This is a genomic window from Streptomyces afghaniensis (assembly GCF_044327915.1).
GTDB classification, from domain to species: domain Bacteria; phylum Actinomycetota; class Actinomycetes; order Streptomycetales; family Streptomycetaceae; genus Streptomyces; species Streptomyces afghaniensis.
The window spans coordinates 733,183-789,425 of the sequence record NZ_JBIRGJ010000004.1 but is presented as its reverse complement, the minus strand read 5'-3'; the positions used below and the strand labels follow the sequence as shown (position 1 = coordinate 789,425).

49 protein-coding genes and 4 pseudogenes (2 of these 53 only partly in view) are annotated in these 56,243 nt (G+C 70.1%); 28 read left to right on the top strand and 25 right to left on the bottom strand.

The window, feature by feature from the left end:
• On the bottom strand, positions 1-147 hold the 5' portion of the coding sequence (locus ACH4G3_RS18085) for a VOC family protein (protein WP_397625397.1). 297 nt of this gene lie to the left of the window's left edge; only the first 147 of its 444 coding nucleotides appear in the window; its start codon is at positions 145-147; its stop codon lies beyond the left edge, outside the window.
• Between the two features lie 581 nt (positions 148-728).
• On the opposite strand from ACH4G3_RS18085, the gene ACH4G3_RS18080 reads away from it, so the two are divergent.
• On the top strand, positions 729-1,286 hold the full coding sequence (locus ACH4G3_RS18080) for a DUF3291 domain-containing protein (RefSeq protein ID WP_397625396.1): 558 nt from the start codon (positions 729-731) through the stop codon (positions 1,284-1,286).
• A gap of 151 nt (positions 1,287-1,437) precedes the next feature.
• Complete coding sequence (locus tag ACH4G3_RS18075) at positions 1,438-1,839, top strand: DUF6896 domain-containing protein (protein ID WP_397625395.1); 402 nt, start codon at positions 1,438-1,440, stop codon at positions 1,837-1,839.
• A gap of 46 nt (positions 1,840-1,885) precedes the next feature.
• Here the strand turns inward: ACH4G3_RS18075 and ACH4G3_RS18070 are convergent.
• Together ACH4G3_RS18070 and ACH4G3_RS18065 are read right to left on the bottom strand one after the other, a co-directional pair.
• Positions 1,886-2,319: pseudogene (locus ACH4G3_RS18070) on the bottom strand (IS5 family transposase); the annotation flags it as partial.
• Between the two features lie 166 nt (positions 2,320-2,485).
• Positions 2,486-3,658, bottom strand: coding sequence for an epoxide hydrolase family protein (locus ACH4G3_RS18065; protein WP_397625394.1), 1,173 nt, complete (start codon positions 3,656-3,658; stop codon positions 2,486-2,488).
• Positions 3,659-3,761: 103 nt separating this feature from the next.
• Here ACH4G3_RS18065 and ACH4G3_RS18060 point away from each other — a divergent pair, with 103 nt between their 5' ends.
• Positions 3,762-4,337: a CGNR zinc finger domain-containing protein gene (locus ACH4G3_RS18060; RefSeq protein ID WP_397625393.1), complete on the top strand. Its 576-nt coding sequence runs from the start codon at positions 3,762-3,764 to the stop codon at positions 4,335-4,337.
• Positions 4,338-4,433: 96 nt separating this feature from the next.
• Here the strand turns inward: ACH4G3_RS18060 and ACH4G3_RS18055 are convergent, their stop codons facing one another.
• The gene (locus tag ACH4G3_RS18055; protein WP_397625392.1) at positions 4,434-5,600 is read right to left on the bottom strand and encodes an ROK family transcriptional regulator; all 1,167 of its coding nucleotides are present in this window, start codon (positions 5,598-5,600) and stop codon (positions 4,434-4,436) included.
• Between the two features lie 381 nt (positions 5,601-5,981).
• Here ACH4G3_RS18055 and ACH4G3_RS18050 point away from each other — a divergent pair, with 381 nt between their 5' ends.
• The 9 genes and pseudogenes from ACH4G3_RS18050 to ACH4G3_RS18010 all read left to right on the top strand — a co-directional run.
• On the top strand, positions 5,982-7,259 hold the full coding sequence (locus ACH4G3_RS18050; protein WP_397625391.1) for an NAD(P)/FAD-dependent oxidoreductase: 1,278 nt from the start codon (positions 5,982-5,984) through the stop codon (positions 7,257-7,259).
• Positions 7,260-7,921: 662 nt separating this feature from the next.
• Positions 7,922-9,271: an aspartate aminotransferase family protein gene (locus ACH4G3_RS18045; RefSeq protein ID WP_397625390.1), complete on the top strand. Its 1,350-nt coding sequence runs from the start codon at positions 7,922-7,924 to the stop codon at positions 9,269-9,271.
• A gap of 23 nt (positions 9,272-9,294) precedes the next feature.
• Positions 9,295-10,374: a phosphotransferase gene (locus tag ACH4G3_RS18040; RefSeq protein ID WP_397625389.1), complete on the top strand. Its 1,080-nt coding sequence runs from the start codon at positions 9,295-9,297 to the stop codon at positions 10,372-10,374.
• A gap of 52 nt (positions 10,375-10,426) precedes the next feature.
• A complete protein-coding gene (locus tag ACH4G3_RS18035; protein WP_397625388.1) occupies positions 10,427-11,107 on the top strand; it encodes a haloacid dehalogenase type II in 681 nt (226 codons plus the stop codon).
• A 325-nt stretch (positions 11,108-11,432) separates the two neighbouring features.
• Complete coding sequence (locus ACH4G3_RS18030; RefSeq protein WP_397625387.1) at positions 11,433-12,527, top strand: extracellular solute-binding protein; 1,095 nt, start codon at positions 11,433-11,435, stop codon at positions 12,525-12,527.
• On the top strand, positions 12,520-13,614 hold the full coding sequence (locus tag ACH4G3_RS18025; RefSeq protein WP_397625386.1) for an ABC transporter ATP-binding protein: 1,095 nt from the start codon (positions 12,520-12,522) through the stop codon (positions 13,612-13,614). The genes ACH4G3_RS18030 and ACH4G3_RS18025 overlap by 8 nt, the downstream gene beginning before the upstream one ends.
• 39 nt (positions 13,615-13,653) lie before the next feature.
• A complete protein-coding gene (locus tag ACH4G3_RS18020) occupies positions 13,654-14,520 on the top strand; it encodes an ABC transporter permease (RefSeq protein WP_397625385.1) in 867 nt (288 codons plus the stop codon).
• Entirely contained in the window at positions 14,517-15,359 is an 843-nt protein-coding gene (locus ACH4G3_RS18015) for an ABC transporter permease (protein WP_397625384.1), read from the top strand. The genes ACH4G3_RS18020 and ACH4G3_RS18015 overlap by 4 nt, the downstream gene beginning before the upstream one ends.
• A gap of 292 nt (positions 15,360-15,651) precedes the next feature.
• A pseudogene (locus tag ACH4G3_RS18010) lies at positions 15,652-15,927 on the top strand (aldehyde dehydrogenase family protein); the annotation flags it as partial.
• Between the two features lie 96 nt (positions 15,928-16,023).
• Here the strand turns inward: ACH4G3_RS18010 and ACH4G3_RS18005 are convergent.
• The 3 genes from ACH4G3_RS18005 to ACH4G3_RS17995 form a co-directional block, all read right to left on the bottom strand.
• Positions 16,024-16,716: a C40 family peptidase gene (locus ACH4G3_RS18005; RefSeq protein WP_397625383.1), complete on the bottom strand. Its 693-nt coding sequence runs from the start codon at positions 16,714-16,716 to the stop codon at positions 16,024-16,026.
• A gap of 649 nt (positions 16,717-17,365) precedes the next feature.
• The gene (locus tag ACH4G3_RS18000; RefSeq protein WP_397625382.1) at positions 17,366-17,491 is read right to left on the bottom strand and encodes a hypothetical protein; all 126 of its coding nucleotides are present in this window, start codon (positions 17,489-17,491) and stop codon (positions 17,366-17,368) included.
• A gap of 246 nt (positions 17,492-17,737) precedes the next feature.
• Entirely contained in the window at positions 17,738-18,454 is a 717-nt protein-coding gene (locus ACH4G3_RS17995) for a class I SAM-dependent methyltransferase (RefSeq protein ID WP_397625381.1), read from the bottom strand.
• On the opposite strand from ACH4G3_RS17995, the pseudogene ACH4G3_RS17990 reads away from it, so the two are divergent.
• Positions 18,433-18,705: pseudogene (locus ACH4G3_RS17990) on the top strand (helix-turn-helix domain-containing protein); the annotation flags it as partial. The gene ACH4G3_RS17995 and the pseudogene ACH4G3_RS17990 sit on opposite strands and share 22 nt — an antisense overlap.
• Before the next feature lie 205 nt (positions 18,706-18,910).
• Here ACH4G3_RS17990 and ACH4G3_RS17985 read toward each other — a convergent pair.
• Entirely contained in the window at positions 18,911-19,366 is a 456-nt protein-coding gene (locus ACH4G3_RS17985) for an NUDIX domain-containing protein (RefSeq protein WP_397625380.1), read from the bottom strand.
• 345 nt (positions 19,367-19,711) lie between these two features.
• On the opposite strand from ACH4G3_RS17985, the gene ACH4G3_RS17980 reads away from it, so the two are divergent.
• The 7 genes from ACH4G3_RS17980 to yicI all read left to right on the top strand — a co-directional run bounded on the left by ACH4G3_RS17980 (position 19,712) and on the right by yicI (position 28,569).
• On the top strand, positions 19,712-20,347 hold the full coding sequence (locus ACH4G3_RS17980) for a hypothetical protein (protein WP_397625379.1): 636 nt from the start codon (positions 19,712-19,714) through the stop codon (positions 20,345-20,347).
• 225 nt (positions 20,348-20,572) lie between these two features.
• Positions 20,573-21,634, top strand: a complete 1,062-nt coding sequence (locus ACH4G3_RS17975) for a LacI family DNA-binding transcriptional regulator (RefSeq protein WP_397625378.1) — start codon at positions 20,573-20,575, stop codon at positions 21,632-21,634.
• 89 nt (positions 21,635-21,723) lie between these two features.
• A complete protein-coding gene (locus ACH4G3_RS17970; protein WP_397625377.1) occupies positions 21,724-22,977 on the top strand; it encodes a sugar ABC transporter substrate-binding protein in 1,254 nt (417 codons plus the stop codon).
• A 10-nt stretch (positions 22,978-22,987) separates the two neighbouring features.
• Complete coding sequence (locus ACH4G3_RS17965) at positions 22,988-23,956, top strand: carbohydrate ABC transporter permease (protein WP_397625376.1); 969 nt, start codon at positions 22,988-22,990, stop codon at positions 23,954-23,956.
• Positions 23,953-24,789, top strand: a complete 837-nt coding sequence (locus tag ACH4G3_RS17960) for a carbohydrate ABC transporter permease (RefSeq protein WP_397625375.1) — start codon at positions 23,953-23,955, stop codon at positions 24,787-24,789. The genes ACH4G3_RS17965 and ACH4G3_RS17960 overlap by 4 nt, the downstream gene beginning before the upstream one ends.
• Positions 24,790-24,802: 13 nt before the next feature.
• The gene (locus ACH4G3_RS17955) at positions 24,803-26,227 is read left to right on the top strand and encodes a GH1 family beta-glucosidase (protein WP_397625374.1); all 1,425 of its coding nucleotides are present in this window, start codon (positions 24,803-24,805) and stop codon (positions 26,225-26,227) included.
• A complete protein-coding gene (gene yicI / locus ACH4G3_RS17950; protein ID WP_397625373.1) occupies positions 26,224-28,569 on the top strand; it encodes an alpha-xylosidase in 2,346 nt (781 codons plus the stop codon). Before ACH4G3_RS17955 ends, yicI begins: the two co-directional genes overlap by 4 nt.
• 48 nt (positions 28,570-28,617) lie before the next feature.
• Here yicI and ACH4G3_RS17945 read toward each other — a convergent pair.
• Positions 28,618-29,177: pseudogene (locus ACH4G3_RS17945) on the bottom strand (MmyB family transcriptional regulator); the annotation flags it as partial.
• A gap of 68 nt (positions 29,178-29,245) precedes the next feature.
• On the opposite strand from ACH4G3_RS17945, the gene ACH4G3_RS17940 reads away from it, so the two are divergent.
• The gene (locus ACH4G3_RS17940) at positions 29,246-30,223 is read left to right on the top strand and encodes a DUF6215 domain-containing protein (RefSeq protein WP_397625372.1); all 978 of its coding nucleotides are present in this window, start codon (positions 29,246-29,248) and stop codon (positions 30,221-30,223) included.
• A gap of 31 nt (positions 30,224-30,254) precedes the next feature.
• Here ACH4G3_RS17940 and ACH4G3_RS17935 read toward each other — a convergent pair whose 3' ends face one another.
• The 4 genes from ACH4G3_RS17935 to ACH4G3_RS17920 all read right to left on the bottom strand — a co-directional run bounded on the left by ACH4G3_RS17935 (position 30,255) and on the right by ACH4G3_RS17920 (position 32,425).
• On the bottom strand, positions 30,255-30,728 hold the full coding sequence (locus tag ACH4G3_RS17935) for an ester cyclase (protein WP_397625371.1): 474 nt from the start codon (positions 30,726-30,728) through the stop codon (positions 30,255-30,257).
• A 102-nt stretch (positions 30,729-30,830) separates the two neighbouring features.
• Positions 30,831-31,223, bottom strand: a complete 393-nt coding sequence (locus ACH4G3_RS17930; RefSeq protein WP_354749045.1) for a VOC family protein — start codon at positions 31,221-31,223, stop codon at positions 30,831-30,833.
• Complete coding sequence (locus tag ACH4G3_RS17925; RefSeq protein WP_243382040.1) at positions 31,220-31,522, bottom strand: ArsR/SmtB family transcription factor; 303 nt, start codon at positions 31,520-31,522, stop codon at positions 31,220-31,222. The genes ACH4G3_RS17930 and ACH4G3_RS17925 overlap by 4 nt, the downstream gene beginning before the upstream one ends.
• 51 nt (positions 31,523-31,573) lie before the next feature.
• Positions 31,574-32,425 carry a helix-turn-helix transcriptional regulator gene (locus ACH4G3_RS17920; protein ID WP_397625370.1) on the bottom strand — a complete coding sequence of 284 codons (852 nt, stop codon included), beginning with the start codon at positions 32,423-32,425 and terminating at the stop codon, positions 31,574-31,576.
• 87 nt (positions 32,426-32,512) lie between these two features.
• Between ACH4G3_RS17920 and ACH4G3_RS17915 the strand changes: the two genes are divergently transcribed.
• A complete protein-coding gene (locus ACH4G3_RS17915; RefSeq protein WP_397625369.1) occupies positions 32,513-33,316 on the top strand; it encodes an SDR family NAD(P)-dependent oxidoreductase in 804 nt (267 codons plus the stop codon).
• A gap of 12 nt (positions 33,317-33,328) precedes the next feature.
• Here the strand turns inward: ACH4G3_RS17915 and ACH4G3_RS17910 are convergent, their stop codons facing one another.
• Both ACH4G3_RS17910 and ACH4G3_RS17905 read right to left on the bottom strand, forming a co-directional pair.
• On the bottom strand, positions 33,329-34,186 hold the full coding sequence (locus ACH4G3_RS17910) for an NmrA family NAD(P)-binding protein (RefSeq protein WP_397625368.1): 858 nt from the start codon (positions 34,184-34,186) through the stop codon (positions 33,329-33,331).
• Positions 34,183-34,608 carry a nuclear transport factor 2 family protein gene (locus ACH4G3_RS17905; protein ID WP_397625367.1) on the bottom strand — a complete coding sequence of 142 codons (426 nt, stop codon included), beginning with the start codon at positions 34,606-34,608 and terminating at the stop codon, positions 34,183-34,185. The genes ACH4G3_RS17910 and ACH4G3_RS17905 overlap by 4 nt, the downstream gene beginning before the upstream one ends.
• A gap of 86 nt (positions 34,609-34,694) precedes the next feature.
• On the opposite strand from ACH4G3_RS17905, the gene ACH4G3_RS17900 reads away from it, so the two are divergent.
• Positions 34,695-35,303, top strand: coding sequence for a TetR/AcrR family transcriptional regulator (locus ACH4G3_RS17900; RefSeq protein ID WP_397625366.1), 609 nt, complete (start codon positions 34,695-34,697; stop codon positions 35,301-35,303).
• A 12-nt stretch (positions 35,304-35,315) separates the two neighbouring features.
• Here ACH4G3_RS17900 and ACH4G3_RS17895 read toward each other — a convergent pair whose 3' ends face one another.
• Positions 35,316-35,849, bottom strand: a complete 534-nt coding sequence (locus ACH4G3_RS17895; RefSeq protein WP_397625365.1) for a GNAT family N-acetyltransferase — start codon at positions 35,847-35,849, stop codon at positions 35,316-35,318.
• Positions 35,850-36,146: 297 nt separating this feature from the next.
• Here ACH4G3_RS17895 and ACH4G3_RS17890 point away from each other — a divergent pair, with 297 nt between their 5' ends.
• A complete protein-coding gene (locus tag ACH4G3_RS17890; RefSeq protein WP_397625364.1) occupies positions 36,147-42,617 on the top strand; it encodes an SDR family NAD(P)-dependent oxidoreductase in 6,471 nt (2,156 codons plus the stop codon).
• A 47-nt stretch (positions 42,618-42,664) separates the two neighbouring features.
• Positions 42,665-43,870, top strand: a complete 1,206-nt coding sequence (locus ACH4G3_RS17885; RefSeq protein WP_397625363.1) for a geranylgeranyl reductase family protein — start codon at positions 42,665-42,667, stop codon at positions 43,868-43,870.
• A 3-nt stretch (positions 43,871-43,873) separates the two neighbouring features.
• Here ACH4G3_RS17885 and ACH4G3_RS17880 read toward each other — a convergent pair whose 3' ends face one another.
• On the bottom strand, positions 43,874-44,236 hold the full coding sequence (locus ACH4G3_RS17880; protein ID WP_397625362.1) for a MerR family transcriptional regulator: 363 nt from the start codon (positions 44,234-44,236) through the stop codon (positions 43,874-43,876).
• A 73-nt stretch (positions 44,237-44,309) separates the two neighbouring features.
• Between ACH4G3_RS17880 and ACH4G3_RS17875 the strand changes: the two genes are divergently transcribed.
• Complete coding sequence (locus tag ACH4G3_RS17875) at positions 44,310-45,170, top strand: NAD(P)-dependent oxidoreductase (RefSeq protein ID WP_397625361.1); 861 nt, start codon at positions 44,310-44,312, stop codon at positions 45,168-45,170.
• Between the two features lie 8 nt (positions 45,171-45,178).
• Here ACH4G3_RS17875 and ACH4G3_RS17870 read toward each other — a convergent pair whose 3' ends face one another.
• Positions 45,179-46,495, bottom strand: coding sequence for a phytase (locus ACH4G3_RS17870; protein ID WP_397625360.1), 1,317 nt, complete (start codon positions 46,493-46,495; stop codon positions 45,179-45,181).
• 145 nt (positions 46,496-46,640) lie between these two features.
• Here ACH4G3_RS17870 and ACH4G3_RS17865 point away from each other — a divergent pair, with 145 nt between their 5' ends.
• Positions 46,641-47,546: an NAD-dependent protein deacetylase gene (locus ACH4G3_RS17865; protein ID WP_397625359.1), complete on the top strand. Its 906-nt coding sequence runs from the start codon at positions 46,641-46,643 to the stop codon at positions 47,544-47,546.
• On the opposite strand, the gene ACH4G3_RS17860 is transcribed toward ACH4G3_RS17865, so the two are convergent.
• From ACH4G3_RS17860 to ACH4G3_RS17830, 7 genes are all read right to left on the bottom strand, one after another.
• Complete coding sequence (locus ACH4G3_RS17860) at positions 47,512-49,515, bottom strand: spermidine synthase (RefSeq protein WP_397625358.1); 2,004 nt, start codon at positions 49,513-49,515, stop codon at positions 47,512-47,514. The genes ACH4G3_RS17865 and ACH4G3_RS17860 overlap by 35 nt on opposite strands.
• 38 nt (positions 49,516-49,553) lie before the next feature.
• Positions 49,554-50,648 carry an NAD(P)/FAD-dependent oxidoreductase gene (locus ACH4G3_RS17855; protein ID WP_397625357.1) on the bottom strand — a complete coding sequence of 365 codons (1,095 nt, stop codon included), beginning with the start codon at positions 50,646-50,648 and terminating at the stop codon, positions 49,554-49,556.
• Positions 50,649-50,658: 10 nt separating this feature from the next.
• The gene (locus ACH4G3_RS17850; RefSeq protein ID WP_397625356.1) at positions 50,659-51,177 is read right to left on the bottom strand and encodes an isoprenylcysteine carboxyl methyltransferase family protein; all 519 of its coding nucleotides are present in this window, start codon (positions 51,175-51,177) and stop codon (positions 50,659-50,661) included.
• Positions 51,174-52,262 carry a type III polyketide synthase gene (locus ACH4G3_RS17845; protein ID WP_397625355.1) on the bottom strand — a complete coding sequence of 363 codons (1,089 nt, stop codon included), beginning with the start codon at positions 52,260-52,262 and terminating at the stop codon, positions 51,174-51,176. The genes ACH4G3_RS17850 and ACH4G3_RS17845 overlap by 4 nt, the downstream gene beginning before the upstream one ends.
• Positions 52,263-52,422: 160 nt before the next feature.
• A complete protein-coding gene (locus ACH4G3_RS17840) occupies positions 52,423-53,262 on the bottom strand; it encodes a UbiA family prenyltransferase (protein WP_397625354.1) in 840 nt (279 codons plus the stop codon).
• Between the two features lie 283 nt (positions 53,263-53,545).
• Positions 53,546-54,547: a hypothetical protein gene (locus ACH4G3_RS17835; protein WP_397625353.1), complete on the bottom strand. Its 1,002-nt coding sequence runs from the start codon at positions 54,545-54,547 to the stop codon at positions 53,546-53,548.
• An 88-nt stretch (positions 54,548-54,635) separates the two neighbouring features.
• A complete protein-coding gene (locus tag ACH4G3_RS17830; protein ID WP_397625352.1) occupies positions 54,636-55,295 on the bottom strand; it encodes a TetR/AcrR family transcriptional regulator in 660 nt (219 codons plus the stop codon).
• 116 nt (positions 55,296-55,411) lie between these two features.
• On the opposite strand from ACH4G3_RS17830, the gene ACH4G3_RS17825 reads away from it, so the two are divergent.
• Positions 55,412-56,243, top strand: partial view of a serine hydrolase domain-containing protein gene (locus ACH4G3_RS17825; protein ID WP_397625351.1) — the 5' portion only. Its footprint extends 287 nt past the window's final position; 832 of the gene's 1,119 nt are visible here — the first part of the coding sequence; the start codon lies at positions 55,412-55,414; the stop codon falls past the right edge of the window.

Genomic DNA, 56,243 nt, shown 5'->3' with positions numbered 1-56,243 from the left:
GCCGTCGAGTCCGGTGCACTGGTCGGCGACGAGGCCCTCGACCTCTGCCCTGCCCTCCAGCTCCATACCGAGTTCCACGAAGAACGTGATGGCGGCATCCATGTCCTCGACGACGATGCCGACGTTGTCCATCCGCTGAATCGCCATGCTGGTTTCTCCTTCTTCCTCGTGCGGCCGGTGGTGGCCGCTGATGTCCCTGGGACGGAGCCGGTGGCACTTCCTCGACATCCTCAGACCGCAGAACTTCGAAAAACCTGGATCTCGCCTCAGCACCACTACGGCAGACCCGCGAGCCAGGCGACACCACCAAGGATGAGTGCGGCGCAGGCGGCCACTGCGATGAAGACGATCAGCCGCAGCGTGCCGTCCCCGTTTTCAATACTCCCTCGACGATTCGCTCGCAGCGTGCGCGATTGAGCCGCATAGCGGGGGAACCGATCGGCCGAAGTGGATCACTGGTGCCTCGCGGCCTGCCCCGCCCGTCACCGCCCCGGCCCCCGCAATGACCGGTGCCAGAGGCCACTTGGACAGGGAAAACGCAACTTCGACATCGCCCGCAGAGGCAGCTACCTTCACCTGGTCTTCGGCGATCGCCCACGGTCGCACGGGAGTTCCTTCAGGCTGAACCACCCGCGACGGGGTGAGTTGGTCACGCCCCACGAATCCTCGCCCCATACGTAAGCCACCGAACCGGGCCCACACCAGGCCGCCCAATCAGGGAGAGACGCATGCCCCATCTCGCGCTGTACACATTCGGCGTCCTGAAGTCACCTCTCGCCGATCCCGCACCGCTCACGAGCAAGTTCTACGACATTGGTGAGGCCGTCTATCGCGCAATCAGTCAGCACCCCGGGTACCTCGCGCGTGCTGAAACGGCAGACGGTGACCGGGGCATGCTCTTCGAGGCGGACTGGGGTGCATGGGGAGAGTTCGCCGTACCGACTTGGTACGACAAGGGCCGAACGGTGGAAACCACCGCCCTGGCCGCGACCCTCTCACTCTGGACCGACCTGCGCCCCGCCTTCGACGCCGTCTACACCGGTCTGCACCGCGCGGCGCTGAACAGGCGTTACGACTGGTTCGAGAGGACAGGGCACCCAAATTACGTGATCTGGTGGGTCTCCGACGGCGTGATACCCACCTGGCAGGACGGGGTTTCCAGGCTGGAACACCTCCACGACCACGGCTCCGCGCCGCACGCCTTCACCTTCCACCACTCGTTCGCCCCGGAGGGAACTCCGACCAGGTTCAAAGGCATCGGGCGGAGGAGCGACCAGGTGCGCTGACAAGGAAGCCTGATCGACTGGGTTGGCTGTCACCCCCGAAGTATTTTCGGAGCCGACCACTAACTGATCGTTTCAGAATGCCGTCTTGTGGAGTCGCTGACTGCCCCATGGAACAATCCGTTCATCCACAGGTTCAGGGGGATGACGTCGTATGCAACGGGTTGGTGCGGCTCGAGACCTCGTCCTCGGTTACGTCCGCGCTCTGAACGCGATTGACGAGGCCATGAGGGTGGCGATCCCCTCGCTTGAGCGACTGGCGGACGTCCTCGAGCTGGCCCGATCGCACCGGATCAGCCGGAGTGGGCACATCGGCACCTACTCCTACAGGGTTCATGGGGCAGGCTGCCGCTTCGTGAGCGACAACGGCACGGAGCTCGATGTGGACTTCGCAGCCGACGGGAGTGAAGTTTTCGACCTCTGGCGACTCCGCGGGTATGGGCTGAGCCTGCCGGAGTCTGTTGACGTCACGGATGAGGACCTGCGGTTCGCAGTGAGCTCGCTGCAACCGCTTCTGACCGAGGTGCGACCGGGGTGGTTCAGCGCAGCCAACTGATCGTTTCAGGATGCGGTTCGTAGGCGGCGGAGGCTTATGAGACTGCAGCGAGCGGGGTTCCGTGCCGGTCGACGATCAGGTGGTGCTTGGAGCCGGGGCGGGCGCGGTCGACGGGCGACGGGCCGACGTGATCCCCCCTTTGAGGGCCCGGACGTGCGATCCGTCTGCGGAGCAGTCGTCCAGGTCCAGCAGGCTGGCGCGACGAAGCTCGGACAACAGGGCGGCGTGCAGGCGCGGCCACACACCGGCCTCGGTCCAGTCCCGCAGCCGACGCCAGGCCGTCACCCCGGAACAGCCAACGGTCTCTGCGGGGACATCGCGCCAAGCGACACCGGTCCGCAGCACATACATGACGCCGGCGAGCGCCAGTCGGTCGGGAACGCGCAGCCGCCCAGCGTGGCGATGGCGCCGTTCGGGGGCGGGCGGCAGCAGCGGGGCCACCCGCTCCCACAGGTCGTCAGGAACAAGATCAGCACGCACCCGGAGACCCTGGCGACCAAGATCGTCGAGCACAAGGCGGGCAGCTCAACTCATTCTGAAACGATCATTTAGTCGCCGCCGATCGTGAAGGCCCTGACGCCTTCTCAGCTCGCTCACATCCCGAGCAGCAGACCCAGTCGCGGGCCCTTTCGGGTCGCAAGCCGCATTACCGATCAGCGGCCAGCACTGCCGCGAGGCCTTCTTGCAGATCTTTGACGAAATACTCGGGAACCTCCAGCGACGGGAAATGTCCCCCACTCTCGGGCGTCCTCCATCGGACGATCTGCCGGTACCGCTCCCGTGCCCAGGGACGCGGACACTTCTCGACGTCGCGGGGATACATAGTGAGTGCTGATGGGACGTCGACCCGGAGTTCGGGGTCCAGCGAGTTGTGGCTCTCGTAGTAGATGCGGGCCGCCGATGCGCCGGTCCGCGTCAGCCAGTAGAGGGTGACGTCGTCAAGAATGCGGTCCCTGGAAATCGTCTCGAACGGGCTGTCTTCGGTGTCTGACCACTCGGCGAACTTGTCCAGGATCCAGGCAAGAAGGCCGACCGGTGAGTCGACGAGCGAGTAGCCGATGGTCTGCGGTCGGGTTGCCTGCTGCTTCGCGTACGCCGCGCGGTGGCTCCAGAAATCGCGGGTTTCCTCGATCCATTTGCGCTCGACCGCCGTCAGTCCGTCCGTTGTCAACCCGGGCGGTCCCTCCGCGAACGTGGTGTGGATACCAAGAACGTGCGCCGGGAACCTGCCGCCGAGGACCGTGGTGATATTTCCTCCCCAGTCGCCGCCGTGGGCTACGAACTTGCTGTAGCCGAGCCTTCCCATCAGTTCCACCCATGCGGCCGCGATCTTTTCGGTTCCCCACCCGGTGGTGGCCGGCTTGTCGCTGTAACCAAAGCCTGGTAGCGACGGGACCACGACGTGGAACGCCGGCGCGTCCGCATCCTTCGGATCTGCCAGCTCGTCCACTACGTCGATGAACCGAGCAATGCTGTCCGGCCAGCCGTGCGTCATGATCAGAGGAGTGGCATCCGCGCGCGCGGATCGGCGGTGCAGGAAGTGGATTCCCAGATCGTCAATGGTCGTGCGGAACTGGCCGATGCGGTTGAGGCGCTCTTCGAACGACCGCCAGTTGTACCCGGTGCGCCAGTAGTTCACGACATCGACGAGGTCGGCGAGAGGAACGCCCTGTTCCCATCGGCGGGGGTCGGGCGCCGAGCGATTGACCGTCTCAGCTTCCGGTAGTCGCGCCGCAGCCAGTCGCGCGCGCAGATCGTCAAGGTCAGCGTCAGCTGCGTGGGCTTCGAATGCTTGCACGTCGCTGGTCCGACGGGGCATGAGACCTCCTGGCCATCGTGGAAGCGGCTGCGAACCATCGCGAACCGGCTAAGACGGTTCTACTACGCCTTCGCACCAGGGTGCAACCTGCTAAGGTGGTTCCATGCGTGCTGGGTTCCCTGACTTCCGCCTCGGTAAGGTGCTGGCGACCAGCTTCACGGGGACTCTGTCGGAGCGTTATGGCAACGCTGTAGAGCGGATCCCCACGCCGGACCGACTCATCGACTGGCTCGCAGTGAGCGGCCTCGCCGTGGACTCCTGCACCACCGCCCAGCTCGAACTCGCCCGGGAATTGAGGGAGTCGATTCACGCCGCCGCGACAGCGGCCGCGACTCAGGACGCTCTCCCTGCGTCAGCTGTCCAAGTCATCAACGACCGCAGCGCTCAGGGTCGGGCCGCGGCTGTTCTGACGCCCGAGGGTGAGCGGCGATGGCGGCTCAGCTCGGCTTCCTGCGTGGAAGATGCCCTCAGCGTGATCGCCGCCGACGCGATCAGCATCATCGCGGGCGAGCGAGACGGAAAATTGGCCTTGTGCGCATCGCCGACCTGCCGGGCCGCCTTCTTCGACGCCAGCCAGAGCCGCACCCGCAAGTGGTGTGACATGAACACGTGCGGGAATCGTCAGAAAAAAGCGCGCTTCTATGCCAACCAGCGCAAAAACCCCACATCAGCGGAGTGATCGTTGCCGAGCAAGCCGCTACCTCGCAATTACGCTCATCGGGGTAGGGCCAGTTGACCCCAGTGCGGGCGTCCCTGGCGTCGCCTGCCGATCGGCTCAGAAGGCCGGTGCCGCCTGCTCGGCGGCCCGACTCTGGCGCCGCGCACCGAGCACGGCTTCTCTCAACCGTTCCTGAGCAATCGTCAGGCACGCGTAGACCGCCCCTTGCGCCGTCGACAGACCGATCCGATGCGGACCCGTCCTGATCTCCGGCACTGCCGGAAGGCTCTGGCCGAGCCGCTCACGCACCTGGGGAAGGACGATGTCGACGAGCGGGCGCAGCCGGCCCACGAAGTAGACCGACTCCGGGTCGAGCGTCACCGCGACGACACTGACAGCGGTCACGATCGCCCTGGTGAACGCCTGCAGCACTTCGGCATGCGGCGCCTCGGTGTGCGGTTGCAGCCAGAGATCCTCGATGCGCTCCAGGTCGAGCCCCCGCTTGCGGGCGAACCGGAGCAGACCCCTGGTGCTCAGCAGGTCGTCGAGGTTCTCGTCGCCGACTCCGGAGGAGAGCACACCGATGTCGCCGAATGTGGGTGTACGTCCCCGGGCGAGCTCGTGATCCGTGCAGCTGGCGAAGTTCAGTATGGTGCTGACGCTGAAGAGCGCGGCGTTCCTGATGGTCGCGTCGTCGGTGAGGATTCCGAGCAGGGACGCGTTGGCATCGCTGTCGAGGAGCACAGGGGCCTCGACAAGGTTCTCGAGGGCTTGCTGGAGGCCTGAGCCCGCGAAGATTTTCATCGACTCCGCGGGGCCGAAGATCTCCGTGCCGCCCCGGACCCGGCCGGGCACTGCGGCGACGATCTGACGCAGAGGACCCTGCGCAGATCGGGCGGCCTGCGCGATCAGGTCGACCAGCCATCGCGCGGCGTCATCGACCTCCTGGTGATCGGCGGTGGGAACCGTCACATGCTGGATCTCACGCCCCCTCAGGTCGGTCACCAGCACACCGGTGGTCTGGGCGCCGAAGCTGACACCGGCGACGTGACCGGTCGTGCCGGGCAGGTCCAGATAGGTGGAGCGGCGGCCGCGGCCGGTGATCTCGTCGACCCCGCCGTCGACGACGAAGCCGTCGGCACGGAGCTCCTCCACAGCTCTGGACACCGTGGCCTTGCTCAGGCCCGTCAGCTCGATGAGCTTGTTCCGCGTCAAGGGCGCGTGGGAGAGGAGCACGTCGAGGACTGATGCCTTGTTGTAGTCGCGTGAGGTCGGGTTGGTCACGTGATGACCATAGCGAGCCCGGTGCGCCGATCGGGCAGGGACCGGTTCGGGCGGTACGCCCAAGGGTTTCGACGCGGTGAGAACTGGTTGCTTCGACGGATCTGTCGTTCCGGCCTGGGCGCGCTCGAAGGGGCCGGCGTGGGCGCGCTCGAAGGGGTCCGTGTCGGCGCCTTCCGCCTTGCCTGACGGTCCTCGACTCATCTGTCATGCACTCCGCAGGGTTTCCGAGGCACTCCAGGAGCGCCTCACCGCGTTGCGACGTCCCCGGGCCGCCGCCCTTCCTTTGGGACGGCTTGACCGCATACCCCGACCATACCAGTATTAGTTTCAGGCTGGAACTGCAACAAATATCATTGATGTCTGGCAGGAGAGAGCAGCGACATGAAGTTCACCCCCTACTGGCTCGACACCGCTCCCCCAGGTCCGGACCGATCCCGGACCGACGTCGGTGGACACGTCGACGTGGCGATCATCGGGGCCGGCCTGACCGGCCTTTCGGCGGCACTGCACCTGGCGCGAAAGGGCGCGAACGTGCAGGTCTTCGAGAGAGACACGGTCGGATTCGGCGCCTCCGGCCGCAACGGCGGCATGGCCACCACGGGCATGTCGATCGGCTTCCGCTCCGCGGTCTCCCGCTACGGCTTCGATACCGCGAAGGCGTACCTGCTGGCCTATCACGACGCGGTCGACACCATCGAAACCCTCGTCAAGGAAGAGAACATCGACTGCGACTTCGCTCGCACGGGCAAGCTGAACCTGGCGTCCAAGCCGGCTCACTTCGAGGGTCTGCGCAAGACCCACGAGATCATGTCCGGCCGGCTCGGGCTCGAGACCCACCTCATACCCAAGAGCGAGATCCACTCCGAGATCGGTTCCGACTGCTACCACGGCGCGCTGGTCGAGGCCAGGAGCGCGGGACTGCACGTCGGTAAGTTCACCAAGGGGCTCGCGGAGGCGGCCGCGCGGATCGGCGTGACGATTCACGAGAAGGCTCCGGTCGAGAGGGCCGAGCGCCTCGGTGGCACAAAGCACGAGCTGGTCACGCCGCGCGGTACCGTCCGGGCCGATCAGGTGCTCGTCGCCACCAGCGGCTACACCGGCCGGCCGTTCCGCTGGCACCAGGTCAGGATCGCGCCCGTCGGCAGCTTCGTCATCGTGACCGAACCGCTGGGCAAGGACGTCTGCGACCTGCTGCTGCCGAACCGGCGCATGGCGTCGACGTCCATGAACCTGCTGAACTACTTCCGGATCACACCGGACCACCGGTTGCTGTTCGGTGGCCGCGCCCGGTTCGCCATGTCCAGTCCGCAGTCGGACGCGAAGAGCGGCCGCATCCTGCACAAGGCGATGACCGAGGTCTTCCCGCAGCTCACCAACGCGCGTGTCGACTACTGCTGGGGCGGCCTGGTCGACATGAGCATGGACCGCATGGTGCACGCCGGCGAGCACGACGGGCTGTTCTACTCGCTCGGCTACTCCGGCCACGGCGTCCAGATGGCGACGCACATGGGCAAGCAGATGGCCTCGTACATGACCGGGACTCCGGCTGCCAATCCCTGGAGCGACCTGCCCTTGAAGCGGATCCCGGGGCACTTCGGTCCGCCGTGGTTCCTGCCCTTCGCGGGCGCCTTCTACAAGTTCTTGGACATCATCAAGTAGGCATGGGGTGGAGACGCTGAGCACGCGCGGGGAACACTGTGGAGCCCCCCCCGTGCTGGTCTCAGCGGCCGGAACGCGGCGCCGCAGGGGCCCCGGTCGGCAACGGCCTCCGAGCCCTGGCGCAGCCGCGCACCTCCTGCTTCGATGCTCTCCGCCGGCTTCCTGGTGCGGACGCCCGTGATGCCCGCGCGTTCCCTTGGGCTCATCGAGACCATCACGGCGTCCGCGTCCTCAGGGCTGCCTCATTCATCCAGCGTTCCATGCCGACAGCATGCGGGTCGTCGGCTGACCTGGCCCTCGAAGGACGACGAGGACAAGGTCCTGCGCCACGCCAGCGACACGCCCTTGGGTCTGTCTCATGGGTTACGTGCGTCTTCGTCCTGGGGCTGGACTGCGGCCCTGCGCGTCAGCCACCATCTGCAGACCTCCTGAACACCGGCTTCGTCTCCAGCCCCTCAGCCCCGCTCGGCGGGTCAAGCAGTTCGGCCGACCCAGGCCCCCTCCCCCAGCCGGGCGTAGGCCATCGATCCAAGCAGTGGCCTCGCCAGTCCCGTGGCGTACTCCGAGAAGTTTCTAGTTTCAGGTTGGAACTGGAATAAATGATGGTATGGTTTCGGCCAACACAGCGAGCAACCCAGAACAGACTGAAGGTGTGCCTGCCGATGACTTCGACGCTGAGTCGGGCAATCGCCCACTACCCCAACCGGTTCGACCCCGGGGTACTGAGTGAGCTCCCCGAACACCTCCAGAGGACCATCCAGCGCCGGAACGAGGTGCTGGGCCCTGGCTACACACTGATCTACAGGGAGCCGGTCGAGTTCGTCTCCGGTCACGGCGCCCACCTGATCGACCGTGACGGCAACGACTACCTCGACGCGTACAACAACGTCCCCTGCGTCGGTCACGCCCACCCCCACGTGGCCGAGGCCGTCGCCCGCCAGATGGCGGCGGTCAACACCAACACGCGCTACGTCCAGGAAGCACTGGTCGACTACGCGGAGCGGCTTCTCTCGACGTTCCCCGAGGAGCTGTCCAGGCTGAGCATCGCGTGCAGTGGCTCGGAGGCGAACGACCTGGCCGTGCGGGTGGCGCGGTTCCACACGGGAGGCGAGGGCATCATCGTCACCCGCTGGGCCTACCACGGCGTCACCCGGGAGGTGGCGAGCTTCTCACCGACCCTCGGCGCGGGCTCGCCGCTGGGCCCGAACGTCCGGCTCATTGACGCCCCCGACCCGCGCCTCGTCGCGCCCGGTTCCACGCTCGACGAGCACATGCGGCAGCAGGTGCGCAGCGCGATCGACGACCTCGAGCGCCACGGCTACCGGCTAGCCGCCCTGATCACCGACTGCGCCTACAGCAGCGATGGCATCTTCACGGACCCGCCCGGCTACATGCAGGCCGTGGTGGAGGAGGTGCACGCCGCCGGCGGTGTCTACATCGCGGACGAGGTCCAGTCGGGATTCGCCCGGCTCGGGGACTCGATGTGGGGCTTCAGCCGCCACGGCGTGCTGCCGGACATCGTCACCATGGGCAAGCCGATGGGCAACGGCCTGCCGATCTCGGGTGTGGTCTTCCGCCCCGAGGTCTGCGAGGAGTTCGGACGCAACGTCCGCTACTTCAACACCTTCGGCGGCAGCTCCATCCCCGTGGCCGCCGGCGCCGCGGTGCTGGACGTCTTCGAGAAGGAGAACGTGCAGCAGCGCGTCCTGGAGAACGGCGACGCTCTGCGCACGGGACTGCGGGAGATCACCAAGGATTCTCCCTACGTCGCCGAAGTCCGCGGCGCCGGTCTCTTCGTCGGCGTGGAGATCGTCAAGGACCGGGAGACCCTCGAGCCCGACCGCGCCCTTGCCGAAGACGTCATCAACGACCTGCGTGATCGCCGCATCCTGATCAGCGGCACGGGCACGTCGGCGAACACGCTGAAGATCCGCCCTCCGCTGGCCTTCGACTCCGCCGATGTGACGCGATTCCTGGAGACTTTCGCCGAGATCGCGAAGAACCGTCTGTAACAGGCCGGCCGAAGGGACTGACCGTGAACACCTCACCAGCTGCGAACCATGCTCAGCGGCTCCTCGAGGAGAGCGGCCTGACGTCGTCCCACGAGCCCATCGACGTGATGCTGGTGAGCATCTTCCTCGAGGAGCACTACCGCCTCAACGGGCGCTTGGGGCGACTGGCGACCGAGAAGGACGACACGTTCAGACTCAGCACCGACTCGAGCACCTACCTCGTGAAGGTCTCACCACCTGACGAGGCGGAGGCGGTTGTCGCCCTCCAGACCGCCGCGATGCGCTACCTGGAAACCACCGCTTCGCACCTGCCCGTCCAGCGGGTGAAGCTGACAACCGGCGGAGACGACCATGTCACGATCAGGCTGAACTACGGCAGGACGCGTGTCCTGCGGGTGTTCGACTTCGTCGAAGGCAAGGTCCTGGCAGATGCGGACCCGGACGCGGAGCGGCTCGCCAAGGCGGGCGAGATGCTGGGGCTGATCGACGTGGCGCTCAGGCCGTTCACGCACCCGGCGGACCGACGAGGTCTGGCATGGGACATCCAGCATTTTCACCAGCTGACCGAACTGGTCGAGCACACGCCGAACCCCGAGCACCGCCAGTTGGCCCGGTCGATCTTCCGGCTCTTCGACGAAGACATCGTCCCGAGGCTGAGCGATCTCGAAACGCAAGTCATCCACGGCGACTTCAGCCCCTACAACATCGTGGTGGACCCAGAGAGCGATCACTTCGTCACCGGAGTCATCGACTTCGGCGACACCGTGCGCAGTGCGGTGATCTTCGACCCCGCCGTTCCCATGGCGAACCTGCTCGGCAGGACGCCGGATCATCCCTGGCGGGATGCCTGCGCCTTCGCTGCCGGCTACCAACGGGAGCGGCCGATCCGACCCTCGGAGCTTCCGCTGCTCCCGGTTGCCGCGCTGGCACGACTCACGCTTCGTGCGCTGATCACGAACTGGCGCGCGGAGCGTGCACCCGAACGGCGCGAGTACCTCCTCGGCCACGCCAAGGACGACTGGATCAATATCGAGCGTTCCTTGACCGTGAGCCTGGACGACGTCGTCGCGCAGCTATGGGAAGCCCGTCACGGGCATTCCTGAAAAGCCAGTCCCGAACATGTGCAGTTACCCAGAAAAAGACAGGAGCATCGTCATGCCCATTCCCTCGCTCCAGTTCCGCCCGAAGTACGTCTCCTTCGACTGCTACGGCACGTTGATCGAGTACCCGATCACCCCCATCACGTATGAACTCGTCGGCGACCAGATCCCCGCCGAGCACTGGGACCAGTTCGTCAAGGAGTTCCGCGGCTACCGCTACGACCAGGTCCGCGGCGAGTACTACCCCTACGAGCAGGTGCTGCAGGACTCCTTCGAGCGGGTCTGCCGCAAGTGGGGCCTGAAGGCGGCCCCGGACGCGGGCAAGCGGTTCGCCGACGGCGTCCGCAGCTGGGGGCCCCACCCGGACGTGGTGGAGCCACTGAAGAAGATGGGCGAGCACTACAAGCTGGTCATCCTCTCCAACGCCGACGACTCCTTCCTCGCCGAAAGCGTGCCCCGGCTCGGGGCGGACTTCCACGCGGTCTTCACCGCGGAGCAGGCCGGCTACTACAAGCCCCGCTACGCCGCGTTCGAGTACATGCTCGACCAGCTCGACGCGTCCCCCGAGGACTTCGTGCACGTCGCCTCGCACACTCGCTACGACCACATGTCGATGCACGACATGGGCTTCCGCAACCTCATCCTGCTGGACCGCGGCTACGACCCGGTCACCCACGGCTACGACTACGTGACGGTGAAGTCCCTGGACGAGCTCAACACCATGCTCGGCATCTGACCCGAAGCCACACCAGTCCCGCACGGCACACACCCAGGTTTCTCCCGAGGTTCGGGTTTGCCGTGCGGGACAAGAATCCCGTGCCTTCCGCACCTATGTGGAAAAACGCTGTCGCGTCATAGCCGCTGCCGCTGTTTGACAGCGCGCGAACACCGCTGCACATGGCAGCGTTCTCTCCTCTCTCTCCCCGGTCTCGCGCGGCACCCTCATCAGCCCCGAGCCGTTTCCGTCCGCCGATTACGGCGTACCAGCCCCCTCCCCCGGGACCAATACGTCCCTGCAACAGATACCCCCGTATCCCCAGCGATTTCCAGGAGGCACCGCCATGGAAGGCAACCGGATAGGACGCAGAACCGTACTCCGCACCGCAGGCGCGCTGGCCGCCGCCACCGCGGTGACCGGCTGCGGCACCCTCATGGGCACCGGCGAAAGCCGCGGCTCGTCGGGCGGCGGCAAGAAGAGGCTCATCGTCAGCAACAGCGGTGGCGCCTACAACGACGCCTTGACCAAGGCGATCTACGAGCCGTTCGCCAAGGAGACCGGCATCACGGTCACCACCGTCAACTACCAGTCCGCACAGGTCATCGCCCAGGTCAAGCAGGGCCGTCCGCAGGTGGACCTGATGGACAATTCGCTGCTGATCTTCCAGAAGATGGCCCGCCTGGCCTGTCTGGAGCCCATCGACCATGACCGGCTGAAGAACGTCAAGGGCGCCGGGATCGCCGAGAACCAGCTGGCGGAGCATGCGGTCGGCAAGAACGTGTGGGCGAGCCTGATGGCCTACCGCACGGACAGCCTGAAGCGTGTCCCGAAGAGCTGGGCCGACTTCTGGAACACGGACGCCTTCAGCGGTCCGCGCTCGTTGCAGAGCGCGGAGGTGGACCTGCCCGAGCTGGAGTTCGCGCTGCTGGCCGACGGAGTGCCGCTGGACAAGCTCTACCCGCTGGATGTGGACCGGGCCTTCAAAGCGATGTCGCGCATCCGCGGTGACGTGAAGAAGTTCTGGAACACCGGAGCCCTGCCGGCGGTGCTGCTGGGCCGCAAGGAGGTCGTCATGACCACCTTGTGGGCCGGCCGCGCGGACGAGCTGATCAAGCAGGGCATGCCGGTCGCCTACCAGTGGAACGGCGCCCGCAGGATGACCAACGGCTGGGGCATCCCGAAGGGCGCGGACAACACGGACGCCGCCTACAAACTGATCGACTTCTCCCTGCGTCCCGAGGTGCAGGCGGCGTTCGCCAAGCTCTACCCGGGCGGCCCCGTAGTCCCCGCTGCCACCAAGCTGCTCTCGGACGACGTCCTGGCCACGCTGCCGACCTCGCCGAAGAACCTGAAGACCGGGTTCGACGCGGATGTTTCCTGGTGGGACAAGAACCGTGACGCCGTTACCAAGCGCTGGCAGGAGTGGGCCGATGCCTGAGCGCACCACGGGCAAGTCGCTGTCGGTGGCGGGGCTGCGTAAGTCCTACGGCGGCACGGCGGTGGTCGATGGTGTGGACATGGAGATCGCGGCGGGTGAGTTCGTCACCTTCCTCGGCTCGTCGGGGTCGGGGAAGACGACCACGCTGATGATGCTGGCCGGGTTCACCGAGCCCGACTCCGGCACCGTCACCGTCGACGGCCGGGACATCACCAAACTCAACCCCGGTAAGCGCGACTTCGGTTTCGTCTTCCAGCAGTACCTGCTCTTCCCGCACATGACGGTCGAGGAGAATGTCGCCTTCCCGCTGCAGCTGCGCGGGGTGTCCAAGGCGGAGATCCGCCGCCGGGTCGGGGAGACCCTGGAGGCGGCCGGGCTGTCGAAGTTCGCCGGCCGCAAGCCCCGCGAGCTGTCCGGCGGTCAGCAGCAGCGTGTCGCCCTGTGCCGCGTGCTGGTCTACCGCCCGCCGATCGTGCTGATGGACGAACCGCTCGGCGCGCTGGACAAGAAGCTGCGCGACCAGATGCAGACCGAGATCAAGACCATCCAGCGCGAACTCGGCCTGACCGTCATCTACGTGACGCACGATCAGGAGGAAGCCCTGGTCCTGTCGGACCGGATCGCCATCATGAAGGACGGCCGCATCGAGCAGTTCGACACCCCCCGCGGCCTGTTCGAACGCCCCCGCACCCCCTTCGTCGCCGACTTCCTCGGCGCCGCCAACTTCCTCACCGGCAAGGTGGAAGAGCCGACAGCCGACGGATGCACCCGGGTACGCCTGGACACCGGCGGCGTGCTCACGGCCCGAGAGCACCCCTGTGTTGCGGGGCAGCGGGTCCGGGCAGCGGTCCGGCCGGGCAAGCTCCGGCTGGTCAGCGCCGAGGAAGGCTGCTGTACCGGCACGGTCGAGACGGCCGTCTACGTCGGCTCCCTGACCCGGATCACGGTGCGCCCGGACGGAGCCGCTCCGGGGACGCCGCCGCTGCGGATCGAGACCGCCGCCGCTCCGCCGCGCACGGGCGAGCGGGTCTGCGTGACGGCCGATCGCGAGGACGTCAGCGTCTTCGACGCCACGGACGGGGGGTGAGCCGTGGCCGGCACCGCTGTCGCACCTGCCAAGGTGCGTGTGAAGACATCCGAAAAGCGCGGGCACCGCTCCCGCATCGCCCTGGTCAACGCCGTCCCCGTCACAGTGTTCCTGCTGGTGCTGTTCGTCTACCCGATCATCGGGGTGCTCTCCCTGAGCCTCAAGGGCGACAGCGGCGGCTTCACCCTGCACTGGTACGCCGACGCCCTCAGCGGCGTGAACCTGTCCGTGCTGATCTCCACCCTGCGGATCTCCGCCGAGACCGCCGTCCTCAGCCTGCTCGTCGGGTTCGTCCTGGCCCACGCCATCGCCCGCATGCGGCCGGTCTTCGCCGCCCTGGCAATGCTGATCGTGGTCGTACCGCACTTCATCAGTGCCCTGGTGCGCACCTACGGCTGGATCATCATGCTCGGTGAACACGGCCTCATCAACACCCTGTTGACCTCCGTGGACGCCCCCGGCGCGCCCTATTCGCTGCTCTACAACGAGACCGGTGTGGTCATCGGCACCACCTCCGTCATGCTCCCCTACACCGTCCTGATCCTCCAAGGCGTGATGCGCGGCGTGGACCGTCGGCTCCTGGCGGCAGCCGCGGGGTTCGGCGCCTCCCGCTTCACCATCTTCCGCCGGGTCTACCTGCCGCTGGTGGCACCGGGTGTGGGCACGGCCGGGCTGCTGAGCTTCATCCTGTGCCTGGGCTACTACATCACCCCCGCCCTGATGGGCGGTGACAAGCAGACCGTCGTCGCGGCGCTGATCGACCAGCAGGTGATGAAGCAGGACCAGTGGAACTCCGCCGCCGCCTTCGGCGTGATCCTGCTGCTGCTCACCTTCGCCGGCCTGGGCGTGCTCGGCCTGGCCAAGCTCCGCCGCAAGAAGACCGCCGCACGAAGGAGCCGCTCATGATGGAACTGCCTCCCACCCGGGCCGGACACATCGGCCGCGGCCTCAGCGCCACCGCCATCCTGCTCTTCCTGGCCATGCCCATCGTCATCATCCTGGTCACCTCCTTCGGCGCCGACGGCATCGGCACCTTCCCGCCCAAGGAGTACAGCACCCGCTGGTACGAGCAGATGACCGCACCCGGCAGCGACTGGGCCACCTCCATCGCCCTGTCCAGCCTCATCGCCTCCCTGACGACCGTGTTCTCCCTCATCCTGGGCGTGACCGCCGCCACCGCCCTGGCCCGCGGCCGCCTGCCCCTGCACGCGGCCGTCTACGGACTGGTCCTGGCCCCGATGCTCATCCCCCAGGTCGTCATCGCACTCGGACTGTTCCTCTTCTTCGAACCGGTCGGCATGCTCGGCAGCCCCCTGGCCATCGCCCTCGGCCACACCGTGCTCGCCGCACCCATCGCGATCCTCATCATGATCTCGACCCTGCGCGGCATCGACGAACGCCTCGAAGACGCCGCGGCCAGCATGGGCGCCAGCCGGATGACCATCGCCCGGCGCATCACCTTCCCCCTGGCCACCCCCGGCCTGATCGCGGCAGCGGTGTTCTCCTTCATCACCAGCTTCGACGAGTTCTTCATCGCCCAGTTCATGTCCACCCCCGACACCCGCACCCTGCCGGTCCTGGTCTTCAACGCCCTGCAGTTCGACGTCGACCCGACCGTCACCGCCGTCAGCGCCGTCCTCATCGCACTCGCCATCCTCGCCCTCGCCCTGGTCGCCCTCGTCCGCAAACTCGGCGGCCACCGCAACACCCAAGGCGCCGTCCTGCCCATCGAAACCGTCGCTTGACCCCCGTGAGCTCTTGGGCTGCTCAACCACCAGGCAGGGCCGCGCATCCCTACCACGGCGCCCGTGCCCACCGCCCGTACGCCTGAGCAACCATCACGACCTGCGGCCACGTGTCCCCAGCGCTGCCTGAGTTCCAGACGTCAAGGACCACGCCCGTTGTCCGTGACGTTCCCCTACGACCGCATCATCGCCCGCACCGAGGACCTGGCGCTGCTGATGACGCTGGAGATGGGCAAGCCTCTGGGCCGAGGCGCGTGCCGAAGTTGCCTACGGCGCCGAGTTCTTCCGCTGGTTCTCCGAGGAGGACGAGGCCGTCACCGCCGCCAACAGCACCGAATTCGGCCTGGCCGCCTACCTGTTCACCCAGAACCTCGACCGCGCCCTGCGCGTCAGCGAACGCCTCGAAAGCGGCATGATCGGCCTCAACACCGGCCTCGTCTCCAACCCCGCCGCCCCCTTCGGCGGCGTCAAGCAGTCCGGCCTCGGCCGCGAAGGCGGACGCGTCGGCATCAGCGAGTTCCTCGAGTACAAGTACATCGCCGTCCCCATGGCAGACGGGCGCGGCTGAACCGCCCCCGGCGGGGCTGCCCTGCCCAGCCCCGAAGGACAGGTCGTGCCGGAGGAACACCGGCTCGCCGACGCAGCAACCGGCCGGAGGGGGACGTCAGGCCGGGCGGACCGCGCCCTTGATCGCCGACTGGCCGGCGAAGAACACCGACTCCTCACGGATGAGCGCTCCCGGACCCGGGGCGTGAATCATCATGCCGTCGCCGCTCCAGATGCCGACGTGGCCGAGGTCGTCGTGGAAGAAGACCAGGTCTCCGACCCGGACGTCAGCGAGCGCGACCTGCACTCCCGCTCCCCACTGACCCTGGATGGTCCGGGGAAGCGTGACGCCGACAGCCTTCCACGCGGCCTGGGTCAGACCGGGGGCGTCGTACGATCCCGGCCCGACCGCGCCCCATACGAAGGGCCGGCCGATCTGCGCTCGGGCGAAGGCGACCACCCGCTCCGCCTGGGTGCTGTGGCCGGCGTCCGGCGACAGCCAGGATCCACCGTAGACACCGGGTGTGAAGCTGGTGGAGGGAGTTTCGCGTGCCGTGAAGGTGACCGGTTCCGTCGGGGCAGCAGCCGCGGTCGGAGCAGCGGGAGCGGGTGCGGCGGCCGGCTCGGCGGGCACTGCCGGAAGAGGGGCCGCCAGGGCAGGCGCAGGGATGCTCGCCAGACCGGCGCCATAGGTCGCGGTGGTGGCGTCGGCCGGTGGTCCGGAGGTGTAGTGAGCGGTGGGATCGGCCGACAGAGCCGTGGCATACGGTGTCGTCGCGCCGCTCGCCGGACCGGCACCGTACGTCTCCATCCCGCCTGTTGGAGGATCCGCACGGTGTGTACCCGCGGTGGGGTGCGGGACGGTGGGCAGCGCCGCGGCGGACTGCGGGCCGGGCTGTGGGCTGGACTCCGGGGCGTGTGCTGGTGCGGGCTCGTACAGCGGCCGCGCCGCCTGGTCGCCGAGGGCCGGCTGTGCACCGGCGTGCCAGGCGCTCTCGTCCTGCCGGGACTCGCCTGCCGCAGCCGGTGCTACACGCTGGTGAGGGAGCTCCGGGAGGAGTTCAGTCGTCGGTGCCTGAGCTGATCCGCCGGTCAGCTCCCACGCAACACCGGTGGGCGCCGGGGGCGCTTCGAGAGCGCGGGGTTCCGCGGGACGTTCCGCCGGGCGCACGGGTCGTGCTGCCTGGGGCGCGCGGTCGGGACGGGCCGGCAACCTCCTGTCCGGCTGCGACGCCGGCACGGTGGGGCCCAGTTTGGCACGGGCAGCCTCGAACCACTGTCGGGCAAAGGTTCCGACCGCGGGCTCCCTGTCCCCCTGGGACCGGCTGCGGGCGGCCGCGCTCCGCTGGCGCGGGATCGCGGCGGCGCGGGTCGCGTTGAAGGTACCCGTGTCGCTCTCGGCCCGGTCGTAGAGGCTGTCGATCCACCGCCGGACCTCGTCAGGGCTCGGCCCCTCGCTCTCATTCACCGCGGGATCCCACAGTCTGCGCGAGCCGGGCCTGGACGGTGAAGGCCTCCGGGGCAAGGGAGTTGGTCCTGTCCGGGAAGTCGGTCACTTCGGGGCGCGAGGTTCGTTCCGACGCCATGGAAAAGGGCGCTCCTTCCGTCCGAGGGCGGACGACACCACCTGCTTATCGGTGGAAGTCGTGCGCGCAGTGGTCAACTTAGCCAACTTGTGAGCCTTCCGTGAAGATCAAAGACCGAAAACGTCCGATATGCTTCTGTGATCTTCACCTCGCATTCGCAATCCACCGCGGGTGACTGAGTGAGCGTCAAGAAGGGTCCGGGGCACGTCGGACGGTTCACCAGCCGAATGGGGCATGGTTGAGCGCCTACCGGCGGCGGCAGCAGAACTCTGCATGAGTGGGACGGGGAAAGGCGCGGGAGACGATGTCGAACCCGGCTCGCTGCAGCATGCCCTCGACGATCCAGGTGTAGGTGGAGAACTCCTCTCGGACATGGACTTCGAAGTCGGCCCGGGTGAAACCCTCGCCGTCCGGGCGGCCCGCTGTGTCGATCCACTGCTGCAGATGTGTCTCTGCGCTGGAGGGCTCGAAACTGAAGATCACGTCCCACAAGTAGAAGGACCCGCCGGGACGGAGCAGCGCGGCTGCATTGAGCAGTGCCTGCTGTTTCCAGAAGTCCGGGAGCTGGTGCAGGGCCGACTTCGTGGTGACCACGTCGGCGAGAGGGCCCTGGTGGGCGTAGTCGAGAAAGCCGGCGTGGTGCCACTGCGGCGTGACACCGAACCGGTCGGCCCGCGCCTTGGCGAAGCCGAGCATTTCCTCGGAGACGTCCACACCGTGTGCGACGGCCCCGCGTCGGGCGGCCTGGACGGCCAGGGATCCGGTACCGCACGCGAGATCGACCAGTTGGGTGCCTTCGGTCACGCCCAAGCGGTCCAGCAGTGCGTCATCGGCTTGCGGGTCGGTGCCCTGGTTGCGGTCGTAGGCAGCGACTGCCGTTTCGCTGCCCAAGTCGATGCCGACCGGCGCGTATTCGGAGAAGTACCAGGCAGGACAGGGATGTGTGGTGTCGCTTCGTGGCATGCCCTGTTTGTAGGCTCCCCACAGGACTTACGGCAACGGCAACTTACGTACCGCGGCGTTTCGAAAGGCGAAAGGTGCAGGACCACGACCAGTACCGGCTCTTCCTCCACCTCGCGGAGACGCTCAGTTTCACTCGTACAGCCGCTGACTGTCACATCAGCCCTGCCACGCTGTCGCGGACCGTGCAGCGGCTTGAGGCCGCAACTGGACATCGCCTCCTCGACCGCGGCCCTCACGGGGTATGCCTGACCACGCACGGCCGCGCCTTCCGCCGGTACGCAGCCGAAGCCCTGGACCTATGGGCCCGCTACCGCAGCGATGGTGCAGCGGACGACGACCTCAGCGGACACCTGCGGGTGTTCGCTTCCGTAACTGCATGCCACACCCTCTTGCCCGATCTGCTCATCCCCGACCTCATACAGCCATCGCGCGTGCTGGCGGACGCGCGAAGAGTCTTCAGGAAAGTAGCTGGCCCAGTCCTCGTCGAGGGGCGTCCAGGCTGCCGGCTGCCCGCTCTCTGCGACCAAAGGCTTCGCAGCATCCACGATCGCGACGAACGACAACCCGAGGGTGCCCCGGGCGATAGGACCGCACAGTGGCCGCGGCAGGTTGGGGCAGCAGCTCCACCTCGATGCCGGTCTCCTCGAATAGCTCCCGCCGCGCTCCCTCCCGAGGTGTTTCCCCCGGCTCGACACGCCCGCCTGGCGGGACCCAACCGCGCCACCGATGATGAACCAGCAGCACCCGGGTGAGCGCTTCGTCGAACACCCATACCTCTGCAGCAAGAGGCTCCGAAGGCGCCTTGCCGTCGGAGGTCAGCCACTGGCCGGCGCCGTCGACCTGGATTTTCGCCAGCCGGACATCGGCGGCCGCGGCCTCTGTCACCCGGTGGTCGAACACATCACGAGTCATCGGGACAACATAGGGCGACGGTCTGACACCGGGATGGCGCCCGCCCACGATGCGAGCGCCGACGAGCATCTGCTGCCGAGCCGCGACGGGGCTGGTCGACCAGGCGGCTCGCGGGGCCTGCCGGCATGACACCAACGCGGCCCGCATCGGCGTGAGTTGAGCACATCTCCCTGCTGCTGATGACCAACACCGTGAGCTGACCGGGAACAACCGGCTCCTGTTGTCCGTACCATCTCTCACCAAGGCATCTTGCGGCGCATGCGGCGTCCCTGCCGGGCCGCCGAGTCCTTGCCCAAGAACAGGCATCACCGCCGTACGGCCACATGCCAGGAAAGGTTCGACACCATGCCCGAGACAACGGCTCCCGCCACTGAACTCGCATCGCAGTACATCGCCCAGGTGACAGGCGACCTTGAGGCTAACCTCAAGGAGCAGGAACGTATCGGAGCGGAAATCGCCTCCCTTCAGGAGCAGCTCGCCGCTCTGCAACATGACCACGGCGTGCTGGTGAGCATGCAGCAGGCACTCGGCATCACACAGGCGCCGACCGGGTCTGCAGCCGAGCCCAAGAGTGCGGCGGTGCCCTCCCCACGACGGAACAAGGCGGGCACTGCGGCCGGCGGGAAGCAGAAGGCGCACAAGTCACCTGCCACGCCGGCGAAGAAGACAGCCCGGAAGCCGAAGGCCAAGACGGCGGACACCACACAGGCCGCCGAGCCCACCCTGGTCGAGCTCATTCGGCGCCACCTCGCCGAGCAGACGGAACCGCGTTCCGCTGCGGAGATCTCCACAGCGCTCGGCCAGGCTCACCCCGATCGCGACATCGCGACAAAGGTCGTGCGCGTCACGCTCGAGGGACTGGTGGCCAAGAGCAAGGCCGAGCGCTCCAAGCAGGGAAGGTCCGTCTTCTACAGCGCGCCTGGGGCGAAGCCGACGGCTGCGCCCGAAACTGAGGCACAGCCCGAACCCACTGAGAGCTGACGGCAGGCGGCACTGCCCAGGCACAGCCGGGCAGGGCCGCCAGGCGCAGGCCCCGGGGTGGGTGATGTGAGCGTCGGGCGACATGCGTGCGTCCGGCCTCGATCAACCCTTGGCAAGGTATTGCCCTTCACCACCCGCCGTGCTTAAGGTCACCCCGTTTGTCGAATCGATTCGATTGATTCGAGGAAGCCGACGGTTCCTGAGCCCGACCGGGTGGGGGTGGGGATGACCACGATCAAGGACGTCGCCGAGCGGGCAGGCGTCGCGCCCAGCACCGTGTCGTACGTTCTGAGCGGGTCGCGCAAGATCTCCGAGGACACCCGGCTCGCGGTGCAGGCCGCGATCGACGAGCTCGGATACCACCCGCGCGCGAGTGCCCGTACGCTGCGCAGCGCACGGACCCGGGTGCTCGCGCTGGCCGCGCCGCGCGTGCCCGGGGCGTACCGGGCGATCGACGGGCGGTTCGCGATCGACGTCACCGACGCCGCCCGGGTGCACGGGTACGACGTGCTGCTGATGACGGACGGCGACGGCGTCGGTGGGCTGCGCCGGGTGGCCCGCAGCAGGCTGGCGGACGCCGCTGTGCTGATGGCGGTCGAGGACCGCGACCCCCGTGTCGAGGTCCTGCGCGAACTGGGTTTCCCCGGGGCGCTGCTAGGCCAGGACGATCACGCGGCGCTGCCCTGGACCGACCTCGACTGGGAGGCCGCCGTCGCCCTCGCCGTGCGCGAGACCGCCGCAGCCGGCCATCGGCGGATCCTCTTCCTCTCGTCGGCCGAGCACGAGGTCGCCGCACGCCGCGGCTATGCCCTGCACGGTCTCGACGGCGCCCGGCGAGCGGCAGTCGAGACCGGGGCCGATGTCCGCGTCATTCCGTCCCACCGCGACCCGGACGTCCTCGCGGGGCGGCTGAGCGAGGCGCTGGCCGCGCGGCCCGTCCCGACCGCGCTGGTCGTCCAGCACCTGATTCTCCTCCCCCGCCTGCTGGATGCGGTGGCGGCGGCCGGGTTGGGGATCCCCCACGATCTGGCCGTCGTGCTGGTCGGCAGCCTCCCGGACGAGATGGGCATCCGGCATCTGCCGCGGATCGATCTGCCCGTCGCGGAGATGTCCACGGCCGTGGCCCGGCTCGCCATCGACGCGATCGGCCCCGGCCGCGACGACCGGTCATCGACTTCGCGGGAGCCCTTCGCCGCGCCTTCATCGAGCATGCCCTCCGGCGCGCCGCATCACCTGATCCAGCCGCGGATGGCCGGGCCGGTCATCGCCCCGCCGTCGCCCGGCTGACCACTCGGACCGCCCGTACGGCACGGCCGGCGACGCCCCATCGCCGGACACCGCATGTCCAGAGCCGCACATGTCACGGAGGACCAGCCTTGCCGTTCTTAGCAGCACGCACCAGAACAAGACGCGGACGCGTTCCCGCGCTCGCCGCCACCGTTGCCTGTGCCCTCGTCGCGCCGGGGCTGACCGGCTGTGCCGCGGAGCCCGACCCGGGCACCGTCACCGTGCTCAACTCGGCGACCGACACCGCCGAGCACACCGCCAACCAGCGGTTCTTCGACCGCTGCGGCAAGCCGCTCGGCCTGAAGGTGGAGCAGATCAGTGTGCCCGCCGACCAGATCGCCTCCAAGGCGCTTCGGATGGCGTCGTCCGACTCGCTCACCGACATCCTGGAGCTCGACGGCTCGGAGCTGCCCCAGTTCGCGCAGACCGAGGGCCTGCGGCCGCTCGACGAGGTCGGGGTCGACACCTCCGGCCTCTCCGCGAGTGCGAAGTCCCTCGGCTCGTACGACGGCATCCAGTACGGCATCGCCCGTTCCGTCAACTCCCTCGCGCTGATCTACAACACCAAGCTCCTCAAGGACGCGGGTATCGCCGTGCCCACCACCTGGAAGGAGCTGCGGGCCGCCGCGAAGACCCTGACCGCGGGCGACACGTACGGGATGGCCTTCAGCGCGAGCCCGAACGCGGACGGTGTCTACCAGTTCCTTCCGTTCTTCTGGTCCGCGGGCGGTGACGAGGCCGAGCTCGACAACGGCAAGGGCAAGGCCGCGCTCCAGCTCTGGAAGGACCTGGTCTCGGACGGCTCCGCCTCCAAGTCCGTCGTCAACTGGAACCAGCAGGACGTCAACGACCAGTTCGTCGCGGGCCGCGCCGCCATGATGATCAACGGGCCGTGGCAGGTTCCGGTCCTCAGCGCCCAGAAGAACGTGGACTGGGCGGTCGCGAGCATTCCGGTGCCCGAGGCGGGCAAGCCGGCGGTGCCGCCCATCGGCGGCACCGTCATGGCCGTACCGAAGAACGACGAGGAACCGGCCCGCGAGAAGAACGCCGGCAAGGTCCTGAACTGCCTCAACTCCGAGAAGAACCAGCTCCGGTGGGGCGAATCGGTCAACAACGTGCCCACCCGCACCACGGCCGCACAGGGGTATGCGAAGCAGAACCCGAAGCTCGCCGCCTTCGCCGAGCTCGTCAGCACCGCCCGCTCCCGTACGGCGAAGGTCGGCACCGGCTGGCCGGTCGTCGGCGACGCGCTCGCGGGCGCCTTCCAGTCCGTGCTGACGGGCCGGACCAGTCCCGAACAGGCCCTGCACCGGGCCCAGCAGCAGGCTTCGGCGGGGAAGTGAGGAACCGGACATGACCACCGTCACCTCCCCGGCGCCCGCCGCGGGCGCCGCCGCGACGAAGTCCGCCGCCGGCCGCGCACCGCTGCGCCGTGGGCTGATGCGCTGGCTCTTCGTCGCTCCGGCGCTCGCCTACATGGCGCTCTTCTTCGGCTATCCGCTCGTCCGCAACGTCGTGATGAGCTTCCAGCACTACACGCCGAAGACGTACTTCACCGGTGAGGCCCCGTTCAACGGCCTCGACAACTGGCGCGCCGTCCTCGCCGACGAGCTGTTCACCGACGCCCTGTGGCACACGGCCCTGTTCACCGTCGGCTCGCTGCTCGGCCAGTTCACCGTCGGCCTCGCCCTCGCCGTCTTCTTCTCCCGTCGCTTCCGGCTGTCCGGCTTCGTACGCGCCATCCTGCTGCTGCCGTGGCTCGTGCCCATGGTCGTCTCCGCCGTCGTCTGGCGGCGCATCCTCGACCAGGACCACGGCATGCTGAACACCGCCCTCCACGCGGTCGGCCTGGTCCCGCAGGACGGCGTGCCGTGGCTGAGCAGCCCCAGTGTGGCCCTGCTGTCGGCGGTCCTGGTCAACATCTGGATCGGCATCCCGTTCAACATGGTCATCCTCTACGGCGGACTCCAGGAGATCCCGCGAGACCTGTACGAGGCCGCCTCGCTCGACGGCTCCGGTCCATGGCGGACGTTCCGCAGCATCACGCTGCCGATGCTGCGCCCGGTGATCACCGTCGTGCTCGTGCTGGGCTTCATGTCGACGGTGAAGATCCTCGACCTGATCCTGGCACTGACCTCGGGCGGGCCCGCGGACTCCACACAGACCCTGGGCACGGTCACGTACCAGCTCTCCTTCCTTCAGCTCGACTTCGGCCAGGGCGCCGTGGTGGGCAACGTCCTGATCCTCATCAGCGCGGTCTTCGCCGTGCTGTACCTGCGGGCCAACCGCGCCGACTTCGGCAAGGGAAGTGACCGACGATGAACCGGCCGACGAAACGACCGACCAGCCTGCGTGTTCGTTCGGTGTGGAACACCGCCGCCGCGCTGCTGATCCTCGCCGTGCTGCTCTTCCCGGTGTACTGGATGCTCAACACCGCTCTCCAGCCCGAGTCGAGCATCGCCGCCACCGAGTGGTTCCCCGTATCACCGTCCCTGAAGAACTTCGACACGGCGATCAGCACCCAGGGCGGTTCGCTGCTCACCAGCTTCGTCGTCGCACTCGGCGCCGTCGTGGTCTGCCTCGCGCTGGCCGCGCCCGCCGCGTACGGGCTCGCCCAGTTCGGACTGCGGGGCGGGCAGGGCATCGTCTTCGCGACGCTCATCACGCAGATGGTTCCGGGCATCGTCATCGCCAACGCCCTCTACAGCGCCTACGCGCAGCTCGACCTCGTCAACTCCTACCTGGGGCTGATCCTGGCGGACGCCTCGCTCGGACTGCCGTTCGCGGTCGTGCTGCTGCGGGCGTTCATGGTGTCGATCCCGGGCGAGGTCGTCGAGGCCGCGATGGTGGACGGGGCCGGCCGCTTCACGGCGTTCGTGCGGATCGTGCTGCCCATGAGCCGCAACGCCCTGATCACGGCGGGGCTGTTCACCTTCCTCTTCGCCTGGTCGGACTTCATGTTCGCGCTCACCCTCAACACCACGGACGACGTCAAGCCCATCACGCTCGGCATCTACCAGTTCGTCGGCGCACATGTCAGCGACTGGGGCGCGGTCATGGCCACCGCGGTGCTCTCCGCCGTCCCGGCCGCGATCCTGCTCGTCGTCGCCCAGAAGTACATCGCCGCCGGGATCACCGGCGGGTCGGTCAAGTAGGCAGGTTGCTCCTGTGAGTTTCTCCGAGTCCACCGGGTTCCCCGAGTTCCCCGCCGGCTTCTTCTTCGGTGCCGCCACGGCCAGTTACCAGATCGAGGGCGCGTACGACGAGGACGGCAGAGGCCCGTCCATCTGGGACACCTTCTGCCGTGAGCCCGGGCGCGTCGCGGACGGTGCCACCGGTGACGTCGCCTGCGACCACTACCACCGCTACCGCGAGGACATCGGGCTGCTGCGCGAGCTGGGCGTGGACAGCTACCGCTTCTCCATCGCCTGGCCGCGTATCCAGCCGACCGGCTCCGGCCCCGCCAACACGGCCGGGCTCGACTTCTACGACCGGCTCGTCGACGAACTGCTGGCCTCCGGCATCTCGCCCGCCGCCACCCTCTACCACTGGGACCTGCCTCAGGGCCTGGAGGACCGGGGCGGCTGGCGGGTACGCGAGACGGCGGAGCGGTTCGCCGAGTACGCCGGGGTGGTCGCCGCCCGGCTCGGCGACCGGGTGGACCGCTGGATCACGCTCAACGAGCCCTTCTGCAGCGCCTTCGTCGGCTACGCGGCGGGGGCCCACGCCCCGGGCGCCCGTGAGGGCCGCGGCGCGCTCGCCGCCGCACACCATCTACTCGTCGGCCACGGGCTGGCCGTGCACTCCCTGCGCGCCGCGGGGGCACGGGAGGTGGGCATCACGCTCAACCCCGACCGGCTGCTGCCGGCCACGGATTCCCCCGCCGACCTGGCCGCCGTACGCCGCGTCGAGACGCTCCACAACGGCGTGTGGTTCGAGCCGCTGTTCGCCGGGCGCTACCCGGAGCACGAAGCCGAGACCTGGGGCGAGTTGCTGCCCTCCGGCGACGGCTCGTACCGCATCGACGGCGACCTCGACCTCATCGGAGCACCGCTCGACTTCGTCGGCATCAACTACTACCGCCCGATCACCGTCTCCGACGCCCCGTACCGCGACGCGGACCCGGCCACCCGCACCGCGGTCGACGTCCGGGCCGAGGAGACCTGGCGCGACGATGTCCGCCACACCACCATGGGCTGGCCCGTCGTCCCGCACACGTTCACGGACCTGCTGGTGGACCTGGCCGAGCGCTATCCCGCGCTGCCGCCGCTCCTGATCACCGAGAACGGCTCGGCGGAGGCGGACACCGTCGACGCCGACGGCCGGGTCCGCGACTCGGAGCGGGTCGACTACCTCCACAGCCATCTGGACGCGCTCGCCGCCGCCCTGCGCGCGGGCGTCGACGTGCGCGGCTACTACGTGTGGTCGCTGCTGGACAACTTCGAGTGGGCCCGCGGCTACGGCCAGCGCTTCGGCATCGTCCGGGTCGACTACGACTCGCAAGTACGCACACCCAAGGACAGCTACCGCTGGTACCAGCGGCTGATCGCCGCCCACCGCGCCCGTACCGCCCCTGGTGAGGAGCCTCGATGAAGTTCACCGACGGCTACTGGATGATGCGCGAAGGCGTCCGGGCGTCGTACGCCGCGGAGGTCACCGACGTCCGCGTCGACGAGGACCGGTTCACGCTCTACGCGCCCGTGCGGCACGTCACGCGCCGCGGCCAGACCCTCAACAGCCCGCTGCTGACCGTCGAGTGCTGGTCTCCTGCCGCAGGCGTGATCGGCATCCGTTCCACCCACCACGCGGGCGCTGCCGAGCGCGGCCCGGAGTTCGCGCTGCACACCGAAGCCGGCCACGCGGCAAGGGTCGCCCGGGAGGGCTCGCTGCTGGAACTCACGGCCGGGGAGCTGTCCCTGCGCGTGGACACCGCGGCCCCGTGGCGACTGGACTTCACCGCGAACGGGCGTGTTCTCACCTCAGCGAAGGCACGCGGCACCGGCTTCGCGGTCACGGGCGACGGCAGCCACTACTCGCTGGCCCAACTGACGCTCGATGTCGGCGAGTCGGTGTACGGGCTCGGTGAACGGTTCACGCCGTTCGTGAAGAACGGCCAGAGCGTGGACATCTGGCAGGCCGACGGCGGCACCGCGAGCGAGCAGGCGTACAAGAACGTCCCCTTCCACCTCACCAACCGCGGCTACGGCGTTTTCGTGAACCACCCCGGCAGGGTGAGTTACGAGGTCGACTCGGAGGCCGTCGGGCAGGTGCAGTTCAGCGTCGAGGACCAGTCGCTGGAGTACTTCGTCGTGTACGGTCCGACGCCCAAGGACGTCCTGGACCGCTACACGGCGCTGACCGGCCGCCCGGCGCTGCCGCCGGCCTGGTCGTTCGGGCTGTGGCTGTCGACGTCGTTCACGACCTCGTACGACGAGGAGACGGTGATCCGGTTCGTGCGCGGTATGGCCGAGCGCGACATCCCGCTGGGCGTCTTCCACTTCGACTGCTTCTGGATGCGCGAGTACCAGTGGTGCGACTTCATCTGGGACCCGGAGGTCTTCCCGGACCCCGAGGGCATGCTGCGCCGGCTGAAGGAGGAGCACGGCCTGCGTGTGTCGGTGTGGATCAACCCGTACATCGCACAGAAGTCCGCGCTGTTCGCGGAGGCCAAACGGCACGGTTATCTGGTCCGCAAGGCCAACGGCGACGTGTGGCAGTGGGACCTGTGGCAGGCCGGCATGGCCCTGGTCGACTTCACCGACCCGGACGCGCGCCAGTGGTACGCGAGCAAGCTGCGCGCGCTCACCGCGCAGGGCGTCGACTGCTTCAAGACCGACTTCGGCGAGCGGATCCCGACCGATGTGGTCTGGCACGACGGCTCAGACCCGGAGCGCATGCACAACTACTACACACAGCTCTACAACGAGACGGTCTTCGAGGTGCTGAGCGAGGCCCGGGGCGCCGGTGAGGCCGTGCTCTTCGCCCGCTCGGCGACAGCGGGCGGACAGCAGTTCCCGGTGCACTGGGGCGGCGACTGCGAGTCGCACTTCGGCGCGATGGCCGAGTCTCTGCGCGGCGGGCTGTCGCTCGGCCTGTCCGGGTTCGGCTTCTGGAGCCATGACATCGGCGGTTTCGAGGGCACGCCGACGCCCGAGGTGTTCAAGCGTTGGGTGCAGTTCGGGCTGCTGTCGTCACACAGCCGGCTGCACGGCAGCAAGTCGTACCGGGTGCCGTGGGACTACGACGAGGAGGCGGTCGCGGTCACCCGCGACTTCACCCGGCTCAAGCACCGGCTCATGCCCTACCTGTTCCGTGCGGCACAGCAGGCCGCCGAGCGCGGCACGCCGATGATGCGGGCGATGGTCCTGGAGTTCCCCGACGACCCGGCCTGCCACACCCTCGACCGGCAGTACATGCTCGGCGACGACCTGCTCGTCGCCCCCGTGTTCTCTGCCGAAGGCGTCGTCGAGTACTACGTCCCGGACGGCACCTGGACGCATCTGTTGTCGGGCGCACAGGTCCAAGGGCCGGGCTGGCGGCGCGAGCGGTACAGCTACGACAGCCTGCCCCTGCTGGCCCGGCCCGGCTCGGTCATCCCCTACGGCGAGAGCGACGACGCGGCGGAGTACGACTGGGCGCACGGGGTGACCCTGCGGGTCCACGCGCCCGTCGACGGTGCGACGGTCGTGACACGGATCCCGGCCCCGGGCACCCGGGACGGCTCGTCGGCCGTCTTCCGGACGACCCGACGCGGCGACACGGTCACCGTCGACGCGCACGAGGTGCCGGGGCCGTGGCAGGTGCTGCTGGTCGGAGCGCGGGCGGAATCAGGCGACACCGCATCGTCGGTGTCGGCCGAGCGGACGGCGCTCGGCACTCTTCTCGCCGTATCCGCGGGCACGGCCCACCTCACGGCACAACTCGCAGGCGGCTGACACAGCTGTCAGCGGGCGCCTGGTCGTCCACGGCGATGGCCAGCCGCTTCACCGTGTCATCGGGTCCGTCGGCCCCGGGGTGAATGTCTCGACACCGATGACCCGCAGCAACTCAAGCCGCTCGCTGGTCTCGGCGTCCGCCGGGGTGAGCACCAGAAGCTGCTGGCCCTGGTCGGGCGCCAGGCGGCCGACCCGCGGATGCAGCAGGGTCTTGCGGTCGGCACGCCGGACCGCCACCTCGTGCTCGGCCAGAGCCGGCGGAAGCCGGCGCTCGCGGCCTGCAACCGGTCGACGAGTCCGGCGACCGTGGAGTCGCCGGTCCGGCGGCCGACGGCCGCGCGCAGGTCGGCCACGAGCCGGCGGGCGTGGCGTTCTCGCTCCTCGGGCGGGGTGACGGCGCGGGCCGCGGGGTCGGTGAACCAGCGGTACACGGCATAGCGGCGGTCGCCGGAGAAGCCCGTGTGGTTGCCGGTGAGCAGGCGGGCGGCCCGGTTCTGGGCGAGGACCTCGCCCAGGTCGGACAGGACAAGGGCCGGGGTGTCGCCGAGCAGGTCGAGCATGCGGATCAGGCCGGCGCGGGCCAGGCGGGCCACTCCGTCGGCGGCAGGCCCCGCACGTGCCCGGAACTGTGGCTTCCACCACGGCGGATGTGGTCTTCTCCTGGTGAGATCACCGGATGCTCGGTTTCCTTCTCCGTCTCCTGCCGTTCTGGGTCCGCGAGCCCTTGCTCATCGCGGTCGGGTCCGTTCTCGGCGTACGCATCATGTATCTCGCCGTCCGCGATCACGATCGGGTCGCGGCCGGTATCGGCGTGGTGTTCCTCGTCTTCACCGCGATACGCGTCTACACGGTGATGCGGGCCCTGCGCGCACGCCGGAACCCGAGTGTGCAAACGCAAGTCCAAACCGTGGCCCAGGCCGGTACTGAGCCGCGTCCCGGCCCGGCCACTCCGGAGAAGGAGCCCAACGCATGGGGCCAGGCCATCGCGGCCGTGGCCGTGTTCGGGGCACTCGCGGCCGCGCTGTGGTTGGCCCCGCGCGTGGTGCCGTCCGACGACAGCACCCCGCAGCCCGCCTCGTGTTCGGACGGAGAACACGGGGAACTGCCGAAGGCCTACCAACACAAGCCCCAGCCCGTGACCGGTGAAGAGCTGTGCAAGGCGCTCAACCGGCCGGACCTGGCCAAGCTCCTCGGAACGCCTGCGGAGACCGCGACCACTGCTTCCGGCACCAGCAACACCGCACCCCTGACGGACGGGAAGGTCGCCCAGCCGGAGGCGGAGGTCACGTTCGACACGTACACCGTGAACGTCTCGGCCACGTACAACGAGCTGACGACCGAGCAGTACGTGAAGCTGATGAAGTTCGGGGATGCGGAGGACACGAAGACGCTGACGGTTCTCGGTCGGCCCGCGGTCTTCTCCTCGGATCACACCATGAAGATCGAGATCGACCTCGGGAGTGGCGGATCCGGCGGACCGGTCGAACAGGGCCCCCTGGCCAGGACGCTGTCCGTGGCCCTCGACCGTGATGATCGGGGCGGCTACTACGAGATCACCGTGTGGAGCACGTCCGGAGCCCTCCCGAACGACAGCGTTCTCCTCGACATCGCTGAGAAGGTTCTTCCGACAATTTCCGAACGGCCTGTCCGATGAGACGCTGAGGACACTGCATATGCCGGGCGGGTCACTCGGTGGCTGCGGCCCTACCCGCCCGGCGCGCCGCCGCGGCGGCCCTGATCCGGTCCAGCGGGATACCGGCCTGCTCGCACAGGGTGGCCAGGTCGAAGTAGATCGCCTCGCCCGCCATCAGCCCGTCCTGGAAGGGGACGACGTTGGCGAAGGGCACCTCGAAGGCGCCCCCTCCGGGCGGTACCCCGAGCCACACCCCGCGGCTGGTGCCGCGCAGGGTCCCCCATACGGCCATGACGCCATCGCCGAAGGTGATGCCCTCGTCCTCGGGAGCGAGGTCCGGGAACGCGGTGAAGTACTGCTGCTGGTACGCGGCGCGCACCGCGTCTCTTCCCCGGCTGCGCAGCCCGAGCGCCTTCGTCTCGAGGAAGCAGTCCTCGACGAACGTCCTGAGAATGCCGTCGATGTCCCGTGCCGTCTCCGCCTCGCGGTGGGCTTCGAAGAGGCGCCGCATCTCGGTGGTGTCCATGCCCCTGCTCCCTCTTCGGGTCCTCCTTCGATCGTAGGAAGCGGCCGCGAGGCCGACCACCGGCCGGCCGGTGCTCGTGTCCGTCCGGGTTGCGAGGAACGCCTACTGCGGCTTGGTGGCGATCTGGATCAGGTTTCCACAGCTGTCGTCGAAGACGGCGGTGGTGACGGGGCCCATCTCCAGGGGTTCCTGGGTGAAGCGGACTCCGAGGCCGCGCAGGCGCTGGTACTCCGCCTTCACGTCGTCGACGGCGAACTGGGCGAGTGGGATGCCCTCCTCGACGAGTGCGTCGCGGAAGGTCTTGACGGCCGGGTGGCCGGCGGGCTCCAGGAGGAGTTCGGTGCCGTCGGGCTCGTCGGGTGAGACGACGGTCAGCCACCGGTCCTTCTCGCCCACCGGGACGTCGTGCTTCTTCACGAAGCCGAGAATCTCGGTGTAGAAGCGCTCGGCCTTGGCCTGGTCGTCAACGAAAACGCTGGTCAGATGGATCTTCATGGAGTGCTCTTCTCCGGTCCGGACGTATCGGCCACCAGCCACCGCTCGGTGATCTGCCGCAGCGGGGCTGTGTTCAGCTCGTGGAACTTGTAGCGGCCCTCCCGCCTGGTCTCGACGAGCCCGGCAGCCTCCAGCACGGCGAGGTGCTGGGAGACCGCTTGGCGCGAGATGCCGAGCTGGTGCTTCATGCTCAGTCGGGAGCAGATCTCGAACAGCGTCTGTCCGGACTTCTCCGTGAGCTCGTCGAGGATGGTGCGGCGGGTGGGGTCGGCCAAAGCTTTGAAAAGGTCATCGGCCACGACCACACGATAGGCAACTGTTCACTTGCATATCAAGTCGCCGACCTGGCCTCAGTGGGTGGCGTCCATGCGCTGTGTGCCGATGACCGACAGCAGGCGTAGCGCCTCTTCGGAGGACGAGCCCGGGGCCGCGGTGTAGATCACGACCTGCTGGTCGCGGTCCGTGATGTCGAGGACGTCGCAGTTGACGGTGACCGGGCCGACCACCGGGTGCTGGAAGGTCTTGCACAGGGTGGGCTCGGCGGACACGTCGTGGGACTCCCACAGGCGGGTGAACTCTTCGCTCCCGTCGAGGAGTTCGGCCACCAGCTCGGCCACCTCCGCATCGTCGGGGTAGCGGGCGGCGGTGGCGCGCAGCCGTTGCGTGGAGTTGCGGGCGAACGCGTCCGCGTCCGACACTCCGTACAGCCGCTGACCGTGCGTGTGCGGCCCGAGAAAGGCACGGCGGACAAGATTGCGGTCGCGTCGCGGCAGGGCGGAGAAGTCCTCCATCAGGGCTGCCGCCAGATCGTTCCAGGCGAGTACCTCGAAGGTCGCGGACGTCACGGTTGCCGCGGCCTGCGGCAGTCGGTGCAGCAGGTCGAGGATGCTCTGCCGTACCTCGCGCGAGGGCCCTGCCGACGGGAGCGGCGGGGCACCGGCGAGGTGGTGGAGATGGTCACGTTCGGCGTCCGACAGGCGCAGGGCCCGTGCCAGTCCGGCCAGCACCTCGTACGACGGGTGCGGTGCCCGTGCCTGCTCCAGCCGCGTGTAGTACTCGGTCGAGATGAACGCCAGCTGCGCCACCTCCTCGCGGCGCAGCCCCAGGGTGCGGCGGCGGGGGCCGACGGGCAGACCGACCTCGGCAGGGGTGATCCGCTCCCGTCGGCTGCGCAGGAAGTTCGCCAGTTCTTGTCGATCCACATGCCCAGTGTGTACGGACGTCGGCGGGCTCAGCCAGGTACCGTCGGTGCCTGGCTCCGCTTCGCGGACGGGCGCAGGCTCGCTGCCATGGACAACACACCTGCAACCAGCCCATCCACCGCCCCTGCCGCCCTCGGCCTGCTGGCCGGCAAGGTCGCCTTCATCACCGGTGCCGGCCGCGGCATCGGAGCCGCCGCGGCCCGGCTCTTCGCCGACGAGGGCGCGCGAGTACTGCTGGCGGCCCGGACGGAGGCCCAGCTGAAGACGGTGACCGAGGAGATCCGGGCGGCCGGCGGCACCGCGGAGTACGTGGTGTGCGACCTGGCCGACGCGTCCGCCGTGCGCGCCGCCGTGGACCGCGCCGTGCACCTGTACGGCCGGCTCGACATCGCCTTCAACAACGGCGCGACGATCCAGCAGCCGGGTCCGATGGACCAGATGCCGGAGGCCGACTTCGACCGCATCTACGACGTGAACCTCAAGGGCGTCTGGCTGGCCATGGTCGCCGAGATCGCCGCCATCCGAACCACAGCCGGGACGGGCGCGATCGTCAACAACTCATCCGTCGGCAGCCTGATGGGCAACCCCGAGCTGCCCGCCTACGGCGCGATGAAACGAGCGGTCAACAGCCTCACCGAGTCGGCCGCCGTCACCTACGGCCCGGAAGGCATCCGCGTCAACGCCATCGCCCCCGGCCAGACACCGACCGAGATGATCCGCACCTGGGAGCAGGCCTCCCCCGGCCTCCGAGAGCGACTCACGGCGCACACCCCGCTGCGCCGCGCGGCCGACCCGCAGGAGATCGCGCAAGCCGCCGCCTGGCTCCTCAGCGACCGTTCCTCCTACGTGACCGGCACGGTCCTGCGGGTCGACGGCGGCGCGCGGGCCTGAGCCGGGCTCTGTTCACAGCCGCTGACTGCCGCCTCGCATCTCCCGTTCGAGGAATGCGCGGAAGGTCTGCGAGGGCCGGTCAGTGAGGCGCTGGACGGTGTCGGTGACGCGGTCCTCCGCCCCTCCGGCGATGGCGCGGTCCATGCCGGCCAGCATTGCGGCGAACTCCACCGGGACCTCCGCCGTGAGACGATCGCGCATCTGCTCGTAGGACAGACGGCGGTGGACCACGGTCCGACCGGTGACCTCGGTGATGATCGCGGCGATGTCGTCGTGGCTGAGTGCCTCGGGCCCGGTGATGACGAGATCGGTGTTGGGGGCCTGCTCGTCGGTCAGGGCGCGGACGGCGACGGCCGCGATGTCCTCGGCGTCGACGAAGCCGACCCGGCCGCCTTCGGTGGCGGTCCAGATGGCGCCGTCGTCGCGAATGCTGCGGGCGTGGGCGTGCGTGCCGGTGAAGTTCTGCATGAACCACGAGGGCCGCAATACCGCCCACTGCTCGAACAGATCGGGCAGGGCCTGGTGCACCGTTCCCACCGCCGGGCCGCCCTCGGGGATGGCGGAGGAGCTCAGCAGCACCGCGCGCTGCACGCCGGCGGTGCGGGCCCGATGGAGGAACGGCAGCATGATCGCCGCGGGGTCGGCGTCCCCCAGGGGTGGGATGAGGTAGACGCGGTCGACTCCGTCGAGGGCGGCGGCATGGGTGGCGGGGTCGTACCAGTCGAAGCGGACCGGTTCGGCGCCGGCAAGCGAGCCTGCCCGGCGGCTGGCGGCCTTGACGCGGTGCCCGGCGGTCGTCAGTCGTGCGGCGGTGCGGCTGCCGGTGGTGCCGGTGGCGCCGATGACCAAAGTGGTGCCGGCGGTGGTCATCGGCGGCTCCCTGCGAAGTCGGTACCGAGTTCGAGGACGGCGAGGGGGTTCCAGTAGTCGCGGTAGGAGGTGATGTGCCCGTCGCGAACGGTCACGACCGCGATGTAGGTCATGTCGAAGGGAGCGTCAGTCTCCACCAGGCGGCCGACGCCGCGCATCTCGACCACGACGGTCTCGGGATCGGTGGTCTGGTGGATCCGCAGGGCGGGGAAGTCGTGCAGGTCGATGTGGTCGGGGTAGTGGCGCATGTAGGCCGCGACGGCGTCCTTGCCCTCCAGACGCCGGGGCCAGCCCTCAGGGGCGAAGGGGAACTCCATCACGCCGTCCTCGGCCCACAGGCCGACCCAGCCGGCGATGTCCTTGTCCAGTAGCAGCCGCAAGCTGTGGCGGTAGAGCTCCGCCGGAGAAGTCGGCTCGGGCATGGGTATCCTCCATCTCATAGAATCCGGACCTCGGGTCCGTTTTGAAGATACGGACCAGCGGTCCGCTTTTCAAGTGGAGGAGCAGCATGGCCGAGCGCAAGGCCCGCAAGGACGCCGTCCGCAACCGGGAGGCCGTGCTCGCGGCCGCCGACGCCCTCTTCGCGCGGTGCGGACGTCCCGAGGACGTCACCATGGCCGACGTCGCCGAAGCGGCCGGGGTCGGCAAGGGCACGCTCTTCCGAGCCTTCGGCGATCGCGCCGGGCTGCTCCGCGCGCTGTACGAGGCGCGGCTCGAACCGGTCCGGGAGGCCGCCGAAGCCGGCCCGCCGCCCCTGGGGCCGGGCACCCCACCGCAGCAGCGCGTGCCCGCCCTGCTCGATGCCCTCCTGTGCTTCAAACTCGACAACCGGCGCCTCGCCCTGGCCCTGGAGGAGAGCGGGAACGGCAGCCCCTACCAGGCGGAGCACTACGAGCGGTGGCACGGCTTGCTCCGAGCCGTACTGGAACAGGTCCCCGGCCTCACCGACAGCGACTTCACCGCCCACGCCCTGCTCGCTGCCACCCGGGCGGACCTCGTCGAGCACCTGGCCGGACAAGAGCGCGTGCCGCGGGAAAGAGCGCGGGCGCAGTTGGCGAACTTCGCCACCAGGGTCCTGGCTTCCGAGCCACCAGGGGAATTGAGCGCTGGGGACTGACCGAGGACCCTGTTACTCCTGGTACTGCGTGAGGTCGATGCCGTATACCGCCAGGTCGTGGCCGTGGACCGGGTGCTGTGTGGTGCCTTCCGCCTGCATGCCGAGTTTGTCGAGGACGTTCGCGGAGGCCCTGTCACCCGTCCGGCACACTGCGGCCACGCGGTCGAGGCCGCGGTCCTGCAGCGCGAACTCCAGGGTGGCGTGCGCCGCTTCGGAGGCGTACCCCTGCCCCCAGAACACCCGCCCGAGCCGCCAGCTGATCGTCACCTGGCCTGCGACCTCGGCCGGAGTGCCGGCCACGGACAGTCCGACGGCACCCGCCAACTCACCAGAGCCCAGGAGCTCGACCGCGAACATCCCGAAGCCTTCCTCGTCCCACTCCTCTTCCCACACCTCGATGTCCTCGGCCGTCTGTTCCAAGGACCGCGGCCTGCCGTCGCCGACGCCCCGCATCACCACCGGATCCGCCTGGATCTCGGACAGGGGGACGAGGTCGTCGTCAAGCCATCGGCGCAGGAGGAGACGGGGTGTGCGGATCTCGGTCATCGTCCCATCCTGCCGACACGGCGGCGGGAGCGCGAACCGGGATCGCGGCACCCCCCGCCTTCGCGGTCTCGACGCCGATAACCCTCGAAGCGGCCGCCCAAGCGGATGAACCCGATGCACAGAGACGTTTGACGTGGCCCTACGCGCTACCGTTCCCGGCCCGTACGCCCTTGGAGCACGTCCGGCCTTGTGCCGAAATGGGCAGTACCTCGCCCTGTCGACTGAGGTCGTGGTGGGGAGCGTGCGTGCCCCAAGCCGGCCGCCTCCCAGTTTCCTCGTGGTGAAGGACGGACCCCCATGCATGTGCAACCCGGCGTCGCGGAGCCCGGAGCGGGTCGGAGCGAACCGATCGCGGTCGTCGGAGCCGCCTGTCGGTTTCCCGGTGCCGTCCGCTCCCTGACCTCGCTGTGGCGGTTGTTGATGGCGCGGCGGGAGACGGTGCGGGAGGTGCCCGCCGAGCGGTGGGAACAGGCCGAGCTGGCCGGTCTTCCGGCGCAGGTCGCGGCCCGGCTGCGCTACGGCTGCTTCCTGGACGACGACGTCTACGCCTACGAGCCGGAGTTCTTCGGTATCAACGCGCAGGAAGCGCCCTGGGTCGATCCGGAGCACCGGTTGCTGTCCGAAGTGGTCTGGGAGGGCATCGAGCACGCCGGTATTCCGGCCCAGCGGCTGTCGGGCACGCCGACGGGCATGTTCTTCGGGATCTACCAGAAGGACTACATGCTGCGTGTGCAGCGGCCTCTGGACGAGGTCAACGCCTACGCGATGTACACGGGTTTCGACAGCATCGGGCCGGGCCGCGTGGGGTTCATGCTCAATCTGAGGGGTCCTCAGGTCGTGGTGGAGAGCGCCTGCGCGTCCGGGCTCGTCGCCGTGCACTCAGCCTGCCAGAGCCTGGCGACGGGCGAGTCGGACGTCGCCCTGGCCGGGGCCGTCATGCTGACGCTGGGGCCGGAGGGCGTCATCGCCCCGGCGCTGTGGGGGGTGTTCTCTCCCACCGGTCGCTGCCACGCCTTCGACGCCGCCGCCGACGGCTACGTCCGGGGGGAGGGCTGCGGTGTGGTGGTGCTCAAGCGCCTTGCGGACGCGGTACGGGACGGGGACCGGGTACTGGCGGTGGTGCGCGGCACGGCGGTCAACCAGAACGGGCGGGGCACTCGGCTGAGCGCGCCCTCGGAGCCCGCACAGATCGACCTCTACCGTCTGGCTCTACGGCGCGCGGGCGTCGAGGCCGGTGACGTGGGCATGGTGGAGGCGCACGGCCCGGGCACAGCGGTGGGGGACCCCATCGAGTTCGCCGCGGTGGCCGCGGTCTACGGCAAGGGCCGCGACCGGTGCGCGCTGGGGTCGGTGAAGACGAACATCGGACACACCGAACCGGTGTCGGGCGTTGCGGGCCTGCTGAAGGCCGTCGCTTCCCTGCGGCACGGCATGGTCCCGGCCAGCCTGCACTTCCGCGACTGGAACCCGCAGATCGACCCCAGCGGCACCCGGCTGTTCGTGCCCACCGACACTACGGAATGGCCGGTGCGGCAGGGCACCCGGCTGGCCGCGGTGTCCTCCTTCGGGATCAGCGGCACCAATGCCCACGTCGTGCTGGAGCAGCCTCCCGCGCCCTCCCCCGGCCGGCGCGCGGCCCGTCCTGTTCCGTCCGGAGGGTCCAGCCCGGCCAGGGGTGAGGACGTGCTGCGGCTGTTCCCGCTGTCCGCCGGCACGCCCGTGGCCCTGCGGTCCGCGGCCGGCCGTCTGGCCCGGTGGCTGGCGGGAGAGGGGTCGCAGGTGCCGCTGGGCGATGTGGCCCACACGCTCGCCGTGCGTCGCTCGCCCTCCCGGGAACGTGCTGCCGTCGTCGCCGCCGACCGGTCCGAACTGGTGGCGCGCCTGGAGGAACTGGCGGCCGGAACCGCGACTTCCACCGGGGTGGCGACCGGCAGGGCGGTGCCGGACGCCGGGCAGGGCGTGGTGTGGGTCTTCTCGGGGCACGGTTCGCAGTGGGCGGGCATGTGCCGGCGACTGCTGGACCGGGACCCGGAGTTCACCGGTGTCATCGACGAACTGGAACCCCTCGTGGCCGAGGAGTCCGGCCTCTCCCTGCGTCAGACCCTGCGCCGCCCCGAGGTGGTGACCGGGTTCGACCGGGTCCAGCCGGTGATCTTCGCCATCCAGTTGGGCCTGGCGGCGATGTGGCGGTCCCACGGCGTCGAACCGGCGGCCGTGATCGGCCACTCCATGGGAGAGGTCGCCGCCGCGGTGACCGCGGGAGCGCTGAGTGTCCGGGACGGAGTACGGGTCATCTGCCGCCGGTCCCGGCTGATCCTGCGGACGGCCGGGCAGGGTCTGATGGCCTCGGTCGCCCTGGGCCGTGCCGAGGTCGAGCGGCTGCTGGCGGAACAGGACGCTCGGGGCGTGAGCGTCGCGGTCGTCGCGTCCCCGGAGAACACCGTCATCGGCGGCGACGCCGACCGCATCCGCCGCCTCGCCGAGGAGTGGGACGCGCGCGGCGTGGCCATTCGCGTCGTCGACGTGGACGTCGCCTCGCACACCGCCCACATGGACCCCATCCTGCCCGACCTCGCCGAGGCGCTCGCCGACGTCACCGGCAGACAGCCGGCCGTGGTCTTCTACAGCACCGTCACCGACGACCCGCGCGGACACGCCGCCTTCGACGCCGCCTACTGGTCGGACAACCTGCGGCGGGTCGTGCGGTTCGCCGACGCGGTGCGGGCCGCCGCCGAGGACGGTCACCGGCTGTTCGTCGAGATCGGCCCCCACCCCGTGCTGGCCCACCCGGTGCAGGCCACGCTCACCGCGCACGGTCACACCGGCACGGCGGTCGTGCCCTCCCTGCTGCGGGACACGGACGACACGCTGGCGTTCCACACCCACGTGGCGGCGTTGCACTGCGCGGGCCACCCGCTGGACTGGGCCGACCGCTACGGTGACGGCGCCCTGGCCGACCTGCCGCCGACCACCTGGGAGCGCACGCGGTACGTCGTCGAGCCCTCCCCGCTGCGGCAGCCGGCCGGGGCTCGCTCCTCCCCCGCCGCACACCCGCTCACCGGACCGCACACCACGGACCCCGACGGCGAGGGCCGGCATCTGTGGCAGACCCGCGTCACGCCGAGGACGCTTCCGTGGCTGGACGCGCACCGCGTCGACGACGTCGCAGTGGTTCCCGGCGCCGCGCTGTGCGAGATGGCCGTGGCTGCCGCCGGCGACCTGTACGCCGCCGGACCGGAGCGGCTGCGCATCACCGGCATCGACCTGGAACGACTGCTGCTGCCGGCCGACGACGGCACACCCGTCACCGCCACCGCCGAGGCGGCCGGCCCGGACACCGCCCGCTGGCGTGTGATCAGCACGGCCCCCGACGGAACCTCCGTCCGGCACGCACAGGCGTGCCTGCACCTCGCGCCCGAGGACGAACCCGTCCCGCAGGCCTGCGACCCGCAGCAACTGCGGGCCGAGTTCCCGCACGCCGTGGACGCCTCGGACGTCTACCGGCAGATGCGGGAGGAACGCGGCGTGCACCACGGCCCGCCGTTCCTCGGCCTGCAGGCCGTCCACACGGACGGGACACCGGCCGACCGCACGGGCACCCGCCTCCTGGCACGTGTCCGGGTACCCGACGAAGGCCGCGCCGGGGCGCAGGCACTGCACTGCCATCCCGTCGCGCTGGACACCTGCCTCCAGGCCGTCGCGGCCGCCGTGCTGCGCACCGGCGCCGTGCCCGTCGGAGGCATCCTGCCCCGGCGCATCGAGGCGCTGCGGTTGTACGGGGTGGTACCGCTCAGCGGGTACTGTCTGGTCACCCTCGGGCGGATCGACGGCGACCGGTTCACGGCGGACTTCCGGCTGTGCGCCGACGACGGGTCCGTGGTCGCGGACGCCACCGGGGTGGAGTTCCGTCACGTGCCCGCCGAGAGCGCCGAGGAGCGCTTCGACCGCCGTCTGCTCCAGGCGTCCTGGGAGCCCTGCGAACCCCCCGCACCGCGACCGGCGACCGGGCCCTGGACCCTGCTGGCGGAACCCGGGCAGGAGTCGTTCGCGACGGCGCTGGGCGGTGCCCTGGAGGAGCGGGGCGCCGCGGTGGACATCCGGACGCTCGACCTGGAGGGCGGCACCGCACCGGTGCTGCCGTCCGGGGACGGACGGCAGGCACCGCAGGCGGTGGTGTACCTGCCGGCACCCGGCGGCGCATCCCCGGCCCCCGACCGCCGGGCACGGGAGCAGGTCGCCCGCCTGGTGGAAACGGCCCGCGCGCTGGCGGACACCGCAGGCGGCCGAACGGCGCCGCGCCTGTGGACCGTCACCGGCACCGCTCAGCAGGTCACGCCCGAGGACCGGCCGGACCTGGGACAGGCGGGTCTGCGCGGACTCGTACGGGTCCTGAGCTACGAGCACCCCGAACTGCGGCCCAGCGTCCTGGACATCGGCCCGCGGACACCGGTCGCGGACGTGGCCGCGGAACTGCTTTCCTGCCCCGAGGAACAGGACGAGATCGCCTACCGGCACGGGAGGCGTCACCTGGCCCGGCTGCGAAACACCCCGCTGGACGAACGCGAACGCCGGCGGACCACCGTCGACCGCGCCCACGACCGGGTGGCCCTGCACCTCGCGCGCTGCGGTGACCTGGACTCCTTCGAGTTCGTCGCCCAGTCCCGCCGCAGGCCCGGGCCGGGCGAGGTCGAAGTGCGGGTCGACGCGACCAGCGTCAACTTCATCAACGTGCTCCAGGCCATCGGCGTCTACCAGCGCTTCAGCGCGGGCGAGGAGCGCGGGGACGTCTGCGCGTTCGACGGCGCGGGCGTCGTCACCGCCGTCGGTGACGGCGTCCGGGAGGTGCGGGAGGGCGACCGGGTCGCCGCGATGTTCGTGGACCGGGCCGAGTCCGCCGTCATGTCGTCGGTCGCGACGGTCCGCGCCGACTGCCTCCTGCCGGTGCCGGACGCAGTGAGCGCGCAGGACGCCGCCGCCCTGCCGTGCGCCTACCTGACCGCCTGGTACGCCCTGCGGCACCTGGCCCGGCTCCGGCCGGGCGAGAAGGTGCTGATCCACTCGGCGAGCGGCGGCACCGGTCTGGCCGCGCTGAACCTCGCGCGGGCCTGCGGCACGGACGTGCTGGCCACCGCGGGCAGCGAGGCCAAGCGGGCGTACCTGCGCGGCCTGGGTGTCGCGCACGTCATGGACTCCCGCACCCTGGACTTCGCCGACCAGGTGCGCGAGCTCACCGGGGGACGCGGCGTCGACGTCGTCCTCAACTCCCTCACCGGCCCGGCGCAGTCGGCGAGTCTCGAACTGCTGGCGCACCGGGGCCGGTTCCTCGAACTCGGCAAGCGGGACATCTACGCCAACTCCCGTCTCGGGCTGCTGCCCTTCCGGCGCAACGGCACCTTCGCCGGCGTCGACGTGCTGATGATGATGCAGCAGGACCCGGGCCTGCTCGCCGAGGGCTACCGCGAGCTGGCCGGCATGCTCGCTGACGGCACCCTGCCCCTGCTGCCCGTCACCGAACACCCCGTCACCGAGGCGTCGTCGGCCTTCCACACCATGGCCTCCGCCCGGCACACCGGCAAACTCGTCCTCACCTGGCCCGCCGAGGGCACCGAAATCCTGCCCGTACGCCCCGAGGACGTCCCCGTCGTCCGGCCCGACGCGAGCTACCTGGTCACGGGCGGCCTCGGCGGACTCGGACTCCTGGTCGCCCGGTGGCTGGCCGAACGAGGCGCCGCGGCCGTCGTGCTCACCTCCCGCAGCGCCCCCTCCGAGCTCACCCGTGCCGCCCTCGACGCCCTCACCGCCGACTTCGGCACCCGCGTCGAGGTCGTGTGCGGGGACCTCGCCGAGCCGGGCGTCGCCGACTCCCTCGTACGGGCCGCCACGCACACCGGTCACGCGCTGCGCGGCGTCGTCCATGCCGCGGCCGTCGTCGAGGACGCCACCATCGGCAATCTGTCCCCCGCCCTCTTGGAGAAGGTCTGGCGCCCCAAGGCGACCGGAGCCTGGCTGCTGCACCATGCCACCGCGGGCCAGGAGCTGGACTGGTGGGTGAACTTCTCCTCCGCCGCGTCCCTGCTGGGCAACCCCGGGCAGGGCGCCTACGCCGCCGCCAACGCCTGGCTGGACGAGTTCACCTCCTGGCGCCGGGCCCAGGGCCTGCCGGCCACCTGCGTCAACTGGGGACCATGGGCGGAGGTCGGCCGCGGCGCCGGGATGGCGGACCGCGGATACGCCATGATCGCGCCCGCAGAGGGCATCGCCGCCCTGGAGCGCATCCTCTCCCACGACCGCGACCGCACTGCCTACACACCCCTCGACCTGTCGCGGTGGCTGGAGTCCTACCCCGACACCGCCCGCACCGCCTTCTTCGCCGAACTGGCCGCCCCGGCAGCGGGTGCGGACTCCGCCGGCAAGCGCAGCGCCCTGCTGGAAGCCCTGCGCGAGACGGACTGTCCCCAGCGGCGTCAGCGGATCCTTCAACCCCAGGTCGTCGAACACATCGCCGCGGTACTGCGGCTGGGAACCGACCGGTTCGACGCCCACACGTCCCTCGTCACGCTCGGCCTGGACTCCCTCATGGCCATCGCCCTGCGCAACCGCCTGCAACGCGAACTGGCCCTGGACATCCCCACCACGGTGATGTGGACCCACCCGACGGCCTCCGCGCTCACCCACTACCTTCTGGCCCGCCTCGACCCCGAACAGGGGCATGCCGACGCGCCTCCCGAGACGGAACCGTCCGCCGCCTCGCCGGCCGTCCCCGGCTGACGGCCCCTCCACCCGCCCGCTGCGCCCGACCGCTAGGTGACCTTCGTATGCCTCCTCCTTCCGCCCCCTCCCGCACGCCCGGCACCTGGGACGTGATCGTCGTCGGCGCCGGTCCGGCCGGCGCCACCGCCGCGCGCGTCGCCGCCGAGAAGGGCTGTGCGACGCTGCTGCTGGAGCGCGCCGCCATCCCCCGCTACAAGACCTGCGGCGGCGGCCTCATCGGAGCATCCCTCGCCGCCCTGCCTCCCGGCCTGCCCCTGCGGGTCCACGACACCGCCCGGCAGTTCACCTTCTCGCTCAACGGCCGCAGAGAACGCACCCTCGTCTCCGGTTCCCCGACCATCGCCATGGTCTACCGCAGCGAACTCGACGCGGCGCTGACCGAGGTCGCCGCGGCGGCGGGAGCGGAGGTCCGGGACAGCACCGCGCTGACCGCCCTGGAACAGCAGGGCGGCACCGTCATGGTGAGGACCAACCACGGTGACACGCTCCGCGCCCGGGCTGTAGTCGGCGCCGACGGCAGCGCCAGCAGAGTCGCCCGGTACGTCGGGGTGCGGTGCGCACAGGTCGACCTCGCCCTGGAGGCCGAAGTGCCGGTCGACGAGCGGACAGCGGACCGATGGCGCGGCCGTGTGCTGATGGAGTGGGGGCCTCTGCCGGGTTCCTTCGGGTGGGTCTTCCCGAAAGGGGACGTCTGCACCGCCGGAGTGGTGGCCGCCCGTGGCAACCCCGTCGCCCTGCGCGCCTACAAGGAGGACTTCCTCACCCGCCACGGGCTTGTGGGCCCGCGCCCTCTCCACGACACCGGCCACCTGACCCGGTGCCGCCGCTCCGACTCCCCCCTGGCCCGCGGCCGCGTGCTCGTCGCCGGTGACGCCGCCGCCCTCGTCGACCACTGGTCCCGGGAAGGCATCTCCTACGCACTGTGCTCAGGAGACCTGGCGGGTCATGCCGCCGCCCGTCTCGCCACCTCCGCCGACGACGCGGAGACCGGCGCCATCGCCGACCGCTACGGACGAGAGGTCGATGACATCCTCGGTACCGAAATGCGAGCCAGCGGCACGCTGATGAACCTCTTCTCCCGCAACCCCGGCCTCGTCCACACCGCCCTGACCCGCCTGCCTCCGGCCTGGCGCCGTCTCGACGCCTACATCGCCGGCCGCACCACCGTCGCGGGGATCATGACCACGCCCCTGGCCCGCAGCGCCACTGCCCTGGCCACCCGTCTCCCCCGCCAGGGGGCCCGCGACTAGGGCCTAGCCGGCCAGGCGCCGCTCCGTGGCCTCCAGGTACTCCCGCAGTGTCCGGCGGGACTGGACGAGCGTGTCGATCTGCTCGTCCAGTCCGGCGATGCGCGCCCGCAGCAGGTCCAAGGTCTCCGGACAGGGCCGCAGATCGGGAGCCGCGCCGGTGACGCACGGCTGGAGGTACCCGATCTCCTGGGTCGACAGCCCGGCGTCGAGCAGTTTCCTGATCTGGGCCACGGTCAGCACGGCGTCGTCGCCGTACTCGCGGTAGCCGTTGTCGCCCCGGTCCGGCACCAGCAGGCCCTGCGCCTCGTAGTACCGCAGTTGGTGCGGGTTCACCCCGGTCCGCCGACTCAGCTCCCCGATCAGCACCCGCGTTCCCCCTTGACCTTCATACCGGTGTGAACGTTGACGATTGTGCCACCGACCAGAGAGGGAGCACATGATGCACACCGGCACACCCGTGACGGTTCTGGGCCTCGGACTGATGGGCGGGGCCCTTGCCGGGGCGTTCCTGCGCGCAGGACACCCGACGACCGTGTGGAACCGCACGGCCTCCAAGGCCGACGACCTCGTGGCCCGGGGCGCGACGCTCGCCGGGTCTCCGGCGGCCGCGATTGCGGCCGCCCCGCTCGTGGTGGTCTGCGTCTCGGACTACGACGCCGTGGCGGACGTCCTCGACGGACCGCTCGACGGCCGCGTCGTGGTCAACCTGACCTCGGGCACGCCCTCGCGAGCCCGGGCGTTGGCCGAGGCGGTGGCGCGCCGCGGCGGCGGCTACCTGGACGGCGGGATCATGGCCGTCCCGGATGCCGTCGGCACGGCAGACGCCGTGCTCGTCTTCAGCGGGCCGCGACCGCTGTACGACGCGCACGAGGCCACGTTGGGCGGTCTCGGCGCGGGTTTACACCTCGGCGACGACCCCGGGCTGTCGGCCACGCACGAGATGGCCACGCTCGTCCTGATGTGGGGCATGCTCGACGGTTTCCTCAACGGCGCCGCGATCCTCGGCACGGCCGGTGTGTCCGCCACGGCGTACCTCCCCATCGCACAGAGGGCGGTCGGCACGGTGGCCGGCTGGCTGCCGGAGTACGCGCGGCAGGCCGACGACGGCATCTACCCGGCCGACGACGGCACGCTCGACACGCACCTGGCGGCCATGGCGCACGTGGTCGAGGAGAGCGAGTCGCTCGGCGTCAACGCCCGGCTGCCGAGGCTCGTCAAGGCACTGGCCGAGCGGGCGGTGACGGCCGGTCACGGCGGCAGCGGATACGCGGCGCTGGTGGAGCAGTTCCGCAAGCCGTGAAGGCCGCCTCACAGGTCGGCGGCGTCCACCACGTCGCCCAGGTCGACGAACTTGAAGCCGGTCGCGGTGCGCGTCCCGCCCTCGCCGTCGGGGACCTCGGGGGTCTCGTGACCGTCCTGGACGACCAGCAGGCCGTTCGGGTAGCGGCTGCCGAGCGGGGCGTTCAGGACGGCGGCGCCGTCGCACTCCTGTGCCCCGTCGAGGGTCGCCGAGGCCGCGCCGACGCGGAAGCCGCCCTCGTACTCGTTGTCCTCGCTCACCTCGCGGTCGTACAGGGCGAAGGTGTCGTCGCCCTGGCTGGAGGCGAGCAGGTAGCCGTCCCCGCCGGGCTCCTGGAACAGGGTGAGGCCCTCGACATCGGCCGAGAGGCGATCACCGCCGTAGCCGGGGTCGGCGCCCGCCGCGCACTCCTCGGTCTCCTCGTCGTAGACGCCGGGGACGCCGAACTCGCGGACCTTGTCCACCAGGACCGGCTTGCCGGTGAGGTCGGCGCGGATCCGCCAGATGCCGATGTCCTCCTGGCCGGCGTAGAGCGTGCCGCTGGCGGGGTCCACCACCATGCCCTCGACCTGCGGGAGCTCGCCGGGCTCCGCGCAGGGTGACCAGGTGGTGCCGTTTGGGAGGCGGAAGGACGCGGGCAGGTCGAGTGTGCGGACCTGCTGGTAGGTGACGGTTCCGCTCGCGGTCGGCTTCAGTTCGACCAGCGCGAGGCGGGTCCGCTCCCGCCGGCTGACCAGGGCGTAGGAGCGTCCGGTGGACTCGTCCTGCCAGGTGGCGAGGCCGTAGGCGGTGCGCTGGTCGTTGATCTCGGCCTGGTCGGTGGAGAAGACCGGGGCGGTCGCCGGGTCGGTGATGTCGGTCAGCGGGCCGCCCGGCTTCGACGGGTCGATGCGGTAGAACCGCAGCCGGTCGTTGCCGCGGTCGCTGACGACGGCGACGTCGGCCCGGCCGGTGGAGGTGCGCAGGCCTGTGACGAGGTCGACGTTGTTGTACCGTCCCGGGGCGTCGTCCTCGGCGGGCGGACGGGGCGCCGGCAGCGACTGCACCAAGCGGGCGTCCAGGTCGTACACCCGCAGGCCGCCCTCCTTGGCGGTCGCGATGACGAGGCTGCGGCCGGGGTCGGCCGCGTTGCGCCAGATCGCCGGATCGTCCGCATCGGAGTTGCCGCCCGCCTCGTCGTCGTAGAGGGCGGGGGTCTCGCCGGCGGGCGTGACCGTCGGCAGTCCCTCGTCGTCGGCCCCGGCCCGGGCGGGGGTCAGGAGGGCGAGCAGGGCGGTGCCCAGGACGAGGGCGGCGGTTCTGCGCGGAGTGCGGTGCGTTCTCACAACCACTTCCTTGCTGCTCGATGTCGCGGACATGCCGATCGTGCGGGGAGAACCTTGCGCCCAGGAGACTGTGATCTGTACACGTGATCGCAGGGAAGACGATTGCCCGCCAACTGCCGTTCAGCTCGCGCCGTACCCTGACGGCATGCGCATGCGCCCCACTCTGAGCTGGACGCCCACCGACGACCTGCCGCCGGGCACGACGGATCCGGCGCCGGTCGCCGATGCGCTGAGCACCGGCGGTGTGCTGGTGCTCAGCGGCGCGGGCATCTCCACGGAGTCGGGCATTCCCGACTACCGGGGTGAGGGCGGGAGCCTCAGCCGGCGCACACCGATGACCTACCAGGACTTCACCGCCAGCGCCCGGGCCCGGCGCCGGTACTGGGCGCGCAGCCATCTCGGCTGGCGCACCTTCGGCCGCGCCCGGCCCAACGCCGGGCACCGGGCCGTGGCCGCCTTCGGGCGGCACGGCCTGCTCTCGGGGGTCATCACCCAGAACGTCGACGGCCTGCACCAGGTCGCCGGCAGCGAGGACGTGGTGGAACTCCACGGCCGTCTGGCCCGGGTCGTCTGCCTTGCCTGCGGTGCCTTCAGCCCGCGCCGCGAACTCGCCGAGCGGCTGGAGGAGGCCAATCCGGGCTTCGAACCCGTGGCCGCCGGAATCAACCCGGACGGTGACGCCGACCTCACCGACGCGCAGGTCGCGGACTTCCGCGTGGTGCCCTGCGCGAGCTGCGGCGGCATCCTCAAACCGGACGTGGTGTTCTTCGGTGAGAACGTTCCGCCCCGACGGGTCGAGCACTGCCGTGAACTGGTCCGTGCGTCGGCCTCGCTGCTGGTCCTCGGCTCCTCCCTCACGGTGATGTCCGGGCTCCGCTTCGTCCGGCAGGCGGCTCAGGACGGGAAGCCGGTGCTGATCGTCAACCGGGAGCCGACCCGGGGTGACCGGCACGCCTTCACGCGGGTCTCGCTCCCGCTGGGAGCAGCGCTCACCACCGTGGCGGAGCGGCTGGGCATCACCGTCGACTCACAGGCGGCGGTGCGAAGGTGACAGCAGGCGTCTGATCCCGCCCCGCGAAGCGCATGGCGGTGAACGCCCCGAGGTACAGGACGGCGACGACCAGGAGCAGTGCCTGATAGCCCGTCACCAGGGCGAGGTACTCGATTGCGCCCCCGGTCATCGCGCCGAGCAGGTTCGCGCCGAACGCGGAGGTCGGGTCCGGGGCGAGGGCTAGGCGGTCCGAGAAGATGAGGTTGGCGCAGAAGATCGGGGTGAAGGCCAGGGCGATGGCGGCGGCGAGCCGGGCGGCGAAGGGCAGGGACAGCACCGCGCTCACGGGGACGAGCCAGACCACCGCGAGGGAGCCGAAGAGCAGCAGTTGCAGCAGCAGTTGGTTGACCTTCCGCAGCCTGCGCCGGACCTCCACCGCCGCGAGGACGGCGACCAGGACGCCGAAGAAGACGAGGGCGTTGACCAGCCAGGTCGTGCCGAAGTAGAGGGCGAAGCCGATCACGTTCTTCGTTTCGAGCAGCAGGAAGGCGGCACCGAGCAGGAACATGTCGGTGTAGCGGAGCGCGCTGCGGATGCGGACCCCGGTCAGGCGCACCGACAGGAGCGTCACCAGCAGGATCGCGCCCAGGGCGCCCAGGTAGAGCGTGGGGATGCTCCGGTGCAGCAGGTACGGGAAGGGGTGGTCGTCGCTCGCGGCCGCCGGGACCGCGCCGCTGGGCTGCCAGGCCTTCGCGCAGGACTGGTCGGCGGGTGTCATCCCGGCCACCAGCACGGCGGCGTTCCTCTTGAACGTCGTCATGCAGGGGGCGTGACCGTAGACGTCGTCGAGGCTCCCTGCGAAACGGTCGACCAGCCAGCTCTCGCGGTAGTAGTTGTACATGGCGAACGCGCCGTCCGGCGCCAGGTGATCGCGTGCGGCCTCGAAGGCCTGCCGGGTGAACAGGTAGCTCTCCAGGCGCAGGTTGCTCGCACCGGCGACCAGCGTGAGCGAGTCCGGCAGGGCCAGGACGATCAGGTCGTACTTCGCCTGCGTCCGCTCCAGGAAGGCGCGCCCGTCGTCGATGTGCACGTGCACCCTCGGGTCGTCGTACGGCCTTGCGGGGTGCAGGTCCGAGCCGATCTCCTGGAGCCGGGGATCGATCTCGACCGCGTCCACGTGCTGGGCTCCGTACGCGAGTGCTACCGCGACGTCGTTGCCGTTTCCGGCCCCGATGATCAGCACGCGCTTGTGCGGGTTGCGGGGTGTCTGGTCGTACGCCTGGCGGTAGGGCGAGTCCTTCTGCATCAGCACGGGCAGCGGGGCGGTGCTCTGGTGAGGGACGCCGTTGGCGGAGATGTACCAGGTCCGGGTGGTGGTCGGCGAGGGTTCGAGTTCGATCTTGTAGTAGGGCGACCAGGAGATGCCGCTCGTCGTCGTCTCCAGGAACAGGGCGCCGACCATCGCCGTGAGGGGAATGCCGTACAGCAGGGTGTTGCGCCGCCCTCCGAGGACCAGCAGGGCCGCGGCGGCGAGTACGCCCCACACGACCGACGGAGCACGCAGCCAGGACAGCACAGCGAAGGACAGGGAGCCGGTGATGCTGCCGAGCAGGTCGTAACGGTAGGCGTCGAGCGAGGGAAGCAGGCGGAAGAGATCCGCGGTGATCTTTCCGATCCCGGCCATGATCACCGCGGTCAGCAGGAAGATGGCCGGCAGCGTAACCCACTCGGGAAGGCCGGTGGTCTTCACGGCGGTGAAGTAGAGGACCTCGCTGCTGTTCTGGCGCACCTGCACCGGGTATTCGCGCACCAGGATGACCAGCAGCGCGAGCGGAACGGGTGTCCAGCGCTTGAGCCACTGTCCGCGCTCGGCGGGGATCAGGAAGCCGATGCCGATGCCGAGGAACGATCCCAGCAGGATGAAGTTCGAGAAGTAGCTCAGGTGGACGACGTTGGCACCCGCCCATCTGATCAGCGCCAGCTCGATGAAGAGCATGGTCGTGCTGGCCAGTACGAGCCTCCAGCGCACCGATCGCACTGTTTGCCCTGACTCGGTCCGCTTCATGGTCATTTACGGTGCCATCCCTGGTGCGGTGAGTCGAGGTGCCGTGCCGCGCCGCTGTGTATTACTCCGCGCGGGCCCACCGGGCCCGCCAGCATGGCGACGGTCGCGGAGAACAGCCACGGCAGCCGTTGCGCGACCGGCACCAGCGCCGCGCGAAGCGGGGGCTTGCGCGTGGCGCCGAGCAGTGCGTGCGTCAGCCAGCGGTAGCGCCGGGTGAGCCGCCGCCACTCCCGCTCGTAGGCCGCCGGGTCACCGCCGGTGATGGCCCGCACCGCGGCAGGTGCCTGCGCGAGCGCCAGCGCGATGCCCTCGCCGGTGAGCGCGTCGACGTACCCGGCCGAGTCGCCCACGAGCAGCACCCGGCCGGCGGTGCGCGCGCTCGCGATCTGGCGGAGCGGGCCTGCTCCCCGTACCGGTCCGGCGACGGCGGCCCCGGCCAGCCGCTCCCGCAACTCGGGGAAGGCGGCGAGGTGGTCGTCGAACGGCCGGCGGACCGTGGTGAGCACCGCGACGCCCACGAGGTCATCGGCCACGGGGGTCACATATGCCTCCGCTTCGCGCGCCCAGTGCACCTCGACGTGGTCGCTCCAGGGGGCGAGCGCGTAGTGGCGCCGCAGCCCGTGCCGCGGAGGGGACCGGCGCGGCCGGTTCAGCCCGAGGGCGCGGCGGATCGGCGAGTGCAGGCCGTCGGCGGCTACGAGATGGCCGGCGCGGATGCCGTCGACCACCACCCCGTCCTGGTCCTGCTCGACGTGACGCGCGGTGCGCTGGTCGACGCGTACGCCCGCTGCCAGCACCGCCTCGCGCAGCAGCGCGTGCAGCGTCGTACGACGCACTCCGCGCCCCGGGCCCGCTCCGAAGTCGGCGTCGACGCGGCGGGGTCCGGCGACGTAGCGGATACCCCGCAGGTCGCGCCCCGGCGGGTGCACGCCCAACGCGGCCAACGCGGTGACGGCGCCCGGCATCAGGCCCTCGCCGCACGCCTTGTCGACGACGCCGGCGCGCTGCTCCCAGACGGTGACGTCGAGGCCTGCCCGGGCCGCGTGCAAGGCCGTGGCCAGGCCCGCGGGTCCCCCGCCGACGACGAGCAGATCCATGTGTGCCTCCTCAGGCCAGCCGTGTCAGGGCGGCGTCCTCGGCGCGGACGCGGGTGGCGAGCAGGAGCCCGTTGAGCGCGGTGAAGACGACCGCCGTGATCCAGGCCGAGTGCACGAGCGGAAGCGCGAGCCCTTCGGCGGCGACGGCGACGTAGTTCGGGTGCGGGATCCAGCGGTAGGGTCCGCCGGTCACTCGCGCGGCGCCGGGCACGACGATCACCCGGGTGTTCCACTGCCGGCCCAGCGTGGCGATGCACCACCAGCGCAGCCCCTGCGCGAGCACGACAAGGGCGAGCATCGACCAGCCCAGGACCGGTACGACGTCCGGCCGGCGCAGCCACACCTCCGCCAGCGCGCCGACGAGCAGGCCGGTGTGCAGCACCACCATGAACGGATAGTGCCCCCGCCCGGACTCCACGCCGCCCCGCGCGAGGCTCCAGGCGGCGTTGCGTTGGGAGACGGCCAGCTCGGCGACCCGCTCCAGGCCCACGGCCAGCACCAGGAGGGTGAACCAGGCCTCGCCGCTCACTGCCCACCACCCGGGGCGCGCAGGAGTACGAGTTCGGAGCAGAAACCCGGGCCCATGGCGAGCATCAGGCCGTAGGAGCCGGGCGGCGGCGGTCGGTCGGCGAGCGTGTCCGCAAGGACGTGCAGCACCGAGGCGGAGGACAGATTGCCGATCCGGCGCAGCGACTCCCAGGTCACGCCCAGCGCGTCCCGCTCGACGCCGAGGGCTTCCTGCAACGCCTCGAGGACCTTGGGGCCGCCCGGGTGGGCGACGTACCAGTCGAGGTCACGGCCGGTCAGCCCGTGATCGGCGAGGAATCCGCGGACGTCGTCGCCGACGTGTCGGCGCACCAGGTCGGGGACCGCGGAGTCGAGGACGACTCTGAACCCGCCGGAGCCGACGTCCCAGCCCATCATGCGTTCCGAGTCGGGGTAGAGGCGGCTGCGCGAGGCGAGTACTTCGGGAGCGGCGGGGTCGTCGGTCTGTGCCAGAGGGTGCTCGCGCCCGACGGCGACCACGGCGGCGGCGCCGTCCCCGAACAGGCCGCTCGCCACGGCGTTGGCGACCGAGGTGTCGTCGCGCTGGAGCGTGAGGGAGCACAACTCGACGGACATCAGCACCGCGACGGCGTCGGGGCGCCCGCGCAGCAGGTCGTTGAGGCGGGCGATGCCGGCCGCGCCGGCGACACAGCCGAGACCGACGAGGGGCAGGCGCACCACGTCGGGGCGCAGTCCGATCTCCGCCGCGACCCGGGCCTCCAGGGAGGGCACGGCCAGGCCGGTCACCGTGCAGGAGACGATGTAGTCGACGTCGGCCGGTGTGAGGTCGACGCTCTTGAGCGCGTCGACGACCGCCCGGCCGCCGAGTTCGACACCGGCCCGGATGAAGACGTCGTTCGACTGGCCGAAGTCCTCGATCCGGCCGTACTCCTCCAGCGGCAGCACGGTGTGCCGGGTCTCGACGCACACGTTGCGGTGGAGCCGCTCGACGACGCCGCGATCGACCGTGTTCCCGACCAGCGTGGTGGTGAAGGACTCGGTGATCTCCTGCTGCCGGTGGCAGTGCTCGGGCAGGGTGCCGCGGACGCTGAGGACGCGCATGGTCATGCTGGCTCCTGGGACGGGGCGGTGGGACGAGGGGAGCACCCGGCCGAGGCCGAGCGCGAGCTCGACCGTGACGGTGAGCGCGAGGGCTGGGGCGGGACTGCCGGGGCGGTCGTGGCGGGAGACGGGCCGGCGCCGGCCGGAGCGATGTCTGCCGGTCCCATCAGGCGACCGTCAGCAGCACGACGTCGAGCAGGGCGATGGTCACCGCGGCACGGAAGGGAGTGCGCCCGCGGCCGAACCAGGTGAGCCCCGCGAGGACGGTGACGAGCGCCAGGGCCGTCCAGGCCCATGCCGGAGGGGGTCCGGCGGGACCGGTCACGGCGAGCACCGAGGCGGCGGTGAGCAGCGCGGCGGCCAGCACGCGCGAGGGGCGTTCGCCGATCCGGTGCGGCAGGCCGCGGATCCCGGTTGCTTCGTCGTCGGCGAGGTCGGGCAGCACGTTGAGCAGATGCGCTCCGACGCCGAGCGCGGCGCCGGCCGCGGTCATCCACCAGGGCGCCCAGTGAGGGGGTGAGGCGGCGAGGGTCACGACCGAGGGCAGTGTCCCGAAGCCGCAGGCGTACGGCACCCATGACCAGGGGGTCGCCTTGAGGCCGAAGTTGTAGGCGTGGCCCGCGCCGGTGGCGAGGACGATGTTGACGAGTGCGCTGCGCCAGCCGGCGAGCGCGGACAGCACGAGGGAGGCCAGAGCGGCCACGACGAGGGCACGTGCCACCCAGCCGGCCGGGAGGGAACCGACGGCCAACGGCTTGTCGGTGCGGCCCACGGCGCGGTCGCGCGAGCGGTCGAGCAGGTCGTTGCCCCAGCCGATCGTGAGCTGGCCGGTGAACACCGCCGCGGTGACGGCGGCGGCGGCCGGCGGGCGCAGGCCGGCGCGGAGCGCCAGCAGGCCCGTGACGGCGGTGACGGCCAGAGCGGGCCCGCCGTGGGCGGCGGCGAGCAGCGCGAGCGCACGCGGTGGTCCGGGGCGCGCGGGGGCCGTGCCGGCGGTCACGGGCATCGCCCCACCGCGTCCGGCGCCCGGTTGATCGCATCGCCGAGGGCGCTGGACACCGTGCGAGGACGCAGCACGGTCCCTTCGCTGCGCCCGTCCCCCGCTCTGTTTCCGGTCATCCAGCACCACGGCCCGTCGTCACCGGTGATCACGTTGCGCATGCAGGATCGGTCCCACGTTGCCCGCCCGCTCACACGGGGTGGTCCGGCATCCGGTGGAACGGGCACGTCCGGAAGGGCAGCCGTGCGTGCCAGACCCCGCGTCTGCGATCTGATCCAAACGACAGGCCCTAGGTCAGGGTTTCCCCGACCCGGTGCAGGTAGCTGAAGTCGTGGTCCCGGCGGGCCCTGCTGAGCGGGCGGATCTCGCGGGTGGCCACGTTCAGCGCGTAGCCGCCCACCGCTCCGAGCACCCAGGTCAGGCCGGGCTGCACCACGCCTCCGGCGGCGGCCGCGAGGGCCAGGGTCACCATCACGGACCGGTCGACCCATGCCATCCGGCTGCTCCTGGCGGCGGCCCGGTAGTCGTCGACGGACTCCTCGATCTCCCGGCGCAACTGGGCCAGGACGTCGGCGGGGTGCTCGTAGTCGCGGCGGAGGTCCCCGAGCATGCGGTGCAGAGCCCGCATCAGGCGGTGCCGCTCGTCGGCGTATCGCTCGCGGAAGGCGACGACGTCGGCGGTCGGGGTGCCGGGGACGGGCAGGGGCAGGAGCTTGCCGAGTTCCAGTTCCCAGGCGGGCAGCCGGTCCTCGCCGGCGGGACGCAGGGCCCATCGTTGCGCGTCCACGCGGTCGGTACAGGGGACGTACGAGACGCGGCGGCCGGCGGCGATCTCGCGGGCCAGGGTGCCGATGACCAGTTGCTGGACTTCCTGCGGGACGACGAGGCTCCAGTAGTCCCCCCGGTACGGCCGGGCCAGGCGGAGTGAGAGGAGTTCCCGCTCCAGCCAGAAGCTCATCTTCGAACCGTAGAGGTACGCGTCCGGGAAGGACAGCCGGTGGCGGTGCGGGGGGACGGCCATCCTGCGCAGTTCCTGCAGCAGGACGCGGGAAGCCTGGCCGCGGTCCTGGCCCCATTCAGGGTCGTCCAGCTCCTCGATGTCGCCCAGCTCGAAGGTGACGGGCGTGTACAGGCGCCGCTCCTTCAGCTCGTGCAGTTCCGCGGGCACGGCGACGTCGTACTCCCGGCTGTCCTGCGGCACGATGGACGCGATGCCGTCCCAGTAGAGCAGCGCCTGGTGCAGGATCTCCGTCGGCGGCTTCACGAGCGGGTAGTACAGCAGGACCGCCACGGCGCCTCCTCGTACGCGAACTCACCGCCGGATGGCGGCGCAGCATCCCGAACATAGCGTGGCGCTCCACGGCGGCGGTGTCGACGGGCTAACTGCGGCGAAGTGCGGCCTCGACGTCGGCGAGTTGGGCGGCGAGGAGCTCCTCGAACGCGGCGCGGCGGTCCGCGCCCAGGGGGCGGACGTCGCGGGCGAAGTGGGCCAGGGCGGGGAAGCGTTCCGGGTCGGCGCCGAGTACCGCGACGCGGAACAGCTCCATGCCCTGTTCGTGCTCTTCGGGGGTGATGGTGCTGACCCCGGCCTCGGAGGCGATCAAGGCGGCGATGAGGACCGCGAGCCGGTGGTAGCGCGCCGGGATCTCCTCGTCGGGCAGCCCCGACTCGCGCAGGGCCTGCAGCACCTCTTCCATGACCAGCCGGGATCCGGCGCCGCCTGACGCGTAGCGTCCCCAGACCGCGGCGAGCTGGGGCTGCCGGCCGAAGGCCTCCCGCACGCGCAGGGCCAGGGCGGTGATGCGCTGCTTCCAGTCGCCCTCGGGACGGTAACCGTCCATGGCGGCCATCAGGATCCGGTCGGCGACCGCGCGCAGCAGTTCGGTCTTGCTGCGGAAGTGCCGGTAGAGGCTGGAGGAGTCGGTCCCGAGCGCCGCGGCGAGCTTGCGCACGCTGAACGACTCGGCGTCGCTCGTGCGCAGCAGTTCCGCCGCCGCATCCAGGATCTCCTCGGTCGACCAGCGCCTTCGGCCTGCCATCTCACCCTCTTTCGTCGAGACTCAGCCTAGCTTATGCACTCACTGTTGCACGCACTGCGTGCATAATGAGGGCATGAGCGCCTGCCGGGCGACCCGGGAATGAAAGGACGCAGGTCATGAGGAACCCACTGGATCCCGCGAAGCTGAACGCCGCCATGGAAAACGTCCACCGTGCCGGCATGCCGGGCCTGTTCGCCGAGGTGCGTGACGGCGACCAGGTCTGGCGCGGTGCAGCCGGGGTCGCCGATCTCGCCACCGGCCGCCCCGTCACCGCCGACATGCGGCACCGCGTCGGCAGCATCACCAAGACCTTCACCACCGCGGCGGTGCTGCAGCAGGCCGAGAGCGGTCGGATCGGTCTCGACGAGCCGATCGGCCGGTACCTTCCGAGGCTGGTTCCCGGGGAGCGCGGTGACGCGATCACGGTCCGGATGCTGATCAACCACACCAGCGGCCTCGCCGAGTACCTCCCTTACGCCTATCCCTCCCTCAAGGCGCTCCCCGCCCTCGCGGACACCGGGCCCGAGAGCCTGGACGACAACCGGCTCACGCGGTTCCACCCCACCGAACTGATCGAGATGGGGGTCACCGCACCTGCCGTCGGAGCACCCGGCGGCACTCCGGGGGTGTACTCCAACACCAACTACCTGCTCCTCGGCGAACTCCTGGAACACGTGACCGGCACGACGGCCGAGCGGTACATCACCCGGAACGTCATCGAGCGCGCCGGGCTCCGGGACACCGAGCTCCCCGCCGAACCGTACGTCGAGGGACCGCACTCGCGGATCTACGAGGCGTGGTTCGGCATGATCGACCCGCCGCGCGACTACAGCGTCTACGACATGTCATGGGTGGGGCCGGCCGGCTCGCTGATATCGACCGTCGCGGACCTCAACCGCTTCTTCGGCATGCTGCTGGCCGGCGAGATCGTCAGCCCGTCGTCGCTGG

Excerpts from the sequence above, each read along its gene's own strand:
- ACH4G3_RS17895 (WP_397625365.1), bottom strand. The coding sequence starts at position 35,849 with ATGACCGAGATCCGCACACCCCGTCTCCTCCTGCGCCGATGGCTTGAC.
- ACH4G3_RS17985 (WP_397625380.1), bottom strand. The coding sequence starts at position 19,366 with ATGACTCGTGATGTGTTCGACCACCGGGTGACAGAGGCCGCGGCCGCC.
- ACH4G3_RS17845 (WP_397625355.1), bottom strand. The coding sequence starts at position 52,262 with ATGACCATGCGCGTCCTCAGCGTCCGCGGCACCCTGCCCGAGCACTGC.
- ACH4G3_RS18065 (WP_397625394.1), bottom strand. The coding sequence starts at position 3,658 with ATGCCCCGTCGGACCAGCGACGTGCAAGCATTCGAAGCCCACGCAGCT.
- ACH4G3_RS18005 (WP_397625383.1), bottom strand. The coding sequence starts at position 16,716 with ATGGAGACGTACGGTGCCGGTCCGGCGAGCGGCGCGACGACACCGTAT.
- ACH4G3_RS18035 (WP_397625388.1), top strand. The coding sequence starts at position 10,427 with ATGCCCATTCCCTCGCTCCAGTTCCGCCCGAAGTACGTCTCCTTCGAC.
- ACH4G3_RS18050 (WP_397625391.1), top strand. The coding sequence starts at position 5,982 with ATGAAGTTCACCCCCTACTGGCTCGACACCGCTCCCCCAGGTCCGGAC.
- ACH4G3_RS17890 (WP_397625364.1), top strand. The coding sequence starts at position 36,147 with ATGCATGTGCAACCCGGCGTCGCGGAGCCCGGAGCGGGTCGGAGCGAA.
- ACH4G3_RS18000 (WP_397625382.1), bottom strand. The coding sequence starts at position 17,491 with ATGGCGTCGGAACGAACCTCGCGCCCCGAAGTGACCGACTTCCCGGAC.
- ACH4G3_RS17910 (WP_397625368.1), bottom strand. The coding sequence starts at position 34,186 with ATGACCACCGCCGGCACCACTTTGGTCATCGGCGCCACCGGCACCACC.
- ACH4G3_RS17900 (WP_397625366.1), top strand. The coding sequence starts at position 34,695 with ATGGCCGAGCGCAAGGCCCGCAAGGACGCCGTCCGCAACCGGGAGGCC.
- ACH4G3_RS17940 (WP_397625372.1), top strand. The coding sequence starts at position 29,246 with ATGCTCGGTTTCCTTCTCCGTCTCCTGCCGTTCTGGGTCCGCGAGCCC.
- ACH4G3_RS18025 (WP_397625386.1), top strand. The coding sequence starts at position 12,520 with ATGCCTGAGCGCACCACGGGCAAGTCGCTGTCGGTGGCGGGGCTGCGT.
- ACH4G3_RS18045 (WP_397625390.1), top strand. The coding sequence starts at position 7,922 with ATGACTTCGACGCTGAGTCGGGCAATCGCCCACTACCCCAACCGGTTC.
- ACH4G3_RS17960 (WP_397625375.1), top strand. The coding sequence starts at position 23,953 with ATGAACCGGCCGACGAAACGACCGACCAGCCTGCGTGTTCGTTCGGTG.
- ACH4G3_RS18030 (WP_397625387.1), top strand. The coding sequence starts at position 11,433 with ATGGAAGGCAACCGGATAGGACGCAGAACCGTACTCCGCACCGCAGGC.
- ACH4G3_RS17865 (WP_397625359.1), top strand. The coding sequence starts at position 46,641 with ATGCGCATGCGCCCCACTCTGAGCTGGACGCCCACCGACGACCTGCCG.
- ACH4G3_RS17915 (WP_397625369.1), top strand. The coding sequence starts at position 32,513 with ATGGACAACACACCTGCAACCAGCCCATCCACCGCCCCTGCCGCCCTC.
- ACH4G3_RS17980 (WP_397625379.1), top strand. The coding sequence starts at position 19,712 with ATGCCCGAGACAACGGCTCCCGCCACTGAACTCGCATCGCAGTACATC.
- ACH4G3_RS17930 (WP_354749045.1), bottom strand. The coding sequence starts at position 31,223 with ATGAAGATCCATCTGACCAGCGTTTTCGTTGACGACCAGGCCAAGGCC.
- ACH4G3_RS17875 (WP_397625361.1), top strand. The coding sequence starts at position 44,310 with ATGCACACCGGCACACCCGTGACGGTTCTGGGCCTCGGACTGATGGGC.
- ACH4G3_RS17840 (WP_397625354.1), bottom strand. The coding sequence starts at position 53,262 with ATGCCCGTGACCGCCGGCACGGCCCCCGCGCGCCCCGGACCACCGCGT.
- ACH4G3_RS18080 (WP_397625396.1), top strand. The coding sequence starts at position 729 with ATGCCCCATCTCGCGCTGTACACATTCGGCGTCCTGAAGTCACCTCTC.
- ACH4G3_RS17965 (WP_397625376.1), top strand. The coding sequence starts at position 22,988 with ATGACCACCGTCACCTCCCCGGCGCCCGCCGCGGGCGCCGCCGCGACG.
- ACH4G3_RS17885 (WP_397625363.1), top strand. The coding sequence starts at position 42,665 with ATGCCTCCTCCTTCCGCCCCCTCCCGCACGCCCGGCACCTGGGACGTG.
- ACH4G3_RS17905 (WP_397625367.1), bottom strand. The coding sequence starts at position 34,608 with ATGCCCGAGCCGACTTCTCCGGCGGAGCTCTACCGCCACAGCTTGCGG.
- ACH4G3_RS18060 (WP_397625393.1), top strand. The coding sequence starts at position 3,762 with ATGCGTGCTGGGTTCCCTGACTTCCGCCTCGGTAAGGTGCTGGCGACC.
- yicI (WP_397625373.1), top strand. The coding sequence starts at position 26,224 with ATGAAGTTCACCGACGGCTACTGGATGATGCGCGAAGGCGTCCGGGCG.
- ACH4G3_RS17975 (WP_397625378.1), top strand. The coding sequence starts at position 20,573 with ATGACCACGATCAAGGACGTCGCCGAGCGGGCAGGCGTCGCGCCCAGC.
- ACH4G3_RS18015 (WP_397625384.1), top strand. The coding sequence starts at position 14,517 with ATGATGGAACTGCCTCCCACCCGGGCCGGACACATCGGCCGCGGCCTC.
- ACH4G3_RS17935 (WP_397625371.1), bottom strand. The coding sequence starts at position 30,728 with ATGGACACCACCGAGATGCGGCGCCTCTTCGAAGCCCACCGCGAGGCG.
- ACH4G3_RS17995 (WP_397625381.1), bottom strand. The coding sequence starts at position 18,454 with ATGCCACGAAGCGACACCACACATCCCTGTCCTGCCTGGTACTTCTCC.
- ACH4G3_RS17830 (WP_397625352.1), bottom strand. The coding sequence starts at position 55,295 with ATGGCAGGCCGAAGGCGCTGGTCGACCGAGGAGATCCTGGATGCGGCG.
- ACH4G3_RS18075 (WP_397625395.1), top strand. The coding sequence starts at position 1,438 with ATGCAACGGGTTGGTGCGGCTCGAGACCTCGTCCTCGGTTACGTCCGC.
- ACH4G3_RS17855 (WP_397625357.1), bottom strand. The coding sequence starts at position 50,648 with ATGGATCTGCTCGTCGTCGGCGGGGGACCCGCGGGCCTGGCCACGGCC.